Here is a 48,055-nt window from a genome sequence, read left to right on the forward strand (position 1 = left end):
ATATCGGAGGTGTTACAGTTCTCCCGCCTTACGAAAAAAGTGAGAACACGGAATGGTACACAGGTACGGCTAATGCTATTTTCCAGAATATGAATTATATGGAAACATATAATCCTGATTATGTTTTAATTTTGTCAGGGGATCATATTTATAAAATGGACTATGAAGTTATGCTGGATTACCACAAGGCAAATAATGCGGATGTTACTATTGCAGCTATGCCGGTACCAATAGAAGAGGCAAGCAGATTTGGTGTGGTAGTTACAGATGAAAATCATAAGATTACTGAATTTCAGGAGAAACCGGAACATCCAAAGAGCAATCTTGCTTCAATGGGTATTTACATATTTAGCTGGCCGGTTTTAAGGGATGCACTTATTAAACTGAAGGATCAGCCTAACTGTGATTTCGGTATGCATGTTATTCCATATGTTCATGAGAACGGAAAAAGAATTTTTGCATATGAATATACAGGATACTGGAAAGATGTAGGAACTCTTAAATCCTACTGGCAGGCAAACATGGAACTTATTGATATAGTTCCGGAATTTAATCTTTATGAAGAATTCTGGAAGATATATACCAAGAGCGAGGCGCTTCCACCACAGTATGTTTCAGCCGACTCTAAGATAGAGCGAAGCATTATCTGTAATGGATGTGAAGTAAGAGGTAATGTACATAATTCAGTTATAAGTGCAAATGTTGATATTGCTGAAGATGCAGAAGTTCATGATTCAATTATTATGCAGGGATGTAAGATTGGAAAGGGAACAAAGATTTATAACGCAATTGTAGCTGAAAACACCATTATCGGAGACAATTGTTCCATAGGTGATGGAGAATATGCTGACAGCAAGTTAAGTCAGAAGATTTACAATTGCGAATTAGCAGTAATTGGTGAAAATTCCACAATTCCAAGTGGAGTTACTTTAGGTAAAAATGTAGCAGTATCAGGAAAGACAGAACTTTCAGATTACCCTGACGGAAAGCTTTCATCAGGTGACTATATAGTTAAGGCAGGTGAGATTTAATGAGAGCAGTTGGTATAATTTTAGCAGGTGGAAATAATAGCAGAATGAAGGAGCTTTCCAAGAAAAGGGCTGTAGGAGCAATGCCTATTGCGGGAAGCTACAGAGCAATTGATTTTGCACTTAGTAATATGTCAAACTCACATATTCAGAAGGTGGCAGTATTAACACAGTATAATGCGTGGTCATTAAATGAACATTTAAGTTCATCAAAGTGGTGGGACTTTGGTAGAAAACAGGGAGGTCTCTTTGTATTTACACCGTCCATTACATCTGACAACGGTTTCTGGTATAGAGGAACAGCTGATGCCATTGCACAGAATATAGCTTTCCTAAAGAAAAGCCATGAACCTTATGTAGTTATTGCATCGGCAGATGCGGTATACAAGATGGACTATAACAAAGTTCTTGAAAAACATGTGGAAACAGGTGCCGACTTAACCATCGTATGCAAGAATGCAGGAGACAAGGCAGATGTATCGGAATATGGCGTTGTTAGTACGGATATTAATGGAAGAGTGGTAGATTTCGAGGAAAAACCACTTAATAAAGTTGGTGGACTTATATCTACAGGAATATATGTTATAAGAAGAAGACTTCTTATACAGCTTATTGAAAATTGCATTGCGGAAGACAGATACGATTTCGTAAACGACATTATAATAAGAAATAAAAGTACAAAGAAGATATATGTGTACAAAATAGATACATATTGGAAGAATATATCAAGTGTCAAGAATTATTATGATACAAATATGGACTTCTTAAAGCCGGAAGTAAGGGATTTCTTCTTTAGGCAATATCCGGATATATATTCAAAGGTGGAGGATTTGCCACCGGCAAAATATAACACCGGAGCAGATGTAAGTAACAGTTTGATTTCCAGTGGAAGTATCATTAATGGAAAGGTTGAAGGTTCTGTTGTATTTAAGCAGGCGTATGTTGGAAATAACTGCGTTATTAAAAATTCCATTATTCTTAATGATGTGTATATTGGGGATAACGCGGTTATTGAAAATTGCATTGTGGAAAGTCACAGTACCATTAATCCGGGAGAGCATCTTGGAGATGAAAATGAATTAAAGATTGTCAATGAAAGAAATTTCAGATATAGCTTGTAATAAGAAAGGGAGTAAAAATATGAACATAACAGACGTAAGAGTTAGAAAGATGACAAAAGAGGGCAAAATGAAAGCAGTTGTTTCAATTACAATTGACAACGAATTTGTTGTTCATGACATAAAGGTAGTTGAGGGAGACAAGGGACTTTTCATTGCAATGCCAAGTAGAAAGGCAGCAGATGGGGAGTACAGAGACATTGCCCATCCAATTAACTCAGATACCCGCAGCAATATTCAGAAAATAGTACTTGATGCTTATGAGAAAGCACTGTTAGAACCGGAAATTTCAGAGGAAGCATAAAAAGCAATTTTTTTAGAATAAGATCAAAAGGGAAGCATTATTTCATGGAAGTATCCGTGGAGTAATGCTTTTTCCCTGTAATAATATTTGTTACAAGAAATGTTAAGACAAATATTATGGTTACCTCAATTATACCTATATACCAGGTTGCAGCAGGAGAAAAGAAACTAAATATTGCATGTACATACAGTCTGATAGGGTAATGAATCAGAAACCAGTACATAGTGTCATTTCCTGCTTTAACGTGGAAGGAATTAGATAAAGCTTTTGATATATACCCTCTTTCAAAAGCAAATATGTATATTAAAAGAACACATAGTAAAAAGTCTACTATATATTTTATGTGAATATCAATGGTTATACTATTTCTGAAAACAAACCATAAGATATTTAACAAAACAATAACAGTTTCAGAAAAAGTATTAAATGCATTTAAATTGCTTTTTGATAACTTTACCATATCACAGAGAAGTATTCCTGAAATAAGGTAAAAAATTCGAAGATAAGGAGAAGTGTATGATAGTGAGTCAAAAAAGGTTCTGCTTTCAATAGCCTCAAATATATAATAAAAAATAATTATTAAGGCAAGATTAATTCCCCCAAAAAGAGACACGGCTTTTAAGCTGTTTTTTATTTTTTCATTTAGTTTTAGTAAAAGAGGGCAACATATATATAATAAAAACAAAGTTGATAAAAACCAGCCAACAGAATTAATTCCAGTACTTAATTGGAGAATACCTGTTGAAGATTGAACTAAAAATATGTCCAGAATAAGTTTAAATATAGTTTTGCAAAATGCAACAATAATAGTATTTCCATCTGAAATACTTAAATATAGGCAATATGGTAAACATACAAATAAAAGAATAAAATAAACAGGATATATTTTTTTTACGCGTTTGATGCCATATGAAATGGAGTTACGTAGTGTTATCTGTGGTAAATGCTCGTTACATTTATATGAATATGCGAGACCAAAGCCTGATAATATAAAGAAAAAATTAACAGCAACATAAGCGTTATGAAAAAAACGTGAATAAACATAGCCATTGTGTAGCAAAGACAAAAATTCCATATGAGATAACATAATGATAATCATCATATAAAAACGAAGTCCGGTAAATGAATTAATTCTTTTTTTTGAAACACTACTATTCATGTAAAAATCCCCTTTATAAATATTACTTTGTTAAGAATAAGTTATTAAAAAGAATAAGTCAATAAAAGGGATGTAAGAACATGGTAAATTCGTTGATTAATGATAATTTATGGTTTATAATCAGCAGATACAGGGGGATAATATAAATCAGATTAGTTAGGAGATTAATATGTACGCAATAATAGGTTTGGGAAATCCCGATAAAAAATATGACAAAACAAGACACAATGTAGGATTTGACGTTATTGATGAGTTAGCACGGCAAATGGCAGTGGAGGTAAAGACAAAACGGCATAAAGCTTTGTGTGGTATAGGTCAGATTGGTGCAGAAAAGGTTGTTTTAGTAAAACCCCAGACATATATGAATCTAAGTGGAGAATCTGTTAGGGCTGTAATTGATTTCTACAAATTAAACCCGGAAAGTGATATAATAGTAATATCTGATGATATTAGCCTGCCTACCGGTAAAATCAGAATAAGGGCAAAGGGAAGTGCAGGAGGTCATAACGGACTAAAAAGCATTATTGCCCATGCAGGTACAGATAAGTTTAAGAGAATTAAAGTGGGAGTAGGGGCTAACGAAGGAGATTTGGTTAAGCACGTTCTTGGAAAATTCTCTAAACAGGATAGAGTGGTCGTAGATGAGGCTATAAGAAATGCAGCGTCTGCAGCAGAAGTGATGGTAATATGTGGTGTGGAGGAAGCCATGAATAAATTTAACTAGGAGCAGAGAATGAATAGTTTTTACTATCCTCTTTTAAAATTAAATGAATATGAGCAGGTCAGGGACTGTCTGTCACAGAAAAAAACATGTCAGGTTACAGGATGCAGTGACTCCCAGCTTGCACATTTTATAACAGGATTAAGCGATGGCTACAGGCAGAAAGTCATCGTTACTTTTAGTGCATTAAAAGCAAAGGAAATATACGACGATATAAAGGGATTTACAGACGATGTGGTAATGTATCCCTCTAAGGATTTCATATTTTTCAGTGCTGATGTTCACGGAAATCTTATTTTACAGCAACGTTTGGAATTTATTGAAAAAATAGTAGAAGATAAGCCTTTTACCGTAATTGTAACAGCAGATGCCTTTATGGACAAAATTCAGCCTCTTGATAAAATAAAAGACAATTATCTGGAAATATCAGAGGGTAGCGTAATAGAGCAGGATGCCCTTAAAAAGAAACTGGTTAAAATGGGTTATGAGGCTGTGGAACAGGTGGATAGTCCGGGGCAGTTTGCTATAAGGGGAAGCATAATTGATATTTATACCTTAACAGATGAGGTGCCTTACAGAATAGATTTTTGGGATGACGAGGTTGACATAATAAAGAGTTTTGAAATAGAAAACCAGCGTTCAATAGAGAATCTTGAAAGTATAAAGATATATCCTGCCACAGAATATTTCTTTACAGAGGAAGAGATAAAGGCAGGACTTGATAAAATTAAGTTAGAATTAAACAAAACAGTAGAGAAGTTTAGAAAGAAGTTTAAAACAGAGGAAGCCCATAGACTTAAAACTACAGTGGAAGAGTTTATAACAAATATGGAAATAAATCCTTTTGGAGTATCTATAGATAGTTATGTAAACTATTTTTCTGACAGCCTTACAAGTCTTTTGGAATATTTTGATAACCCTATATTTTTTATTGATGAACCAAAGCGTGTGTTAGAGCAGTTAAATGCAGTTAACGGGGAGTTTAAGGACAGCATGACTAACAGGCTGGAGAAGGGCTACGTTCTCCCGGGGCAGACAGATGTACTTTGGAACAAAGAGAGAATAACAGATAAAATAAATTCATATACAAAGGTGGTATTTACTGCCATTGCACAAAAGGTTTCAGTATTTGATACAGAAGATTTTGTGGAAGTAGATGCAAGAAACATAAGTCCTTATAATAACAAATTTGAGATGCTTGTAGAGGATCTTAAAAGATACAAAAAGCAGAAATATAGCGTTTTGCTGGTAACCACATCTGCTACAAGGGGACAGCGTTTGGCAGAGGATTTGCGGGATTTTGGAATTAGTGCATTTTATGAAAAGGATGACACAAGAGAGGTAAATCCCGGAGAAGTAATGATTATATCCGGAAGGCTTAGAAAGGGATTTACATATCCCATGGTGAAATTTGTTGCCATTTCCGATACGGATATCTTCGGAGAACGGAAGAAAAAGCGCAGAAAGAAACATGGATATTCAGGAAGTAATATATCCAGCTTTTCTGATTTAAATATAGGGGATTATGTGGTACACGAAAACCATGGACTGGGAATATACCGGGGAATTGAAAAGGTGGAAGTAGACCATGTGGTAAAGGACTATATAAAGATAGAGTATGCAGGTGGAAGTAATTTATATATATTGGCAACTCAGCTTGATATGATTCAAAAATATGCCGACAGCGAGGCAAAGAAGCCAAAGCTTAACCGTCTTGGTGGTCAGGAATGGAACAAAACAAAGTCAAAGGTTAAGAAGGCTGTTGCAGAAATTGCCAAGGAACTGGTGGAACTTTATGCTATAAGACAAAATGGTCAGGGATATGCATTTTCGCCGGATACAGAGTGGCAAAAGGAATTTGAGGAAATGTTTCCTTTTGAGGAAACGGATGATCAGTTAAATGCCATAAATGAAGTTAAAAAAGACATGGAAAGCACCAAAATCATGGACCGTCTTATATGCGGTGACGTTGGCTTTGGGAAAACGGAAATTGCCATTAGAGCGGCATTTAAGGCAATACAGGATAACAAGCAGGTGGCGTATTTAGTGCCAACAACAGTGCTGGCACAGCAGCATTATAAAACATTTAAACAAAGATTTAAGGATTTCCCGGTAAGGGTGGAAATGCTTTCAAGATTTAGAACAAAATCAAACATAGACCAGAATATAAGAGATTTAAAAAAGGGATATGTGGATATAGTAATAGGAACTCACAGACTTTTATCTAAGGATGTTAAATTTAAGGATTTGGGTCTTTTGATTATTGACGAGGAGCAGAGATTTGGCGTAAAGCATAAGGAACAGATAAAGGAACTGAAAAACAACGTTGATGTTATTACATTAACGGCAACGCCAATTCCAAGAACCCTTCATATGAGCCTTATTGGCATAAGAGATATGTGTGTTATGGAGGAACCTCCTCAGGACAGAATGCCTATTCAGACCTTTGTAATGGAATATAATGAGGAGATTGCAAGGGACGCAATTAACCGTGAACTGGCAAGAGGAGGACAGGTTTATTTTGTTCACAACAGGGTTCAGGATATTGCAGATATGGCGGCAAGTGTTCAAAACATGGTGCCGGATGCCAATGTGGCATTTGCCCACGGACAAATGAGTGAGCGGCAGCTAGAAGAAATTATGTATGACTTTGTTAATGGAGACATTGATGTACTTGTAAGTACCACAATTATTGAAACGGGTCTGGATATTCCAAATGCCAACACCATTATTATTCACGATGCGGAGCGTATGGGATTGTCACAGCTTTATCAGTTAAGAGGCCGTGTGGGACGTTCAAACCGTATGGCATATGCATTTTTAATGTATAGCAGAAATAAAATGCTTACGGAAGTGGCTGAAAAACGTCTTGGTGCCATAAGAGACTTTACAGAGTTAGGTTCCGGGGTGAAAATTGCCATGAGAGATTTGGAAATCAGAGGAACAGGAAATCTTCTAGGTGCCCAGCAAAGCGGACATTTAGAGGCAGTGGGATATGATTTGTACTGTAAAATGCTAAATCAGGCTATTGAGGTATTAAAGGGTGAAACACCGGAAGAAGACTTTGAAACTAAGATTGATTTAATGTGTGATGCATTTGTTCCTGCATCTTATATTAAGAATGAAACTCTTAAAATGGATATATATAAGAGAATTGCAGGAATTGAAACTGACGAAGAGTACGAGGATATGCAGGACGAACTTATTGACAGGTTTGGGGATATACCGTCTCAGGTTGAAAATCTGTTACAGGTTGTTTTGCTTAAGGCAGCGGCTCACAAGGTTTACATTACGGAAATCAGTGGAACTAAAGACAAAATGAAAATAATGATGTGGAATCAGGCCAAAATAGATGTTGAGAGAATACCGATTCTTGTAAGGGAGTACAAAGGCAGACTTAAGTTTGTTACCGGTGATACACCGTACTTTGTTTATTCACCAAAGCCTGATGATGACAATGTAATTGGAAGGGCAGGAAAACTGGTAGAATCCATGTCCACACTTGTTTAGCAGTAAAGTCGCCATAAAGGTGCAGAATGGAGATTATATGAAAAAATTAGCAGTTGTTTTAATGTTAGCAGTGGTATTTACCATAACGCTGACAGGTTGCAGTAAGGACAAAGGCAATCAGGAAACTACCGCAGGTCAGGTTGATTTGTCGTCAAACAGTGAAGTTGCCATAAATGCAGGTGGTATAGGAGTTTTAACAGATGAAGTAAGATACTATGCCTACACGGCCCAGGCAACATATGAGGCTTACTATATTTCGGAAAACAAAAATATAGACTGGAAAAGCGACATGAAGAAAGGCGTTTCCTGGCAGGAGGGAGTAAAGAGCATTGTACTGGATGATATTTGCCGCAGGGAATATTTTTGTTCTCTGGCAAAAAAATACGATGTCCAGCTTTCTGACAGTGACGAGGACAGTGTAAAAGCAGCTGTTAATGATTTTTTTGAAGAATCTGATAGTGGTCTTGTTAAAAAAATTGATATTAAAAGACAGCGGCTTATAGAGGTTTTTGAAAAACAGAAAATTCAACAGAGAGTTGAAAGTAACGTTAATTCCTCTGACGACAATGCTGCCGATAATATGTATAAAAAGTGGAAAAAAGCAAATACTGTTACGGCAGGAGCAAGTTGGGATGAAATTAATTTTAATGAACATATATTTACATTGGAGGATGCAAAGTGAGAAGTCGATTGACTTGCGTAATCAGTGCAGCCATGGCAGTTTTACTTATTGTTTGCACTGTAAATTATGCATTTAATACAGGTAAGGAAAAAAAGAAAAATGGGAATCCGGTAATGGAGGCAGCTCAAAAGGAAGTTGTGGTTCAGGATTTTATACATGATAATTATGTAATTACAGAAAAAAATCCATGGACGGATTATAGCCTTCATCCGGTTAATTATAAGGAAACCAAAAGCAGTTCCTTTAGTGAAAATATTAGTGCACAGTCAGCAATATTGGTTGACATAAAATCAAATAACGTTCTTTATGCTAAAAACGAAAATAAGCATATGTACCCGGCAAGTACCACAAAGTTAATGACGGCACTTACGGTTTTGCAAATTATGAACGTTAATGATGTAGTTACAATAGGGGATGAAATAACCTTTATTGCTTCTGATTCCAGCAAGGCAGGTTTTTCCAGAGGACAGGTGGTAACAGTAAAGGAACTGTTGCAGGGACTTTTAATTTCATCAGGAAATGATGCTGCATATGTTTTGGCAAAGGCGGCAGGTCAGGAAATTTTTGAGGATAATATTGCCAATGAAGGAAAGACCTTTACTTCCCAGCAGTGCGTACAGCGTTTTGTATTGGAAATGAACAGAAATGTAAGGGACATGGAATTGGAAAATACCCATTTCACATCTCCTGACGGATACGACGATGATGATCAATATACCACAGCAACGGATTTATCTAAGATAGCCATTGAGGCATACAGTAATTCAGTTATTGCAGATATATGTGGTAAAAGTTCTGCATATTCAGATACACTTAGTAAAACATGGACTTCTACTAATGCACTGTTAAATAAAAATGGAAGTTTCTATTACGAATATTGTCAGGGATTGAAAACAGGAAGTACCGGATTGGCAGGAAAATGTCTTGTGTCAGTTGGAAAAAAGGGTGATAAGGAATGTGTCAGCGTGGTACTTAACGACAATACAGACGAGCAGCGGTGGAATGATGCGAAAAAAATGTTGAAATATGGATTGGAGTAAATAAGATGTTTTAATAAATAGGGGCTGTCGCACTGAATGAGCGACAGCCCCATAATTACGTAATATCATTTAGCATCTGCAACATAAATTCATAAGACATAACGCAGTACATGGATCAGAACAACAAAACATTTTATCCGGGTCACCGCCATATGAGTATTGTCTCTGATTGTACCATTGCCCACCACTTTCCAAGGTCTGAACCAGACGCTGATATGTGGCATTATTTGGTTCCATTTGAAGGGCTGTCTTTGCCATGTCAAGGGCAATAACATTATTTCCTACACCATTATTGGCAATGGCACTGAGGAAATACCAACGGGCATTTCGGTCATTTATGTTATTAAGTACGTTTAATGCTTCATTAAATCTGCCGTTGTTTATATAATTAGAAGCGGCAGAATAATATGAATCATCCTGACTGTATCCGGTATTTCTTCCATAGGAACCGCCGAAATCATCAAAGCCACCAAAACCACCAAAGCCTCCAAAAGGATTGCCACTATACTGACCGTAAGGGTTACCGTTATATCCACCACCGGAGTAGCTTCCGGAACCACCGGAATATCCGTTTTTACGCTCATTCATAATCTGGTCGTATGCCTGACCTACAAGCTTAAACATTTCTTCAGCTTTATCCTTGTTGGGATTGTTAATATTAGCATCCGGGTGATATTTTCTGCTTAACTTTCTATATGCTGTTTTAACTTCATCATCTGTGGCACTTGGGTCTATGCCAAGAACCTTATATGGATCGTTCATTTTGTATCTCTCAATCTGTTAAATTTAAAACTTTTTCACAATGAAACTTACGTTATATAAAGGATAACCATGGAAACGAATTATTTATTTTCAGTGCCTGTACCGGTTCTCTCTTTATAGATGGTGCTAAATCTGTTCCATACCCCGGCATAGAGAATATTGCGAAGTATTTCCGCATTTTCAAGAATAGGCAGGGTCTCAAATTCTTTGGAACATTCAGCCATCATCATAGTAAGCATCTGCTTTATTCTATCATCAAAACCGGGATTTTGGCAAATTTCCTTAAAAGGATTGTAGGAATTTTTTTTAATGTCCTTTTCTAAATCGTCATAGGCATCTAAAATATAAATAAATTTTCCAAGGAAAAATCCCATACGTGACAGCGTATCGCTCCAACGGTCTTTTTGTGGAACAAACAAAATTGCCATAATTTTACCGAAAATCCCTGCCATAACATCAATGCCTGTCTCATTATTTTTTTCGCGGGTACCGAGCTCGTTAAGCAATGAAGCTATAGCCTGGGATTTTTCCAGGTAATCATTTTTTCCTGATTTAATTAGTTTGGCAAATAAAAGCTTAATAACATTCCGGTCATCCTTCCAGTCATCCATAGACTTGTAATAGGACAAGATAATGTTCATATCTGCCACATAATCTGTATATTTAGAAGATATCATGCGGCGCTTTTTTGTGGGATGTGCAATGCATCTGTGCATTTCATCAAAAATTTCCGGTTCATAAAGTGCCGTTAAAAGCATACTTAAAAAAGTCATGTCATAGGTTAGGGTAAGCTGTCCCATTAATCCATATCGTTTCTTTAATGACCGGCATAGTCCACAATAATAACCTTTGTAAATGTCAAATTCTTTAATTTTTAATTCCGGTTTATTTACAACAACATATCCAAACATATTAACTTCTTCTTATAAATTTATTGTTGCATTTAGGACAGCGGATTTCGATTTTGCCGTGTCCCTTGGGAATACGGATTTTCTGACCGCAGCCGGGACACTTGAAAAATTTATAATATTTCCTCTGCTCTCTGGCTTCTTTACTGAAATTTTTATTAAATTTAATTTTAGAAATTATTCTTAAATACTTTTCGTTTTCAGCTGCACGCTTATATATGTTTCTCGAAAACATTCTAAAGTAAAGAAGAACAATAGAAGCAAATATTAAAATGCTTAATACGGAATTTACTGCACCTTTTGTGAAAAAGGAAAGAATGCAAAGAACAAATGTTACACCAAGTATAAATCTTGATAACTGGTCAATGCCGTATCTGCCATACATAAAATTGGAAAATTTATTTCTAAAGTTCATAACAAAACTCCTTTCAGAACAAATAACAATTCATAATATACAAATTACCAATTCTAAAAGGCAAAATCAATAATCATGGGGCATATTTAACACATAAGTCACAAAAGTTTACAAATATTCCATATTTACAATTAGTAGATAATAAGATAAAATAAAAACGGTATTAGGTCGAAAAATGTAGCAAATATAACTTGATATTGAGGCAAATTTGGGAGGGTACATATATGCATATAAAAAAAAGCAGCTGGATAAAGCATTTTGATTTTATTCTGGCCGATTTGATATGCTTAAACATAACATTTAATCTTGCATATTGGTTAAGACACGGAATTGCAAATGTATACGAAATAAAAGATTATCGAATGATAATGATTATGATAATGGTTTTGCATTTTTGTATAACATATTTTTCAAATTGGTACTCAGGAATCTTGAAACGTGGATATTTCGGAGAATTTCAAAAGGTATTTATATATAATTTGGAAATGATAGCAGTGGTTTTCAGCTATTTGTTTGTTATGCAGTTAAGTATACAGTATTCGAGATTGACATTTATAAGCTATTTTTGTATTAATACCATAGTTATGTATATGGTGCATATAATTTTGAAAAAAATTATTAATGATAATGAGGGACTGTCTAAGTATAACACAGTAAAAATTTTGGTGTTAGTCAATGAGGAAATGGCTGTGGATTCGGTTAATCTTATAAAAGACGGTCATGATAAAACTTATGATGTTGTGGGAATAGCCATTGTGGAGCCGGAATCAAAGTGTAGTGAAATTATGGGAATACCGGTAGTGGCGTATGGTAAAGACGTATATGAATATGTTTGTCATAACGTAATAGATGATGTACTTATATGTATGGACCCGGGCAGACAGGATGAAATCGAGCGGGTCACAAATAAGTTTTTGGAAATGGGAGTAACAGTGCATGTTAAGATGAATATGTTTACACAGGGACTTCCTAATGTATATTTTGGCAGAATTAATGCAGTTAATGTTTTAACAACAAGTATGAAGACGGTGCAGCCTTATGAGATTTTCTTAAAGAGGGCGCTGGATATATGTGCCGGCATTGTGGGCTGTCTCATAACAGCGATATTGTTTATTTTTATCGCACCGGCAATTAAAATTGCTGACCCTAAAGGTCCTGTATTTTTTGGACAGGAAAGGGTTGGAAAGAACGGCAGAAAGTTTAAAATATACAAATTCCGTTCAATGTATTCAGATGCTGAAGAACGAAAAAAAGAATATATGGACAAAAACAAAATGGATGGACTGATGTTCAAACTGGACAATGATCCCAGAATCATTGGCAGCGGACCTGATGGCAGTAGAAAAGGACTTGGACATTTCTTAAGAAGCACGTCTTTAGATGAGTTTCCAAATTTCTGGAGTATCCTTAAAGGCGACATGAGTTTAGTAGGAACCAGACCGCCAACAATGGATGAGTACGAGAAGTATGAGCTACATCATAAAAGCAGACTGGCTGCTAAGCCGGGGCTTACAGGAATCTGGCAGGTAAGTGGCAGAAGCGATTTTACGGATTTTGAAGAAGTTGTTAAGTTAGACAACGAATACATAAAAAACTGGACTATCGGACTTGACATAAAGATTATTTTAAAAACAGTCGTGGTAGTAATTGCAAGGAGAGGTTCAGTATAAAATATTAAATTATGAATAAGAGAATGGGAGCTGTAATGAATAGTAATTTTACAGACACATCCAAAAGACATATATTTATTGTGGGATGTAAAGGTATTCCTACCAGATATGGCGGATTTGAAACCTTTGTAGATAAATTAACGGAATATACCAAAGATGAGAGTATTCAGTATCATGTTTCAAGAATATTAGATGATAGTGAATATGATGAAAATAATACTGAATATGAGTATAACGGTGCACATTGTTTTGATATAAAACAGCGTATGGGCGGACCTCAAAAAGCTATATTTTATGATGTTGATGCTATAAAATACAGTATTGACTATATCAAAAAATATAATCTTAAGGAGCCTGTTATTTATGTGCTTGCCTGCAGGATAGGGCCTTTTATTGGAAAGTTTAAAAGGCAGATACATGAACTTGGTGGGCAACTTTATGTAAACCCGGATGGACATGAGTGGAAGCGTGCCAAATGGAGTGCTCCCGTTAGAAAATACTGGAAAATATCAGAGCGTCTTATGGTTAAAAATGCTGATTTGCTTATTTGCGACAGCATAGGCATTGAAAATTACATAAAGGAAGATTACAAAAAGTATAATCCAAAAACCACATTTATCGCCTACGGTGCAGAAACATCTAAGTCAACTTTGGCAGATGATGACAGCAAGGTAAAGGAGTGGTTTTCAAGGTTTAACGTAAAGTTTAAAAACTACTATGTGGTTGTGGGACGGTTTGTGCCGGAAAACAACTTTGAGGCAATTATAAGGGAGTTTATGAAGTCGAAAACGAAGAAAGATTTGGTGATTGTAACGGATTATCAAAATAATGTTTTCTACGATGGACTCCTGAAAAGTACAGGTTTTAATAAGGACAGGCGAATTAAGTTTGTAGGCACGGTTTATGACCAGCCATTATTAAAGAAAATAAGGGAAAATGCCTTTGCATACATTCACGGACATTCTGTTGGTGGAACAAATCCAAGTCTTCTTGAGGCATTAGGTCTTACAGATGTAAACCTCTTATTTGATGTTATATTTAACAGGGAAGTGGCAGAAGACGGAGCTAAATATTGGAGTTTAGATGACGGGGATTTGGCAGCTTTAATAGACAAAACAGATAATATGAGTGAAAATGAGATAGAGACTATAGGTAACAAAGCTAAAAAACGAATTGATAATTTTTACAACTGGGAATACATAACTGAAAAATATCAGAAGTTGTTTAGAAAATAGAAGAAGGGGAGTATCATATACATATAGAGATATATTATGAGAATTTTACATTATGGATTAGGATTCCCACCTTATAGAACAGGCGGGCTTACGAAGTATTGTGTAGACTTAATGTTAATACAAAAAAATATGGGACATGATGTGGCAATGATGTGGCCGGGAAAACTTGGTTTTTCTGGTCATTTTGTGCATATAAAAACTACCATTAATAAAATAGGAGTTAAGAGCTTTGAAATTGTTAATCCTTTACCGGTTCCTCTGGATGAGGGAATAAAGGATATAAAAGAATACACTAAAAAATGCTCAAATCCACAGATTTTTAAGGATTTTTTTGATGAGTATAAGCCTGATGTACTTCATATTCATACATTTATGGGACTGTATAGAGAGGTCTTGGAGGAAGCCAAAAATTTGGGCATTAAGCTGGTGTTTACAACCCATGACTATTTTGGAATATGTCCAAAAGTTACCTTATTTAGAAACAATCAAATATGTGATGGAGATTGCGGAAAGTGTGAAAAGTGTAATGAAAGAGCACTGTCCATAAAGAAAATAAAAATACTCCAGTCTCCATTATATAGAGGGTTAAAGGATACCAAAGTTGTCAAAAAGTTAAGGACATCCCATAGAAGGGATTTTTTTGATAACGGATTTAGTGAAGGGGAAAACTGTGGAAACCGGCAAAAGAATCAATACGAAGAGTTAAGAAATTACTATGTAAGTTTTTTTGAGTTTATAGATATGGTACATTTCAATAGTTCTACAACAGAGGAAGTATATAGAAAATACATCCCATTATCAGTGAAGGGAAAGGTTATAAATATAACCCATGGAAAAATTGCTGATAACCGAAGAAAAAAAGAGTTTAACGAAGACCTGTTAAAAATTGTATATTTAGCTCCGGCAAAGCCTTTTAAAGGATATATAATTTTAAGAGAAGCTTTAGATGAGCTATGGAATGAAGGCATAGATTGTTTTAAATTGACCATGTATAATAACTCAAATGATATAAGAGAATATATGGATGTAAAACATAGTTTTAAGGATGAGGATTTAGAAAAAATATTTGAAAAATCAGATGTCCTTATTATGCCCAGTGTATGGAAGGAAACCTATGGATTCACGGTTCTTGAGGCCTTAAGCTATGGTGTTCCCGTTATTATAAGTGAAAATGTCGGAGCAAAGGATTTAGTGGAAAATAATCAATATGGTATGGTCATAGAGCCTACAAAGGATGGAGTCAAAAGAGCCATTATTAAGTTAATAAACAATAGAGATATCCTAAAAGAGTATAACAACAAAATTGTAAATGAAATGGACTTTGAGGGTATTTTAAGGTCACCTTATGATATAGAAAAGTTATATGAAGATATTAGGAGAATATAGATGGCAATACCTAAAATAATACATTATTGCTGGTTTGGAAAAAATGAAATGCCACTAAAGGAAAAGGAATGTGTGGCAGGCTGGAAGAAATTTTATCCGGATTATGAATTTAAAATTTGGAATGAGGATAATTTTGATTATAATAAATGTATTTATGCAAGACAGGCCTATGAAAGGGGGTATTATGCCTTTGTAAGTGATTACGTTAGGGCAAAGGTTTTATATGAATATGGAGGAATATATTTAGATACTGATGTTAAAATCATTAAGAAATTACCCAATGTACCGGAAAAGGGATTTTTGGGATTCGAAAGAAGAAAATTTATAGGAACTGCAGTAATGGCGGCAGAGCCGGAAAGTGAACTAATTGCAGAACTTCTTGATTATTATGAACAACATGAATTTGTACAGCAAAAAGGATATATAGACAGTATAGCAAATGTGTCCATATTAACTGATATATGTAGGAGAAAAGGACTCATACCTGATGGAAGAAAACAGAAAATAGAGGGTTTTGAAATATTTTCAAGAGAGCTTTTTTATCCAAAAAAATTAAATGAAAATACCTTTGAGACAACAGTGGAGACATGTGCAATTCATATGTGCTCTAACAGTTGGATGACGGAAAGAGAAAAAAAACGTGGAAACAATAAAATATGGATTAATGTGTTAAGACCGGTTTTAATAAAAATAAGATGCTGTCTGAGAAAACTGCTGGGAGATGAAATGGTCAGAAAAATTGAAATAATTGTTAGAAATAAGATGAAATAGGTTAATATGTGGAATGAGATTTGCAGCAAAGTTTTTTCTGAATGCGTTGAAACTTTGGAAAATAAAAAAATTGAATATTTTATCTTGAGAAATTACACAGACCTGCCTGAAAAAAATAGTGGCAAAGATGTTGATATTGTAGTTAATCCTAAAAAACTTGCATTATCAAAGAAAATAATCAGAACTATTTTTAAGAATAATGGGTTTGTATATTATGATGAGGCGGTTTTTGACAGTTTGCATTGTATGCACGGAATTAACCTTCAGTCGGGGCATGGAATCCATATAGATTTACTGGCAGGGTATAGGGCAAAGGGATACGAGCCAATGGATTTTATGTCATTATATGGCAAAGTTATTAAATATAAGAATTTCTATGTATTAAAAGAACCCGTAAACAGTGTTATGCTGCTGGTATCAAAAATTTTCGGATACAAACACCCGGTAATAAAGGAAAAATACAGGCAGCAGATATATAATGCATATATTAATGATACTAATGAATTTAAAGAGACATTAAGATACATATTAAGTGGTAAAGCATATGAAGAAGTAGATAAAAGATTGAAAGAAAATGATTTTGGCGGAATAATAGAATATGGAGAAATAATATCTGAAAATATTATAAAAAACTCCATTAAACACCACAGGATAAAGTCTTTAAAGGGGGCGTTGGGATTTCTGTTAAAAAGTGCAAAAAAGATAGCAATTTGTTATAGGAAATATGAGAGAAGTCTTGCTGTTGTGGCACCGGATGGAGCCGGGAAAACAACATTTATTAATGTCCTTAGTAAAAAAATTGAAAATGGTTATGTTTCAGATGAAAATAAAATTCATGTGTATCATTTCAGACCGGGAATACTTCCTAATTTGGGAGAAATAGGTGAGAAAGCCGGAGTTATGAAACAGGATAAAAACTGGGAGGCCCCCCATAGAAGGGCACCGGCAGGCTTTTTTAGCTCTGTTTTTAGAATTGTATATTATTCCATGGATTATATTATTGGATATAAAAAAATGGTGAGGAAAGATGTCCACTATGACCGTTTTAGTGTATTTGACAGATATTGTTATGATTTAATAGCTGACCCTGAAAGAACCAGAATAAAATTACCTGTATGCATAAGAAGGTTTTTTGTATTCCTTTGTCCAAAACCGGGACTGACATTTTTTTTGTGGGGAAATGAAAATAATGTTTATGGGAGAAAAAAGGAACTTACAGTAGATGAGATAAGACATCAAAACTCATTGTATAAAGGTATGGCAGAGAAGAAAAAGGGATTCTATATACTTGATGCAGATAAGGATGTTGAGGATATAGCGGATGAGGCTATAAAAATTATTTTGGAATATTATGGAGAAAAATTAAATTAATATGAAAAAAGAAAAGATTTTTGTTTCGGCATATGGGTGTGAACCAAATAAAGGTTCTGAAATAGGAGTAGGATGGCACTGGATTGTTGAAATGTCAAAATATTTTGAACTGTGGGTTATGACAAGGGCAAGTAATAAGCAAAATATAGAGAATTATCTAACGGAAAATCCTATAAAGAGCGAAATTCACTTTGTCTATTTTGATTTGCCCGGAAAACTGAGATTTTGGAAGAAGGGGCTTCGGGGGGTAAGGTTATATTATAATTTGTGGCAGATTTTTTCGGATAAACTGGTTAAAAAAACAATGATTGAAAATAACATAGGAACCTACCATTTGCTGACTTACGGGAATGCATTTTGGAAAGCAAGCAGTTATGGAACAAAGCAAAGATTTATATGGGGGCCTACAGGGGGAATGGATACAATACCTACTGAATTTTCAAAACGTTATGGTACAAAACAGCGATTTCTTGAGTTTGTAAGAAGATGGGCAGTAAAAACCATAAGATTAAATGGTGGATTTCAGAAAAAATGTAAAAGGGCGGATATAATATTTTGTAAAACAGGGAATATGTACAATGCCATAAGTGATAAGTACAAAAACAAGGCAATGGTGTTTACAGATGTGGCTGTGGAAAAAAGGGACATAGACATAAAGGAAATTAAAAGAAAAAGTATAACAAAATATGTTGCAGCAGGCAGATTAGATGGCTGGAGAGGGTTTGACATACTTATTGAAGCGTTTAATGAGGCGTTAAGGGAAAACGGCAACATTGTTTTGGAAATACTAGGTGAAGGTGATGACAGAAAACGCCTGGAGAAAATAATAGCAAAACATGGTTTAGGGGATAAAGTATCTTTGACAGGTAAGGTTGGAAGAGAAGTTTATGAAAAGAAAATGGAAGAAGCGGATGTGGTGGTAAATCCTAACTTGAAAGAGGGTGGAGTTACAGTGGCTTTTGACAGCATAGCTTTTGGCAAACCGTTGATTTGTATAGACACAGGAGGATATACAAGAAATTTTTCTCACGATAGTGTTTGCATATTAAGTATGCAATCTTCCAAATTATTAATAGGAGAACTGAAAAAAAGCATACTTTTTTTAGCAGATAGCGATAACAGGAAAAAAATGCAGGAAAAGATTTTAAGGGAACAGGAAAAATTAAGCTGGGAACAAAAGGGCAGGGAAATATTTAATATTATAGATAAATTGCTTTAGTTATATGAGGATGAATATGTTTAGAGAAGAAATTTGCAGATTTGTGTTTAAAAGACAGGGTAAAACTAAATATTGTGTAATTGATAATGGGTATAAAACATGGATAATACCATATAACAAAATGAAAAATGCCGTGGAAATGTTCTCTGAATACAGTTTTAACGGCAGGGTAATGAAATATATTTTTCCTTACACCAAATGGAGCAGACTAATAAGAAAAAAGGCAGGGTGTAAAATAGAAGAATTAACAATAGGCGATGAGTTAAAGGCGATTATAGAAAAATATGTTGAGGAAAAATATGAATGCGCCATTTATTTTGGCAATTTAGATACTGTTCAGAATTATAAGGCGGTTGTACAGGTATTTAATGGCTGTAGGACATTACTTTACATAAAGTTATCTATGGAAGATGTTGTTAAGGAATCTTTCTACAGGGAAAAAAGTGCACTGGAGTTGCTCAATAAGGAAGACGTCAGGTTGATTCCCTGCATAGAGGGAATTGAACAGGTAGGAAAATGGAAGGCTATGGTTCAAAAACCACAAAATGTCCAATGCACTAAAACAAAAGGTTTTAACGGAAAACATTGGAATTTTCTAGAAAATATGTGTAAAAAAAATATGGTTAAATGCCAATATAAGAATACGGACTTGTATCCATACTTAAATAGTTTACATAACTACATAGAAGGGCGTAATACTTCATGGAAGGGCATAATTGTAAAGGCGTTAGAAAGAGCTGAAGGATATTTAAACGGTATAGAAGAGTTTTCTTTTGGTCATGGGGATTTTTCACCTTGGAATATAAAGGAAACAGTAGATGGGATATATGTTTATGATTTTGAATATTGCTTAAAAACCACTGTTCCCTACATGGATTATTTTCATTTTTTGTGCCAGCATGAAATAATCAAAAAAAATCCTAAGCCACCAAGAGTTATAAAGATTTTAGAAAGAGATAGGCAGGAGTTAGAAAAGCACATTAAAAATATTGATGATACCTTTATAGTATACCTTCTTTTTATCATTTCTTTTTATATTAGGAGAAATAATGAAAAAAATAGCAACTTTTTGTTTAGAATTGCATTATTAGAAGAAATGTTATAGAAAATGTGGTATATTAATATAGTTTAAGATTGGTTAGTTAAGGAGCACACAGTGGAAAGTGTTTTAATAGTATTAAATTATAATGATGCCATAACAACAAAGAAATTAATAAATAACGCAGAAAACATAAAAAAGATAGATAAAATAGTAGTTGTTGATAATAACTCATCGGATAATTCACTGGAGGAATTAGAAAAGTTAAAAGGCGAAAAGACGGATGTCATAAAAGCAGAGAAAAACGGTGGGTATGCATATGGCAATAATTACGGTGTAACCTATGCCATAAGAAATTATTCACCTAAATATATCTTTATTGCAAATCCTGATATTGAATTGGGAGAATCGGTGATAGATGGTATATTGAAATTTTTTGAAACTCAGGCACGGGAAAACAAAAAAATCGGTGTTGTATCGGGAAAAATGGTTACTACCACAGGAGCAAAAATTCATCCGGCATGGAAATTGCCTACATATGGAGACTGTTTGTGGGAAAATCTTATGGTGCTTAGAAAGCTGTTACGGGTGAAGAGTGCGTACTATAATCAGGATTATTTTATGGGAAAAGAAAGTAAGGTTGACGTTGTGAGTGGCGCTTTTTTTGCCATAGAGACAAAGACATTTGTGGATATGGGGATGCTTGATGAGTCAACATTTTTATATGGTGAAGAGAATATATTGGCATACAAACTTAAGAAAGAAGGATATGACAATTATATATTGAATCAATATGAATTTTTACATCATCATTCAGTAAGCATATCAAAAAACATAAAGTCAACAGGTAAAAAACTTGATTTAGCTTATGAAAGCAGGTGCATTTATTTAGATAAATATCTCAAAGCAGGCAAAATAAAAAAAATAATTCATGCAGTTACATATAAGGTGGGAAAGATTAATTATCTTCTGGCAAAAAGGTTAACGGCAGGGACTAAGTAGTGATGAAAGTAGAGCAGGAAAGGTAATATGATAATAAGACTTAAAATAGATAGACAAATAGTATGGCCTCTGGTTGCATTATATATGTTGCAATTCTTTTTTGGAGCCCATAAAGTTGTGTACGTTGTGTCACTTATATGGTTAGCGTCTTTGATGGTAAGGGAAAACTCAATGATAATAACATTGCCAAGAGTTAATGGTTTGCTTTATTACTCTATTGTAATAGTTATGGCGATTGTAATAGGCATGTTTTCCAATGAAGTCAGGGATGTAGTTAAGGATATTTATTACATTTCACAGCCGGTTATAATTATTACAATCGGATATCTTTATGAGGGATTAAATAATGGTAAAAGCATAAAAAGGACACTCTATCTTATAGGAACATTTATTTCAATTGTGACGTTATTCAGGGTGCTGGTGAATATTCCAAATTTGACGGATTTGGAATCTGTAAGAAATATAGCAAATTTAAGTGTGTACGAGGTAACTTTTGTTGCAACAATAATGTTTGGAGACAAAATTTTATCGAAAAAAGTTATCTTTGGAAATATTATGGACTGGGTTATGTTGGGACTTATGGTTGTGAAGGTTATTATATCCATGGGAAGAACGGAATTAGTTTCCATAGTAGCAATGATAGGCATAATACTTGTGTTTAATGTATTTTTCAGTAAGCAGAAATGGACGTTTATTTTTAAAATAATTGGAATAGTAGCGGCAGTGGCGGTTATGGTGATTGGTATTTATATTGCATTGCCGGAGGAAGCAAAAGAACAGTTTAGCAATAAAATAAACTATAGTTTTCAGGAAATTGAAACTGACCTGGACTATGATAATTATATAGATGCAATACAACATTGGAGAGGATTTGAAATAGATCAGGCTCAAAAACAGTGGAAAAGTTCAAATATGGTTACACAGATTGTTGGAGGAGGACTTGGAACGTATGTTAAGGTTAAATATTTGCCTAATGAATTTACTGAAGATATGTATAAAGGACATTCCATAGCCTTATTACACAATGTATACTACACTTTGTTAATAAAAGGGGGATTGCTGGGGATGGCGGCATTAATATGGCTTTATATAGCAAATATTCTGCCGGTATTTAGAAAAAAATATGTTAAGTACAGACCGGAATTGATTGTACAGTGTGCAATAACAGCGGCAATGATGTTTATGTCATATCTTGTTATGGCAAACTATAATGTAAGCATGTATATTACATGGGGAATTATGACCGGATGGACTAATGCACTTATAAGAGGATATAAGAGATAATTAAAAAGCAGGGAGCGGGTATTATGATATCAGTAGCTATGACTACATATAATGGCGAAAAATATGTGAAAGAGCAGTTAGAGTCCATATTAGAGCAAACCAAACCGGTGGATGAAATTGTTATTATGGATGACAAATCTACTGATGAAACGGTTGGAATAATAAAAAAAATACAGGAAAAAAGTGAAGTAAAGATAATTTTAGAGGTGAATAAAGAAAATGTGGGTTACATAGAGAATTTTAGAAGAGCCATAAAAAAAACAAAGGGCGACATAATTTTTTTATGTGACCAGGATGATGTGTGGTATAAGGGTAAAGTAGAGGTAATGTCCGGGCTCATGGAAAACGGAGATATTGGTGTTTTATGTTCAAAATATGATTTAATAGATGCCTTTGGAAAGCATATAAACAGTGAAGATATGAAGTTTAGTGGAGATAGGAATATTGGAGATGATTTAATTGCACAAATAAAATTTTCGGAATTGTTATTTGGAAATATTGCTCCGGGATGTACATATTGCTTCACAAAGGAGATAAAACAATTATATCTTCGCCGGATTAATAACCCAATAATTCATGATTATGCTATATGTTTAATTGGGGCAACGCAGGGAAAATTATACTACTTTAACAGGAAAACCATGGAGTATCGCCTACATGGAAGTAACAGTATAGGCATTGAAAAAAAGACCGAGCCGGAAAAACTTGAATTAAAGGGGAGAAAAAAACCATATTTAATCGCTTTTTTGGAGAACTACTATGACATAATGAAAAGTAGAGATAAATTAAAGGCAAGATTTATTTTATATTTGAGAATTCCGGTAATAAAGGTATTGGTAGATAATGCTTTTATTATTGCTAAGGAGAAGATTAAACATGGATGATGTTATTTTAAGTATATATGTTCCCACATATAACCATGAAAAATATATAGCAAGGGCTTTAGACAGCATTTTAATGCAAAAAACAGATTATGCATATGAGGTGTTAGTGGGAGAAGATGCGTCTACGGATAATACCAGAGCCGTACTTAAAGAATATGAGAAGAAATATCCCGGAAGGTTTCAAATGTATTATAGGGAAAAGAATATGCATAAACAAAAGGTACGAAACGCCGGAGATTTAATAAGAAGATGCAGTGGTAAATATATAATTGCATTGGAGGGAGACGATTTCTGGACAGACGAAAACAAGATAGACGAGGAGATAAGATTTTTAGAAACACACCCGGACCACATTGCAGTGGCACATAATTGCGTGGTTGTTGGAGATAATTCTAAACCAAATGGAGAAGAGTATCCGGAATGCAAAGACGAGGAATATACCATAAACCATTATGTAAGTGAGATTATGCCGGGGCAGCTGACAACGGTTATGAAACGAAATTACAGAAGAGATAATGTGTTTGACACGTCATTAATTGATAAAGGACTTATTCCGGGAGACAGAGTTCAGTATTTTACATTTTTGTGTAATGGTAAGGTTCATTGTATTCAAAAAAAAATGAGTGCGTACAGGCATATAACAAATGGTGGAGACAGTTATAGTGCCGGAGCAAAATATAGTTATAAAAATGCTGAAAACATGATTAGAGAAGCAATACTGTATGCTGAAAAAAAAAGCAATAAGAAGAATGCAACTTATATGGAATTTTCGTATTTGAAAAATATCAGGGCAGGAGTGAAATCAGGGCAGATTAACAAAAAAAGAGCTATTAAGGATTTTGGAAACTTAAAACATAAATTTACGGCAGTATGGCTTTATGTGAGATTTTGGATAAACTGCCACATAAGACATAAAAGAATTTGGCTATAGGATGGATAGAATGAAATGAATGATAATAACATAAAAAACAAAACAGTATCCGGGTTGATTTGGAGATTTATGGAAAGGTGTGGGGCACAAGGTGTAAACTTTGTTGTGTCCATTATTTTGGCAAGATTACTTGCACCGGAACTGTATGGAACCATTGCATTAATTACGGTGTTTACGGCAATTTTGGAGATATTTGTTGATAGTGGAATGGGAAACGCACTTATACAGAAAAAAGACGCAGACGATGTGGATTTTTCCAGTGTATTTTACTTTAATATGTTAATGTGTGTCGTGTTATATGGTGTAATGTTTATTTCAGCACCATACATAGCAAAATTTTATAAGGACTCAGAGCTTACTCCCATTGTCAGGGTTATGAGTCTTGTGTTAATTATTTCAGGCTTAAAAAATGTACAGCAGGCATATGTATCCAGGACAATGCAATTTAAAAGATTTTTCTTTGCAACTCTAGGAGGAACCATAGTGGCGGCAGTTGTGGGAATCTGGATGGCATATGAAGGATATGGCGTATGGGCATTGGTGGCACAGAACCTGGTAAATAAGGTAATAGATACAACGGTTTTATGGTTCACTGTAAAATGGAGACCCAAATTATTGTTTTCCATTAAACGTCTGAAAGGTCTTGTGTCATATGGTTGGAAATTGCTGGCATCAAGTCTTTTGGATACCGTATATAACAATTTAAGACAGCTTATTATCGGAAAGCTGTATAGTTCTTCTGATTTAGCTTTTTACAACAGGGGAAAACAGTTTCCGAACTTTGTAATTACCAATATAAATACATCCATCGACAGTGTACTTTTTCCCGCAATGTCATCCCAGCAGGATGATACTGAAAGAGTGAGATCCATGACAAGAAGGTCAATAAAAATAAGCAGCTACATTATGTGGCCGTTAATGATGGGTTTGGCATTTACAGCCACATCAATAGTATCATTAGTATTAACAGACAAGTGGCTTCCATGTGTACCGTTTTTAAGAATTTTCTGCTTTGTGTATGTATTTTTTCCTATACATACAGCAAATCTTAATGCAATTAAGGCAATGGGAAGAAGTGATCTGTTTTTAAAACTTGAAGTTATTAAAAAAGTCATCGGGCTTATTGTATTAGTGTGTACCATGTGGTTTGGTGTGGAGGCCATGACTTACAGTTTACTGGTTACAAACATTATAAGTCAGATTATAAATGCATATCCTAACAGACAGTTACTGGGATATAGTTATATTGACCAGATAAAAGATATTCTCCCGTCAATTGCAATGGCGTTATTTATGGGATTCTGCATTCTGGCTGTAGAATTGTTAAATTTAGGCGCGATAGCTACATTGATGACACAAATCGTGCTAGGCATCATTATTTATATTTGGCTATCAATTATTTTTAAGGTAGATAGCTTTTATTATCTTATGGATATGGTTAAGGAAATTAAGAACAGATAGTTTTTGATGAAGGAGAATACATTGAAAATTTTACTTACAAATCATTATGAAGGTAAACCGGCAGAAATTATAAAAAGTGCAGTGCCTGACGGATTTGAACTGGAAATGTTGGAAAGTGTTTCACAGCAGGAACTTGAGGGAAAAGTAAAAGAAGCAGATTACCTGCTGGTTAGCGGAAGGCTGAAAATCAACAGGACAGTGTTGGAAAATGCAACAAATATAAAGATGATACAGAGAACCGGAGTGGGACTTGATTCAATAGATTTGGAATACATTAGGAATCACGATATTCCGTTTTATGTAAACAAAGGTGTAAATGCACAAAGTGTGGCTGAACACACAATACTTTTGATGCTGGCGTCTCTTAGAAATTTAGTGGAAATTAACGAAAACACTAAAAGAGGAATCTGGAAAAAACAGGCTCAGGGAGTTTGCACACATGAGCTTTGCGGGAAAACAGTGGGGCTTATTGGAATGGGTGCAATAGGCAGAAAAGTGGCAGGAATGCTTAAGGCGTTTGGAGCTGAAGTTTTATATAATGATGTGTCAAAAATGAAACAGGAAGATGAGAACGCCTTAGGAATAAAATTTTCCACAAGGGAAGAAATTATTGAAAAATCAGATATTATTTCTCTTCACTGCCCATTAACAGATGATACTCGCCATATGATTAATGACAGGGCTGTTAACAAAATGAAAAATGGTGTTATACTTATAAATACCGCAAGAGGTGGGCTGATTGACGAAGCAGCCCTTATTAATGGCATAAAAAATGGGAAAATAGCAGGTGCCGGCATAGATGTTTATGAGAAGGAACCGGTTGACAACAGTGAAGTATTAAATTTACAAAATGTTATTACAACACCTCACATAGGTGGGGTTACCTATGATAGTTTTTATCAGATGATGTATCAGGCAATGAGAAACATTGAAATGTTTGATAAGGGACAATTACAGGAAATAGAGCAAAGCAGATACAAATTTTAGGAGCTTATAAATGAACGTTACTGATTTAATGTTAGATTACATTATAAAAAAATCCAATAGTGACATAGGCGATGAGGTGTATTTAAAGGCAAAGCAGTGCCTTATTGATTATATCGGAGTAACCTATGGAGGAGCCTGGGAGAATGTAAATATTATAAAAGAAGTATGTGGGTCAGAAGAAACATCAGGCAACGTTAAAATCTGTGGCACAGAAATATCAACAGATACGTTAAAGACTGTTTTTTTTAATGGATTTAATGCTCACACTATGGAATTAGATGATGGAAGCCGCTTTGGAATGATTCATTTAGGAGCAGCAGTTATTTCGCCACTTGTTGCCATGGTACAAAAAGAAAGCATAGATTATAACAATTTCCTGAAAGCAATAATAATGGGATATGAAATGGCAGTAAGATGCTCCGTTGCAATGCAGCCGGAACATAAAAAAAGAGGATTTCATACATCAGGAACCTGTGGAACACTAGGGGCGGCAGTGGCAGTGGCTGTGGCACGGGGATATAACAGGGAACAGTTAAAATCAACCATATCAGCAGCAGCAACCAGCGCGGCAGGCGTGTTGGAAATACAGGAAAACAGCTCACAGCTAAAGCCCTATAATTTAGCCCACGGAGCCATGTCCGGATTTATGGCGGCGGAAATGGGGAAAACAGCAATTTTAGGACCTGATGATATACTTGGAGGGAAAAGAGGTGTTTTCCGCTTATTAGGAAATGACATTAATTTAGATTGTGTTAAGGAAACGGACTATTTTGAAATAGAGAGAATATACGTGAAGCCTTATGGGGCGTGCAGACATTGTCATACAGCAATTGAGGCAACTCTTGAGTTGAGAAATAAAGTAAAGAACACTAAGGACATTAAAGAAATAAATGTTTATACATATAAATTGGCAATTTTAGGACATAATCATAAAAAAATACAGGGAAAAAGTTCAGCCAAATTAAGCATACCCTACAGTGTGGCAAGTGCAATGATTTTAGGAAAAAGTGATATAGCGGCATTTGAGGAGAAAAATATAAATAATAGTGACATTTTACAGCTTACCGGAAAAGTAAATGTTTTTGAAGATGAAGAGTATACTAAAGAAGCTTCAAACAAGAGAATTTCCAAGGTAGAGGTAATTATGGAGAACGGAGAAAAACTTTGCAAAGAGGTACAATATGCAAAGGGAGACCCGGAAAATCCTATGAGCCACAGGGAAATAATTGACAAGTTTAACTATATGATGAAGTGGTGTGGCAAAGAAGATAAAGGAAATTTTATTTTAAATAAATTGGAAAGATAGGAGAGAAGTTATGAAGGAAACCAGAGAATTTTTGAAGTCAATAGGAATGCCGGAAGGGGATGCTTATGACCTTCCTACATCTGAGAAAAGATTCCATGATGGAGGACAGTACCGTTTTGAGGTACCGGGAATACAGAGCCCTAAAGTAATGGAAGCATTGCTGGATGAAATGGACAAGTATCAGATAAGTTTACATAGAGTAACCCAGACAAAGGGTATTATGATGTTGACAGATAATGAAATAATGGAAATGGTAAAACTGGCAAAGGATTACGGAACGGACTTGATTCTGGCAATAGGTCCAAGAGCCACAACAGATACAAGTGCCTCAGTAAACACCCCGGAAGGTGTAAGAATGGGATACAGACTTCGTGGTCAGGAACAGATTGTAAGAGCCGTGGAAGACGTAAAAAGGGCAGCAGCCTTTGGATGCCGTTCATTTTTAGTATATGATGAAGGATGCTTATGGCTTCTCAATGAAATGAGAAAAGCAGGAGAAATACCGGCAGATTGCCATTTTAAGATTTCAGCCCATGCAGGACACGGAAATCCATGCTCAGCTAAGTTACTTGAATCCATTGGAGCTAACTCAATTAACCCTGTAAGAGATATCCAGTTACAGATGCTTGCAGCAATGCGTCAGGCAATAGACATACCTATTGATATTCATACTGAAAATCCTAAGTCAACAGGAGGCTTTATAAGACATTACGAAGTGCCTGAAATGATAAGAATTGCAGCACCTATTTACTTAAAGACAGGAGGCTCTGTGGCAAAAACACATAGCTGGGACAGCTCAGAAGCAGATGCAAAGCAGAGAGCAAAACAGGTGTCACTGGTTAAGAGAGTTATAGACGCATATTATCCTGAGGCAATACAGTCACCGAAAGGAAGTATAAGATAGAAATGATTAGGAAGAAGCTTAGAGAAATAAAAATTGCAGCCAGTCAGCCCGGAGGATTAAAACGCAAAATAAAATATTATCAATTTGCAAAATTGGCAAGAAAAAATGGTGTAATTGATTTTAGAGTTGACAGAATAGCAAAGGAATATCTTCATGATTACTTTGATTATCAGGGCGAAACAAAGGAAACAAAGGAATGGGGATATAAACGTGGCATTCCTTCATATAAATTAAAATATTATGGAATGACAAAGGATAATTACAGAGATTATATATCTGATTTCGACTTTTACAATAAAGAAAATTACAGAAACCGTGATTTTGAGTCGTGGTTTGAAAATAAACTCAGTACATATTACCTGCTAATGCCTTTTAAGTCACACATGCCACGGCATTATTGGTATGCCAGGGACAAGGAGTTTTTACCACTAGATGTAGAAAACAAAAAAAACGGTTCCGTAAAGGATATTATGGATTTAATAAAAACTGAAAAGGTCATAGCTGCAAAAGCTGTTACAGGGGGACATGGGATTGGTTTTTATAAACTGCAATATGACAATGGAAAGTTTTATGCAAATAACAGTCAGATTGAAGAAAGTAAAATGACTGAATTAGTAAGAGGATTAGACAATTATATTATTACAGAATATGTGAAGCCGCATAAACATTATGAAGAATTATGCGGAAAGGATGCATTTGCGGTAATCAGAGTATTAATGATTTATGATAAAGAGGAAGGCTCAAAATTTACGGCATCATTAATACGTCTGGGCTGTAAGGAAGCCGGTGTAGTAACGGATTATCACGGAACAATATATTGTGGATTAAAATTAGATAACGGTGAAAGCTTCAAGCCTATATATAGGGAAGATGATGATACATTTATTCCCTGCCCTACACATCCGGACACAGGGAAAAATCTAATTGGTGATATTGTTCCTGATTGGGATGAATTAAAAAGATTTGTCACGGAAATATCAGAGTATATTCCAATGACACCATATTTAATAATGGACATTGTGCCTACGGATGACGGATTTTCCATATTAGAAATTAACAGCCATGGCCAACTTAGAATTTTAGAACCGTTTTATCCTTTTTTAAAGAATAAATATAATAGAAAAATATTCAAAATAAAAGAGAGATAGTATAGATATGAATGAAAAAAAAGCCATAGTTTTAGGAGGTACTGCACCTCATGCAATGCTGATAAATAAACTGAAAAAGAGAGGGTATTATGTAATACTTGTGGATTATCTTAAGGAATCCCCGGGAAAAAAGGTTGCAGATAAACATATATGTGAAAGTACCCTGGATTTAGATAAGGTTTATGATATAGCAAAAAGAGAAAATGTTAGTCTTGTAATAAGTACATGTATTGATCAGGCAAATCTTACATGCTGTTATGTGGCAGAAAAATTAAATCTTACAAAGCCATATACGTATGAAACGGCACTGGATGTCACAGATAAATCCAGAATGAAAGGGATAATGGTTGACAATCATATTCCAACTGCTGAATATATGGTTTATCATAATTTAGAGGAGATTGACTGGAAAAAAGTAACATTCCCTTCTGTTGTAAAGCCTGTGGATTGCAACAGTTCTAAAGGAGTGCATAGAGTTGACAATATAGACGAGGCAAAAAAATATGCTGCAGAGGCTATTGGTTTAAGCAGAACAAAGACCGGATTAATAGAAAAATTTAACAGTGGAAATGAAATTCAGGTAGACTGCTTTGTTACAGATGAAAAAGTTGAAGTTATTATGACAAGGCAAAAGCAAAAAATAATTGCTGAAAACGGAATGGTACTTCAATCTTTCGGTTCTATTGTTCCGGCACCGTTATCTGATGCATTAATGAAGGAGGTTGAAGACATTGCAAACAAAATTGCCAAGGGTTTTAAATTAAAAAATACACCGTTTTTCTATCAGGCTATTGTTTCAGAGGATAATCATATAAATGTTCTGGAATTTGCCCCAAGAATTGGTGGAGGCTTAAGCTATTATCTTATAAAAATGGTTACAGGTTTTGATATTGTGGAGGCTGCCATAGATTCATTTTTGGGAAACAAGGTTATTATAAACAAAAAACGGGCAAAAAAGGTGTATTCTACAAACCTGTTATATATGCACCCGGGAGTTTTTCACCACATTGAAGGTTTTGAGAAATTAAAAAAGGAAAACATTATTAAGGACTTTTTTGTAAATAAGGAAACAGGTGATGTTATTGACGCTGATATAAGAAGTGGAAACAGGGTAGGTTCTTTTATTATAGAGGCAGATGACTATAACGAACTTTATAAAAAAGCTGCAATAGCATTTGATAACATAGAGGTACGCTCTCCTGAAGGAGAACCTTTATTAAATAGAGAAACATACATTATAAAAAAAGAGGATTAAAATGAGACATCAATTATATAATCCGGAATTTAAGTTTTATAAAGAACCGGAAGAATTTAACAAGTACACAGATATTTCAATGCTTAAATATTGCTTGGGGGCAACAATGTACATGCCGGGAACAAAGGATTTCGCCCAGGCTATTATAGACAGGAAACATCCGGGACTTACTACAATGGTGATGTGTTTTGAGGATGCATGTGAGGAGTCAAAGGTTCCCCAGGCAGAAGAAAATTCCATACACCTGTTGGATGTAATTAGTGAAAAAATGGAGAAGGGAGAGCTTACATATAAAGATATTCCTTTGATATTTTTCAGGGTACGTTCCGTTGAACAGTTTAAGCATTTTAGTTCCATGTTAAAGCCTGAGCATATAAAGGTTATAGCAGGTTTTAATTTCCCTAAATATAATAGTCTTAATGGAAGACAATACTTAGAGCATTTAAAATATTTAAATGAAAAGTTTGGGGAAATAATATATGGCATGCCAATAATTGAGGACAGCCGTGTGGCATTCAAGGAAACCAGAATGGATGAACTTATGGCTGTAAAGGAAATTATGGACGAATATAAGGACCTTATACTGAATGTCCGTGTAGGGGGGACAGATTTTTCTTCATGCTTTGGACTTAGAAGAGGAATTGACTATACAATATATGACATTATGACTGTAAGGGACTGTCTGATGGATATTTTAAACGTCTTTACAAGATTTAATGACTATACGGTTTCAGGGCCGGTATGGGAGTATTTTAGGGCAAGTAAAGACATGAAGTTTAAGGAATTACCGGAAGTTAGTCTTCAGGATACATTACTTAAGAGAACAACCCTGGTAAATAATGCCGTAGACGGTCTTTTGAGAGAACTTCTTCTGGATCAGGCAAATGGATTTATGGGAAAGACATGTATACATCCTACCCATCTTCCATATATAAATGGAATGCTTGCAGTAACAAAGGATGAGTATTTAGATGCCTGTCAGATATTAGATGCCAAAGGTGGAGTTTTAAAGGGAAGCAAAGGAATGAATGAGGTTGGACCTCATCACAGATGGGCTGAAAAAATTGTAATGAGAGCAAAAGCTTACGGTGTAATAGAAAACGAGCAAAGTTATTTTGAACTGTTTGGATAAGGTGATAACATGAATAATGAAGTAAAGCGGATACATACGCCATTAGATGACGAAGTAATAAAATCATTGAAGCCGGGAGATATGGTTCTGTTGTCAGGAAAAATATATTGCGGCAGGGATGCTGTTTTGCCTAAAGTATGTAAACTGATAAAAGAAAACAAACTGGGAGATACAGATATAAATTTGATGGGAAATGTGATTTTTCATACTGCTGTAAGTCCTGCGGGAGTTGGACCTACATCCAGCAATAAATTAGAAATTGAAAGTAGTTTTCCATTGCTGTCTAAGGCGGGAGTTAAAGTGCATTTGGGAAAGGGTGCCGTTGGAAAAGAAACAATAGAGATATTGAAAAAGTATAATTCGGTATATGCGGTAATTCCACCGGTTACGGCGTTACTTGGTGAAAATACACTAAGCAGGAAGGTAATTGCTTTTAGCGAACTGGGAATGGAAGCTTTGTATGAATTGGAAATCAGGGACTATCCTATTATTATTGCAGCGGCTCATGGTGAAAGCATATATTAAAAGGCATATGATACCTATGCTTTTTTCAACGGTTTTTTAAAAAATGCATTATGTAATTGCAAAGCTTTGTCAATATATAGGCGGAAATCATACATAGAACATACATACCCATTAAAAGAAATACAGAGCCGGTAAAGGATATATTTGAAAAATTGCCTAAGACTCTAAACAATAATTGGTGATGTAATAAGAATATTCCATAAGATATGTAACTTACAAAAGTACATGATTTAGAAATATACTTATTTTTCATAATAATATTGCCAAAATAAAAGGCGAGTACAAAGAGAATATAGCCTAACAGATGAATGACAAAATTATTGGGGATAAGGCTGAATTTTATTAAAATGAATGGTACAGTCAGTATTGTAAGGATAATGACTTTTCCAGCATTAAGAAAATTCATTATATTTACATAATATTTCATAAAAAGCATACCCAACCAGAAGCTTATAAGGCAGGATATGAGATTTAAAAAATTATGTATGGTAAAGAAATCCGTGTAAACTTGCCAAATGTGTAAAAGCACGAGAATACAGGTGGTAAGTATCGGTTTTGACAGAAACTTTAAAAATAACGGGTATAAAATATATAAAAAAATTATGGCACCAAGAAACCATTCTCCTAAGAGATAGTAATTAGGTATTTTATACAAAAAATATCCATCCATTCCTAACAGTGTTAAAATCATGGAAAAAGGTTTTCCGAGATAAAACAGAGAATGGTTGCTTACGGCAGTGGGAATATAGAATATTAAAAACGCCATGTAGAACATAGGAAAAATACTTTTCCAACGTTTTACATAAAAGCTTTTGTAGGACATTATTGTTGAATTGTTTTTATACAAAAGTGCACCTGAAAGCATAAAAAACATAGTGACAAAAACTAACCCCCAGTTTCCGTTGGCAAAACGATAAAGTATATGAGGGTTACAATTGATATTATAATATATAAGCGTGCAGGAAAAATGGTAGGTGACTACTCCTAAAGTGCACAGGGCACGGAGAAAATCTGCACCGGGTAAATGCTTTGGCATAATAAACTCCTTTAAATTTTATAATGAAAATTATATCATATAATAAGATAATTAGAAAGCATAGAGGTACATGGTATATGTATGACGAAAAAATAGTTACAAAGGTATGTGACACATTGGTAAAAGCAGGCTCTACATTCCTTGGAGATAAAAAAGAAGCATATAAAAAGGCAATAGCTAAGGAAACTAATGAGCAGGCAAAATGGACAATGGAAAAAATATTGGAAAATGCCTATGTTGCAGAAAAAAATCAAAGTCCGTTATGTGATGATACAGGTATTCCCCATTTGGTTTTAGAAGTGGGACCGGGTAAAGCCATAACCGGTGAAATGATTGAGTCCATTAAAGAAGGCGTGAGATGTGGTCTTAGAAAGCTTCCGGGACGACCAATGGCAATAAAAGGCAATGACAGCCAGAGAATAGACCAGTCCCAGGGGTTAGAGGATGACCCGGGAATGTTAGAGGCGGCACCTATACTTATTAGAAATATTAAAGAGGATAAAATTAAACTTAACATATTAATGTTTGGAGGAGGACCGGCTATACGAGGCAGAACTTACAGGGTTTTTCACAAACACGATACCAATGTTGTATTAGATGAAATTGTGTCATGGGCTAAGGAGGCAACAAAGCAGTTAGGCTGTACCCCATGTACATTGGGAGTAGGAGTTGGACGTTCTAACTATGAGGCAGCTTCAATGATGTTAGAAGCTTTGGTGGATGGCACATATGACAGACAAAGTCCTATGGAAAAATACATTACTGAAAAGGTTAATGAAGAGAGAACCGGACCTTTAGGTCTGGGAGGGGACACCACAGTGCTTGCCACATTTATGAAGGTAGGTCCACAACGTGCCAGCGGAGTCCGTGTGGTATGTTTAAGACCATGTTGTTGCTTTGAACCGAGAATTGCTTCAGTAGAATTAGACTAATTAGGGAGGAATTAATGGACAAAAAAATTTTAGTGACAAGATCATCCATGCCGCCTTTTGAGGAATATGCAGATGAAATAAAGGATATGTGGGACACCCATTGGCTTACTAATATGGGTGTAAAGCACAAGCAGTTAGAAAAGGATCTGGCAGATTATCTTGGGATATCAAAAGAGAATATTGCATTGTTTGTAAACGGTCATCAGGCATTAGAATGTATTTTGGAAGCTTTTCAGTTAGGAAAAGAAAAGAATGCATGGGGAGAACCTAAAAATGAGGTAATTACAACACCATTTACTTTTGCATCAACTACCCATGCCATTGTGCGCAAGGGGTTAAAACCGGTATTTTGCGATATTAAGGAAGATGATTACACCCTTGATCCGGACAAAATAGAAGCATTGATAACAGACAGAACCTGTGCAATAGTTCCGGTTCATGTATATGGAAATCTTTGTGACACGGAAAAAATTGAAAAGATTGCAAAGAAACATAATCTTAAGGTGATTTATGATGCGGCTCATGCCTTTGGCGTGGAAAAAAACGGGGTAAGCAGTGCAATATTTGGGGATGCCTCAATGTTCAGCTTTCATGCCACTAAGGTATTTAATACTATAGAAGGCGGCGCGGTATGCTTTAAGGATTCATCTATGAAGAAGGTATTAAACGAATGGAAGAACTTTGGCATTACAGGTCCGGAAACTACTGAATTTATAGGTGGAAATGCCAAAATGAATGAATTTGCGGCGGCTATGGGAATCTGTAATTTAAGGCATCTAGACCATGAGATAGAGAAGAGAAGACGGGTTTTTGAACAGTATGTTAAAAATCTCTATGGAGTTGTAGGAATAAAACTGAACCTTGGTCAAAACGCAGTAAAAAGCAACTATGCTTATTTTCCGGTTTTATTTGACAAAGATAAATTCGGAAAAAGCAGGGATGAAGTATTTGATTTGCTGGCAGAACATGGAATTGGAGCAAGGAAATATTTCTATCCTTTAACTAATTCTTATGAATGTTATGAGGGAATGTTTGATGTTAAAGATACTCCTGTGGCTTATAAAGTATCTTTACAGGTGCTTACATTACCAATATATTCAGATTTGAAAATAGATGACGTAGACAGGATTTGTGAAATTATTCTAAATAATTGTTAAAACAAATAATGAAAAATATATAAAATGTGCATATATAAATTGATAAATAAAAAAACATGAAACATAGGTGTTATATTTTTACCAAGGTACTCATATTTTTTTGTGAAAAATTTATATTTAAGTCTTTAAAAAAATTTGGTAATATGGTAATATAACTCATATGGTTATGTCCGAGTTAAAAGGAAGGAGAAGGTATAATGAAGAAATTTTTAGCAATTTTATTCTCGGTAGTGGTAACATTAGGCGCGATCACAGTTTTGGGGGCAAACGTAAATGATCCATATGAATTCGACGGAGACGTTATAACTAACCCGTTCTGGTGGTTATATACAACGGAAGCTCCAGAGACACAAACAGAACCGACTACAGTTGGAGCAAACTGGGTTTTGGTAGGACAGAATTCAAACAATAATTACTACTATGACAAAGCAAACATGACAGTTAATGAGGTGGTTAGCATTCAGCAGCCTGGATGGGCGTCTGAGTTAGGTATTTACTTTAACGTATCTGAAGCAATCACAAGTGTAACAGTAAACGGCGTTTCACAGAACGTAGCATCAATTGACGGAGCAGGTGCAGTAGTATACTTATCAGCACTTACTCAGGATGTAAACGAAGTTATTGTTAAGTATGGTAACAATACAGCAAAAGTTTTATTTAAGAAGGAAGCACTTTCTGAAACAGAAGCTCCAACAGAGAAGCCAACAGAAGCTCCTACAGAGGCTCCAACAGAGAAGCCAACAGTAGCACCTGTTGAGCTAAAGATTACAAGCCAGCCACAGGATGTTATGGTAAAAGCCGGAACAACAGTTAACTTTAACATTAAGGCACAGGGTGAAGGTCTTAAATATCAGTGGCAGGTAAGCAGTAGCAATGGTGAAAGATGGGGTAACACAAGTCTTGCAGGAAACAAGACAACAACATTAACCCTTACAGCGGCTGCTAATTATGATGGAAGATTATACAGATGTATCGTAACAGACAAATACGGAAAAACAGTTACATCTAATGCAGCTAAGTTATCCATTGAAAAATCACAGGCAACTTTAAAGATTACAGGCCAGCCACAGGACGTTAAAGCAGAAGTTGGAAGCACAACAAGTGTTTCAGTAAAGGCAGAAGGTGAAGGTCTTAAATATCAGTGGCAGGTAAGTAGTAGCAATGGTAAAAGATGGGGTAACACAAGTCTTGCAGGAAACAAAACAACAACATTAACATTTACAGTTTTAAGTAACTATGAAGGAAGATTATTCAGATGTATCGTAACAGATAAGAATGGAAATACAGTTACATCTAACGCAGCAAAGGTTTCATTAGGAAGCTTACAGACAGAACTTAAGATTGTAAAACAGCCGGAAGATGTTAAGGCACAGGCTGGAAATACAGTTACATTTAAAGTTAAAGCACAGGGAACAGGTCTTACATATCAGTGGCAGACAAGCAGCAGTAATGGTGCAAAATGGGGCAACACAAGTCTTGCAGGAAACAAGACAGCAACATTGTCATTTACAGCACCTGCTAACTACGATGGAAGATTATATAGATGTATAATTACAGATGCAAACGGAAAAACAGTTACATCTAATGCAGCTAAGCTTTCATTTAGTTCAACAACAGGAACAGTTAAGATTACATCTCAGCCAACAGATGTTAAGACAGGCGTTGGAAAGATTGTATCATTTAAGGTTGTAGCAGAAGGCGTAGGACTCAAGTATCAGTGGCAGACAAGTAGTAGCAATGGTGCTAAGTGGGGTAATACAAGCCTTTCAGGAAATAATACAGCATTGTTATCATTCTCAGCACCAGCTACATATGATGGAAGATTATATAGATGTGTAATTACAGATGCTAAAGGAAACACAGTTGTTTCTGAAGCAGCTAAGCTTTCAATTGGTGAAGCTACAGGTGATTCTATTATAATCAATGCTCAGCCAAAGGATGTATCAGTTGCAGCAGGTAGCGCTACATCATTTATTGTAGAAGCTACAGGTGAAGGACTTACATACCAGTGGCAGGTAAGTAGTAGTAATGGTGAAAGATGGGGTAACACAAGCCTTGCAGGAGCTAAGACAAACATTTTACAGCTTGTAGCACCATCTAATTACAACGGAAGACTTTACAGATGTGTAATTACAGATAAGAAGGGAAATACTGTAATAACAGATGCAGCAAAGTTAACTGTTAGATAATTTGTTTAAAATTCACAGAATATAAAGGGAACTTGAAAAAGTTCCCTTTTTTTTGGAAAAAAGAGAGAATGTAGATGAAAGAAAGAAATTCGAATTTAGAGTTATTAAGAATAATAGCAATGTTTATAATTGTTGCACATCATTATGTTGTGAATTCAGGCATAGTTAGTTTGTATGACTTCAATAATATATCCTTTAATATGATTTTTTCACAAATATGGGGATTTGGTGGAAAAATGGCAATAAACATATTTGTGCTTATTAGTTGTTATTTTATGTGTACATATAAATTAACATGGTTGAAAATACTTAAGTTATATTTGGAAATTAAGTTTTATTCAGTCTTAATATTTATAATATTCGTTTTAACGGGATATACAGAATTGAATATTAAAAATCTTTACAAGTTGATATTTAACGTGGCTAATAGCGTGGAAGTGTCTTTTACAGGATCTTTTATGGCATTTTATATTTTGATTCCATTTTTAAATAGAGCAATAAAAAGTTTATCACAAGCTATGCATGCAAAAATATGTTGTGTGTTATTGATTTTATACATGGGAATTTCTACTTTTATATTAACAAATGATACCTGGAGTTATATAGGATGGTATGTTACACTTTATTTTGTTGGTTCATTTTTGAGATTGTATCCAAATAAATATACGCAACAGATTAAATATGCTCTGCTTACATTATTATATTCTCTAGCTTTGCTATTTACAAGTATTGTGGTGGTAGATTACATTGGAAGCAGATTGGGATTCTACGATTATTACTATTTATGCAATGACAGCCATAAACTGTTAGCTTTTATATGTGCATTAAGTTTGTTTATGTTGTTTAATAATATTGACATAAAAAACAGTAAGATAATAAACAGTGTTGCAGGAACAACTTTTGGTGTGTTTTTAATTCATACCCGAGGTGATGCCATGAGAAAGTTTTTATGGAATGATTTGTTCAAAAATACTAAATACTATAATTCTAATTTATTCGTAGTGCATGCAATTGTCTGTACAATATTGGTGTTTGTTGTATGTGTATGTATAGATAGTTTAAGAAAAAAATATATTGAGAAACCATTATTTACAAAATTAAGTAGAATAGAGGTTTTGCAGAGGGAATGTTTTACAGAAAAAAATGAGTAAGTTAGTAATAGAGCAATTTATTAAGCATATAGAATCATTGGTGTTTCAGGTCTTAAAGGTCATTCCTATTGGAATTGGATTTGGAATACTTACAGTTATAGTGATGCAGGTATATGAGAAAATATCAGGAAAAAATATAAAAAGGAAAACAAGGTACATATTTATCTTAATATATCTGGCGATGGCTTTATATATGACCTTATTTTCCAGAAAAATAGGAAGTATAAGTAAAATTGACCTGATTCCATTTAACACCGCAGGTGGTGTCAGGTATATAATTTTATATGCCATTGCCAATGCTTTGGTGTTTATACCTCTTGGGACATTACTCCCTTTTGTGTGGAACAGGGCAAAGAACGTTAAAGTATGCGTTCTTATGGGGTTTTTAATGAGTCTGTTTATTGAAACAATGCAACTGATTTTGTGTTGTGGAGTAGTTCAGACAGAGGATTTAATAATGAATACCTTAGGCACGTACATAGGTTATATATTATACCACGTAATAAAAAACAAGAGGGCATGAAGTGCTCTCTTTAATTGACTATTGAAAGCCTATTTTATAAATGATAAAATATTATAGAATAATTATTTAAAAACAAAGGAAGTCAGATATGAAGGGAATTATTTTAGCAGGTGGTTCAGGAACGAGACTGTATCCACTGACTATGGTAACATCAAAGCAGTTGTTACCTATATATGACAAACCGATGATTTATTATCCGTTGTCAGTTCTTATGACAGCAGGAATTAGAGATATAATGATAATATCCACGCCGGAAGACACACCGAGATTTAAGGAATTATTGCAGGACGGAAGCCGCTTTGGCATTAATTTAACTTATGCGGTGCAGCCAAGCCCTGATGGATTAGCACAGGCATTTATTATAGGTGCAGATTTTATTGGTGATGACAGTGTTGCCATGATTTTAGGTGATAATATATTTACAGGTCATGGACTAACGGAGAAGCTTAGAGATGCGGCAACCATAAAAAACGGTGCTAAGGTATTCGGTTATTATGTAGATGATCCGGAAAGATTTGGAATTGTGGAATTTGATGAAAATGGACGGGCTATATCCATTGAAGAAAAGCCGGAACATCCAAAGAGCAATTATTGTGTAACAGGGCTTTATTTTTATGACAATAAAGTGGTTGATTATGCTAAGAGATTAAAACCTTCTGCCAGAGGTGAACTGGAAATAACAGATTTAAATGCAATGTATCTTAACAATAATGAATTAGATGTGGAATTGTTAGGACAGGGATTTACATGGTTAGATACGGGAACTCATGAGAGTCTGGTGGAAGCTACTAACTTTGTAAAGACGATGGAAGAACATCAGCACAGAAAGATAGGATGCCCTGAGGAAATCGCATATTTAAATGGCTGGATTTCCAGGGAAGAGGTTATGCAGGCATATGAAATGATGAAGAAAAATGAGTATGGCAGATACCTTAAAGATGTTGTTGATGGAAAATACATAGAAATGTTAAAGGAATTAAGATAAGGAAAAAGAATTATGAATATAATAGTTACAGGTGGAGCAGGATTTATTGGAAGTAATTTTGTATATTTAGAATTAGAGAAGCATCCGGAGGACAGAATTATATGTCTTGACAAGCTTACATATGCAGGAAATCTTGCAACATTAGAAGAAGCCATGAAGAACCCTAACTTTAGATTTGTTAAGGGAGATATTGCAGATAAGGAATGTGTTGAGAAATTATTTGAGGAGGAGCATCCGGATATTATTGTAAACTTTGCAGCTGAGTCTCACGTAGACCGCTCAATTGAGGCTCCGGGAATTTTCCTTAAGACAAATATAATGGGAACGCAGGTGTTAATGGATGCCTGCAGAAAATATGGAATAAAGAGATATCATCAGGTATCAACAGATGAAGTATATGGGGATTTGCCTTTAGACAAACCTGATTTATTCTTTACAGAGGAGACTCCTATACATACATCATCACCTTATTCAGCGTCAAAGGCAGGTGCGGATTTGCTGGTAATGGCATATCATAGAACTTTTGGGCTTCCTGTTACAATAACAAGATGTAGCAATAACTATGGACCATATCATTTTCCGGAGAAACTGATTCCACTTATTATTTCGAGAGCTTTGGCAAATGAAACATTGCCGGTATATGGAAAAGGTGAAAATATAAGAGACTGGCTCTATGTAAAGGATCACTGTAGTGCCATTGATTTAGTAATAAGAAATGGCAGAGAGGGAGAAATATATAATGTAGGCGGTCACAACGAAAAGAGCAATTTGGAAGTTGTAAAAACAGTAATTAAGCAGCTGGGAAAACCGGAAAGCCTTATAACTTTTGTAACAGACAGACCGGGACATGACATGAGATATGCAATTGACCCTACAAAAATACATAATGAGTTGGGCTGGCTGCCGGAAACTAAATTTGAAGACGGAATAAGAATGACCATTGACTGGTATTTAAATAACAGAGAATGGTGGGAAAATATCATAAGCGGAGATTACCGCAATTATTTTGAAAAGATGTATGTTGAAAAGGACAGAGCATAGAAGATGAAGGTACTGGTAACAGGAGTAAAAGGTCAGCTGGGATTTGACCTTATGAATGAGCTGAAAAAAAGAGGTCATCAGGCAGTAGGTGTAGACGTGGAAGAAATGGACATCACTGATGAGGTGGCAGTTAATAAAATAATAAAGGAAATTAATCCTGATGTGGTTATTCACTGTGCAGCATGGACGGCGGTGGACGCTGCGGAAGATGAAGAGAATGTACCAAAGGTAATGGCTGTAAATGCTACAGGTACTGAAAACATTGCCAAGGTGTGCAACGAAATTAATTGCAAAATGGTTTACATAAGTACAGACTATGTATTTAACGGTCAGGGAGAGACTCCGTGGCAGCCGGAGGATGAGAGAAATCCTCTTAATGTGTACGGAAATTCAAAATATTTAGGTGAACTGGCTGTACAAAAGTATATGGAAAAGTACTTTATAGTGAGAATTGCATGGGTATTTGGTATTAACGGAAAGAACTTTATTAACACAATGCTTAATCTGGGACTTACCCATGACAGGCTGACGGTGGTTTCTGACCAGGTAGGAACCCCTACTTATACCTATGATTTGTCCAGGTTGTTAGTAGATATGGCAGAAAGCGATAAGTATGGCATATATCATGCAACAAATGAAGGTGGTTACATCAGCTGGTATGATTTTACAGTGGAAATAATGAAGCAGGCTGCTAAATATAATGATAAGTATAGTAAGGTGGAGGTTTTACCGGTAGGAAGTGATATGTATCCCGCTAAAGCCAAAAGACCGTCTAACAGCAGAATGGATAAATCAAAGCTTAAGAATCAAGGCTTTGAACCACTGCCGGATTGGAAAGATGCACTTTCAAGATATTTACAGCAGAAAATGGAGATAGAAAATGGGACAAATTAAAGTAACGAAATGTGATATAGAAGGTTTATGTGTGATAGAGCCTACAGTTCATGGAGATGACAGAGGATATTTCATGGAAACCTACAATTTAAACGATATGAAGGAAGCCGGACTTGACATGGTTTTTGTTCAGGATAATCAGTCTATGAGCACAAAGGGTGTTTTAAGAGGATTACATTACCAGAAGGAATATCCTCAGGGTAAGTTAGTAAGAGTTATAAAGGGAACGGTTTTTGACGTGGCTGTGGATTTAAGAAGAGATTCAAAGACATATGGCAAGTGGTATGGTGTGGAACTGTCAGAAGAAAACAAGAAACAGTTTTATATTCCTGAAGGATTTGCCCATGGATTTCTGGTGCTGTCAGATGAAGCAGAGTTTTGCTACAAGGTAACGGATTTTTATCATCCGGGAGATGAAGGTGGTCTTGCATGGAATGACCCTGAAATAGGCATAAAGTGGCCTAAGGTAATAGGGGAATATAGTGGAAGTGCATCACCTAAAGGGTATAAAATGGAAGATGGAACCCTACTTAATCTAAGTGACAAGGATAAACAGATGAAAGGGTTTAAGGAAACATTTAGATTTTAGTATAAAATAGTATTAAGTCACCTGAAAATTTTGACTTTAAATGAGGATAATACATGAATAAAAAGAAAAAAGTTTTACATTTAGTTGAGGCTATGGGTGGGGGAGTATTTACATATTTAGCGGAATTAGCCAATGGCATGAGCGATGAATTTGATGTATCCATTGCTTTTGGTATGCGAAAAGAAACGCCGGAAAACTATGAGGACTATTTTAATGAGGGTATTAAACTTATTAAGGTTGAGAACTTTACCAGAAGTTTAAATGTGGTAAAAGACATTAAGGCATATATTGAATTAAGAAAGATTGTAAAAAAAGAAAAGCCGGATATAATTCATCTTCATTCATCTAAGGCGGGAGCACTGGGAAGATTGCTTGTGGGAACAGGAAAAGCAAAGATGTTTTACACCCCTCATGGTTACAGTTCCCTAATGGAAAATGAGTCAGGGATTAAACAACAGATTTATAAAACTATGGAAAAAATCCTTGGAAAAAGAAAATGCCTTACAGTGGCATGTGGAAAAAGTGAGTGGGAGCAAAGCAGGATAGTTACCAAAAATTCCACATATATTAGCAATGGAGTAAACATAGACAAACTTAATGCTAATTTGATTAATGCTAATGAGCAGAATTTAGAGGATTTTAATATAAAGAAGAATGTTTTTACGGCCTATACCGTAGGAAGGATTAATTACCAGAAGTGGCCGGAATTGTTTAACGAAATTGCACAAAAATTGCCGGAAATGCAGTTTGTATGGATAGGTGATGGGGATATGCGTGATAAGCTGACGGCTGACAACATAGTTATTACAGGCTGGCTGGAACATAAAGAGGCAATGGAATTAAGCACAAAGTTTGATGCGTTTATTCTGGCTTCGAGATATGAAGGGTTGCCTATTTCACTGTTAGAAGCAATGTATATGAAAAAAGCCTGTGTGGTTAGCAATGTAGTGGGAAATCGTGATGTAATAAAGAATGATTATAATGGTTACATTTGCGATGAAACAGATCAGTTTGTAGAGGCGTTAAAAGACATAGAAAAGGGAAACAGTGACAAGCTGATAGAACAGGCATATTCAGATATATTAAATGAGTTTAACAGCAAGTGCCTGTGTAATAAATATAAAGAAGTATATAATGAAAGTAGAAGCAAATGAAGAAAATAAATGTTCTTGTGCTGATAACTGTCATGGATAGAGCCGGGGCTGAAACCATGATGATGAATTATCTTAGAAATATTAATAGGGAAAAAATTCATATGGATTTTCTCATAAACAGAGAACAAAAAGCTGATTATGAGGACGAAATAGAAAAATTAGGTGGCAGGATTTATCATATGTGTCCTATATATCCGGGCAAATTCTACAGATATAAAAAGGAATTCAGGAATTTCTTAGAAGAACATTCGGGATATGGTGTTATTCATTCAAATCTTGAAGAAAGAAGTTACTTTGCCTTTAAAATTGCAAAGAAAATGGGAATCCCCGTAAGAGTTGCCCATGCTCATTCGGCTCCGTGTGGTCGTAATATGAAAATGATTATGAGGCTGTATTTTAGAAGGAAGCTTCAGAAGTATTGTACGCACAAAGTGGCATGTGGTGAAAAAGCGGCAAAATGGCTTTTTGGAAGTGATGCAGACCTGGTAGAAATGGAAAGTTTCGTAAAGGGAGAAAAACATTCAAAAAATACTGTGGTTTTAATGAAGAATGCCGTTGACACTGATAAGTTCAGTTATTCAACAGATGTAAGGGAAAAAGTACGAAAAAAAATGAAGATAAGCAGAGATACTTTGGTTATTGGACATGTAGGCAGATTTACACATGATAAGAACCAAAGTTTTTTAATTGATATATTTAAAAATGTTAATATCCTCAATAAAAAATCCGCAATGATGTTAATAGGTGGAGGGAAACCTAAAGAGGAAATTAGCTATAAAGAAGAAATTGAGAGAAAAGTGCAGCAGTCAGGACTTAAGGGCAAAGTTAAGCTTTTAGGGGTAAGGGAAGATATAAATGAGCTGATGCAGGCAATGGATATATTGGTGATGCCTTCTAGAACAGAGGGATTTCCGGTGACATTGGTGGAAGCACAGGCGGTGGGACTTTGCTGTTTAGTTTCAGATGCCGTGGGCTATGACATAAATATGACAGAAAAAATCCAGTATAAATCATTAGAAGAGGATGCTTCTCAGTGGGCACAAAAAATATTATCCATGACAGCCGATGGTCAAAATCGGGAAGCTGAAAGCATCCTAATGAAAGAAAAAGTGATTGAGAGAGGATATGAAATAGCGGATGCAGCTAAGGATTTAGAGGCATTTTATGAGTACCTTGCCGGATAAAATATATTGTGACAAAAGCAGGATGAATGAAGTTATTGAAAATTGCAGTAAAAGATAAAAAGGGAGCAGAAATACATGGAACCAATTCACGTTTTAGTGCTTGATACGGTTATGGACCGTGGTGGGGCTGAAGCTATGATTATGAATTATATGAGAAATATAGATAGGGATATCATTAAATTTGATTTTCTTACAAACAGGGATTACAGGGCTGCATACGAGGATGAGATAGAGCAGCTAGGTGGTAAGATTTATCATATGTGCCCTATGTATCCGAAATATTTTAGGCAATATAAAAAGGAAGTTTATAACTTTTTAAAAGAACATCCGGAATATAAAATTGTACATTCAAATCTTGAGGAGAGAAGTTATTTTCCGTTAAAAGAAGCAAAAAAAGCAGGGGTTCCTGTAAGAATTTCCCATTCCCACAACCGCCCATTGGGAGTGGATTTGAAACTGATTATGAGGTATTATTTCAGGTTTATGCTTAAATACTATAATACTCATATGTTTGCCTGTGGTATTGAGGCGGGGGACTGGCTTTATGGAAAGAAAAACAGAAATAATGTTATTATAATGAAGAATGCCATTGACGCAAATCAGTATAGATATAATGAAGAAACTCAAAACCGTATGCGGGAAGAACTGGGAATTTCAGGTAAAAAGGTTATAGGTCACGTTGGACGTTTCTTTCCGCAGAAGAATCATACTTTTTTAATTGATATATTTAAAGCTGTTCATGACAGAGATAAGAATACGGTGCTTCTTTTAGTAGGTGGCGGAGAGGCAGATGATACTTTAAAAAATCAGATTCGCCATAAAGTAAAGGATTTAGGTCTGGAAGACTCAGTAAAGTTTTTGGGAGTAAGGGAAGATGTGGAAAAAGTGGTGCAGGCTTTTGATGTGTTCCTTCTGCCATCACTTTTTGAAGGATTGCCGGTGACTATGGTGGAGGCACAGGCAGCAGGCTTACCATGTGTAATTTCAGACAAGGTTCCTATACAATGTGATATTACAGGAAATGTCAAAGTTGTATCCTTAGAGGAGGCTCCTGAAAAATGGGCAGAAGTGATTGATGATGTGCTTAAAAATTTTAAGAAAAAAGATACATATGAAACAATAGTTAATGCCGGATTTGACATTAAGGAAAATGCAAAGTGGTTGAAGGATTTTTATGTGGAGGCGCTTAAAGAAGCCGGAGAAAATAATTAGAAAATGAAAAAGTAGAAAATCCATGTGGGAGATGGCTCGTACATGGATTTTTTGTTTGCTGATAATTACTGAATACATAGAGGTGGCAAAAAAATTAGACAATTAAGTGTTTAAAATGTCTATAGATAACAAAATGACACTTATTGTAGAAAAAATATATTAAAGATAAAGTATAATATAAAAACAACTTGACAATGCAACAAAACATATATAATATAATAAATGTAAGATGTAAATAAAATACTACAAAGTAAGAACGGATAAATACAAATTGAATATTTGAGCAGGCGCAATGGTGGTTTGTACTTTATGATGTTTATATTGTGCTATTGTAATTTTTTTACATCCGGTGTATACTATAAAAAGAATAAGAGAAACTAATAGTATACACCTCGAAATATTAAAGGAAAGGGGTGTTATATGGGAAACAAGGATATAGCAACCAAGAAGTACATGTCAGATAATGTGAGATTTGCAGATGTGTTTAACTATGCCATATATGGGGGAAAGCAGATTATAAAACATGACATGTTAAAGGAAATCAGTGCAGAAGAACTGTTATTAATGGAAGGGGAGAATGGAAAGCTAATTACAAGGGACAGAGTAAGGGACTTAGAGAAGATGTGTGTCATAAAGAAAAGCGGTAACATTGTTTACATGCTTTTGGGAATTGAAAACGCATCCAATGTACATTATGCCCAGCCGGTAAGAAACGGCCTGTATGATTTTATGGGGTACGCCGACCAGGTGGAGAGAAAATCGAAGGAAAACAGAAGAAAGAGAAAACTAAGGGATAACAGTGAATTTTTGTCAGGGCTTAAGAAAGAAGATAAGATAGCCGGAATAATAAC

General features: G+C 35.1%; 43 protein-coding genes and 1 pseudogene. 39 read left to right on the plus strand and 5 right to left on the minus strand.

Features of this window, described 5'->3' with window-relative positions:
- From Q5O73_RS01185 to spoVG, 3 genes are all read left to right on the plus strand, one after another.
- Positions 1-1,031, plus strand: a 1,031-nt coding sequence (locus Q5O73_RS01185) for a sugar phosphate nucleotidyltransferase (protein ID WP_302668854.1), incomplete at its 5' end; no start/stop codon positions are given.
- A complete protein-coding gene (gene glgD / locus Q5O73_RS01190; RefSeq protein WP_302668855.1) occupies positions 1,031-2,149 on the plus strand; it encodes a glucose-1-phosphate adenylyltransferase subunit GlgD in 1,119 nt (372 codons plus the stop codon). The genes Q5O73_RS01185 and glgD, both read left to right, overlap by 1 nt.
- A gap of 19 nt (positions 2,150-2,168) precedes the next feature.
- The gene (gene spoVG, locus Q5O73_RS01195) at positions 2,169-2,450 is read left to right on the plus strand and encodes a septation regulator SpoVG (protein WP_021952371.1); all 282 of its coding nucleotides are present in this window, start codon (positions 2,169-2,171) and stop codon (positions 2,448-2,450) included.
- A gap of 37 nt (positions 2,451-2,487) precedes the next feature.
- Here spoVG and Q5O73_RS01200 read toward each other — a convergent pair whose 3' ends face one another.
- Entirely contained in the window at positions 2,488-3,609 is a 1,122-nt protein-coding gene (locus Q5O73_RS01200) for an acyltransferase (protein WP_302668856.1), read from the minus strand.
- A gap of 169 nt (positions 3,610-3,778) precedes the next feature.
- On the opposite strand from Q5O73_RS01200, the gene pth reads away from it, so the two are divergent.
- The 4 genes from pth to Q5O73_RS01220 are packed head-to-tail and all read left to right on the plus strand — an operon-like array spanning position 3,779 to position 9,562.
- A complete protein-coding gene (gene pth, locus Q5O73_RS01205; RefSeq protein WP_021952367.1) occupies positions 3,779-4,333 on the plus strand; it encodes an aminoacyl-tRNA hydrolase in 555 nt (184 codons plus the stop codon).
- A 9-nt stretch (positions 4,334-4,342) separates the two neighbouring features.
- Positions 4,343-7,840: a transcription-repair coupling factor gene (mfd, locus tag Q5O73_RS01210; protein WP_021952366.1), complete on the plus strand. Its 3,498-nt coding sequence runs from the start codon at positions 4,343-4,345 to the stop codon at positions 7,838-7,840.
- A 37-nt stretch (positions 7,841-7,877) separates the two neighbouring features.
- Positions 7,878-8,522 carry a hypothetical protein gene (locus Q5O73_RS01215; RefSeq protein ID WP_302668857.1) on the plus strand — a complete coding sequence of 215 codons (645 nt, stop codon included), beginning with the start codon at positions 7,878-7,880 and terminating at the stop codon, positions 8,520-8,522.
- Positions 8,519-9,562, plus strand: a complete 1,044-nt coding sequence (locus Q5O73_RS01220; protein WP_302668858.1) for a D-alanyl-D-alanine carboxypeptidase family protein — start codon at positions 8,519-8,521, stop codon at positions 9,560-9,562. The genes Q5O73_RS01215 and Q5O73_RS01220 overlap by 4 nt, the downstream gene beginning before the upstream one ends.
- A gap of 69 nt (positions 9,563-9,631) precedes the next feature.
- Here Q5O73_RS01220 and Q5O73_RS01225 read toward each other — a convergent pair whose 3' ends face one another.
- The 3 genes from Q5O73_RS01225 to Q5O73_RS01235 all read right to left on the minus strand — a co-directional run bounded on the left by Q5O73_RS01225 (position 9,632) and on the right by Q5O73_RS01235 (position 11,647).
- Positions 9,632-10,324 (minus strand): J domain-containing protein, encoded by a 693-nt coding sequence (locus Q5O73_RS01225; protein ID WP_302668859.1) that lies wholly within the window; start codon positions 10,322-10,324, stop codon positions 9,632-9,634.
- Positions 10,325-10,404: 80 nt separating this feature from the next.
- On the minus strand, positions 10,405-11,235 hold the full coding sequence (locus tag Q5O73_RS01230; RefSeq protein ID WP_302668860.1) for a DUF5685 family protein: 831 nt from the start codon (positions 11,233-11,235) through the stop codon (positions 10,405-10,407).
- Position 11,236: 1 nt separating this feature from the next.
- Positions 11,237-11,647, minus strand: coding sequence for a hypothetical protein (locus tag Q5O73_RS01235; protein ID WP_302668861.1), 411 nt, complete (start codon positions 11,645-11,647; stop codon positions 11,237-11,239).
- 224 nt (positions 11,648-11,871) lie between these two features.
- On the opposite strand from Q5O73_RS01235, the gene Q5O73_RS01240 reads away from it, so the two are divergent.
- Genes Q5O73_RS01240 through Q5O73_RS01330 form a run of 19 tightly spaced genes read left to right on the plus strand, consistent with a single transcriptional unit; the run spans position 11,872 to position 33,157 of the window.
- Positions 11,872-13,317 carry a sugar transferase gene (locus Q5O73_RS01240; protein ID WP_302668862.1) on the plus strand — a complete coding sequence of 482 codons (1,446 nt, stop codon included), beginning with the start codon at positions 11,872-11,874 and terminating at the stop codon, positions 13,315-13,317.
- A gap of 35 nt (positions 13,318-13,352) precedes the next feature.
- On the plus strand, positions 13,353-14,552 hold the full coding sequence (gene cps2T / locus Q5O73_RS01245) for a beta 1-4 rhamnosyltransferase Cps2T (protein ID WP_021952359.1): 1,200 nt from the start codon (positions 13,353-13,355) through the stop codon (positions 14,550-14,552).
- A gap of 36 nt (positions 14,553-14,588) precedes the next feature.
- The gene (locus Q5O73_RS01250; RefSeq protein ID WP_302668863.1) at positions 14,589-15,938 is read left to right on the plus strand and encodes a glycosyltransferase; all 1,350 of its coding nucleotides are present in this window, start codon (positions 14,589-14,591) and stop codon (positions 15,936-15,938) included.
- Positions 15,939-16,709, plus strand: a complete 771-nt coding sequence (locus tag Q5O73_RS01255) for a glycosyltransferase family 32 protein (protein ID WP_302668864.1) — start codon at positions 15,939-15,941, stop codon at positions 16,707-16,709.
- A gap of 54 nt (positions 16,710-16,763) precedes the next feature.
- Positions 16,764-18,080 carry a hypothetical protein gene (locus Q5O73_RS01260; RefSeq protein ID WP_302668865.1) on the plus strand — a complete coding sequence of 439 codons (1,317 nt, stop codon included), beginning with the start codon at positions 16,764-16,766 and terminating at the stop codon, positions 18,078-18,080.
- A 1-nt stretch (position 18,081) separates the two neighbouring features.
- Positions 18,082-19,299: a glycosyltransferase family 4 protein gene (locus tag Q5O73_RS01265; RefSeq protein WP_302629398.1), complete on the plus strand. Its 1,218-nt coding sequence runs from the start codon at positions 18,082-18,084 to the stop codon at positions 19,297-19,299.
- A gap of 16 nt (positions 19,300-19,315) precedes the next feature.
- On the plus strand, positions 19,316-20,404 hold the full coding sequence (locus tag Q5O73_RS01270; RefSeq protein ID WP_302668866.1) for a hypothetical protein: 1,089 nt from the start codon (positions 19,316-19,318) through the stop codon (positions 20,402-20,404).
- Between the two features lie 51 nt (positions 20,405-20,455).
- Positions 20,456-21,340 (plus strand): glycosyltransferase, encoded by an 885-nt coding sequence (locus tag Q5O73_RS01275; RefSeq protein WP_302624624.1) that lies wholly within the window; start codon positions 20,456-20,458, stop codon positions 21,338-21,340.
- Between the two features lie 27 nt (positions 21,341-21,367).
- Positions 21,368-22,624 carry an O-antigen ligase family protein gene (locus Q5O73_RS01280; RefSeq protein ID WP_302668867.1) on the plus strand — a complete coding sequence of 419 codons (1,257 nt, stop codon included), beginning with the start codon at positions 21,368-21,370 and terminating at the stop codon, positions 22,622-22,624.
- A 23-nt stretch (positions 22,625-22,647) separates the two neighbouring features.
- Positions 22,648-23,508, plus strand: a complete 861-nt coding sequence (locus Q5O73_RS01285) for a glycosyltransferase family 2 protein (protein WP_302668868.1) — start codon at positions 22,648-22,650, stop codon at positions 23,506-23,508.
- Complete coding sequence (locus Q5O73_RS01290) at positions 23,501-24,439, plus strand: glycosyltransferase family 2 protein (RefSeq protein WP_302668869.1); 939 nt, start codon at positions 23,501-23,503, stop codon at positions 24,437-24,439. The genes Q5O73_RS01285 and Q5O73_RS01290 overlap by 8 nt, the downstream gene beginning before the upstream one ends.
- A 15-nt stretch (positions 24,440-24,454) precedes the next feature.
- Positions 24,455-25,900, plus strand: coding sequence for a lipopolysaccharide biosynthesis protein (locus Q5O73_RS01295; RefSeq protein WP_302629394.1), 1,446 nt, complete (start codon positions 24,455-24,457; stop codon positions 25,898-25,900).
- A gap of 21 nt (positions 25,901-25,921) precedes the next feature.
- Positions 25,922-26,887, plus strand: coding sequence for a 2-hydroxyacid dehydrogenase (locus Q5O73_RS01300; protein WP_302668870.1), 966 nt, complete (start codon positions 25,922-25,924; stop codon positions 26,885-26,887).
- A gap of 10 nt (positions 26,888-26,897) precedes the next feature.
- A complete protein-coding gene (locus tag Q5O73_RS01305; RefSeq protein WP_302668871.1) occupies positions 26,898-28,193 on the plus strand; it encodes an MmgE/PrpD family protein in 1,296 nt (431 codons plus the stop codon).
- Between the two features lie 10 nt (positions 28,194-28,203).
- Positions 28,204-29,097 (plus strand): hypothetical protein, encoded by an 894-nt coding sequence (locus Q5O73_RS01310; RefSeq protein ID WP_021952346.1) that lies wholly within the window; start codon positions 28,204-28,206, stop codon positions 29,095-29,097.
- 2 nt (positions 29,098-29,099) lie between these two features.
- Positions 29,100-30,245, plus strand: coding sequence for a sugar-transfer associated ATP-grasp domain-containing protein (locus tag Q5O73_RS01315; RefSeq protein WP_302624277.1), 1,146 nt, complete (start codon positions 29,100-29,102; stop codon positions 30,243-30,245).
- Positions 30,246-30,252: 7 nt separating this feature from the next.
- The gene (locus Q5O73_RS01320) at positions 30,253-31,500 is read left to right on the plus strand and encodes an ATP-grasp domain-containing protein (protein ID WP_302668872.1); all 1,248 of its coding nucleotides are present in this window, start codon (positions 30,253-30,255) and stop codon (positions 31,498-31,500) included.
- Position 31,501: 1 nt separating this feature from the next.
- Positions 31,502-32,632 (plus strand): HpcH/HpaI aldolase/citrate lyase family protein, encoded by a 1,131-nt coding sequence (locus Q5O73_RS01325; protein WP_302624275.1) that lies wholly within the window; start codon positions 31,502-31,504, stop codon positions 32,630-32,632.
- Positions 32,633-32,641: 9 nt separating this feature from the next.
- A complete protein-coding gene (locus Q5O73_RS01330; protein WP_302668873.1) occupies positions 32,642-33,157 on the plus strand; it encodes a fumarate hydratase C-terminal domain-containing protein in 516 nt (171 codons plus the stop codon).
- 25 nt (positions 33,158-33,182) lie between these two features.
- Here Q5O73_RS01330 and Q5O73_RS10585 read toward each other — a convergent pair whose 3' ends face one another.
- Complete coding sequence (locus Q5O73_RS10585; protein WP_368074789.1) at positions 33,183-34,193, minus strand: acyltransferase family protein; 1,011 nt, start codon at positions 34,191-34,193, stop codon at positions 33,183-33,185.
- A 23-nt stretch (positions 34,194-34,216) separates the two neighbouring features.
- On the opposite strand from Q5O73_RS10585, the gene Q5O73_RS01335 reads away from it, so the two are divergent.
- The 13 genes and pseudogenes from Q5O73_RS01335 to Q5O73_RS01395 all read left to right on the plus strand — a co-directional run.
- Complete coding sequence (locus tag Q5O73_RS01335) at positions 34,217-35,125, plus strand: fumarate hydratase (RefSeq protein WP_302668874.1); 909 nt, start codon at positions 34,217-34,219, stop codon at positions 35,123-35,125.
- A 14-nt stretch (positions 35,126-35,139) separates the two neighbouring features.
- On the plus strand, positions 35,140-36,282 hold the full coding sequence (locus Q5O73_RS01340; protein ID WP_021952339.1) for a DegT/DnrJ/EryC1/StrS aminotransferase family protein: 1,143 nt from the start codon (positions 35,140-35,142) through the stop codon (positions 36,280-36,282).
- A gap of 197 nt (positions 36,283-36,479) precedes the next feature.
- Positions 36,480-38,471, plus strand: a complete 1,992-nt coding sequence (locus Q5O73_RS01345; protein ID WP_302668875.1) for a hypothetical protein — start codon at positions 36,480-36,482, stop codon at positions 38,469-38,471.
- A gap of 74 nt (positions 38,472-38,545) precedes the next feature.
- Positions 38,546-39,622, plus strand: a complete 1,077-nt coding sequence (locus Q5O73_RS01350; RefSeq protein ID WP_302668876.1) for an acyltransferase — start codon at positions 38,546-38,548, stop codon at positions 39,620-39,622.
- Complete coding sequence (locus Q5O73_RS01355; RefSeq protein ID WP_302629387.1) at positions 39,615-40,145, plus strand: VanZ family protein; 531 nt, start codon at positions 39,615-39,617, stop codon at positions 40,143-40,145. The genes Q5O73_RS01350 and Q5O73_RS01355 overlap by 8 nt, the downstream gene beginning before the upstream one ends.
- Before the next feature lie 88 nt (positions 40,146-40,233).
- Positions 40,234-41,130, plus strand: coding sequence for a glucose-1-phosphate thymidylyltransferase RfbA (rfbA, locus tag Q5O73_RS01360; RefSeq protein WP_302629386.1), 897 nt, complete (start codon positions 40,234-40,236; stop codon positions 41,128-41,130).
- 12 nt (positions 41,131-41,142) lie between these two features.
- On the plus strand, positions 41,143-42,171 hold the full coding sequence (rfbB, locus tag Q5O73_RS01365) for a dTDP-glucose 4,6-dehydratase (protein ID WP_302668877.1): 1,029 nt from the start codon (positions 41,143-41,145) through the stop codon (positions 42,169-42,171).
- Between the two features lie 3 nt (positions 42,172-42,174).
- On the plus strand, positions 42,175-43,065 hold the full coding sequence (gene rfbD / locus Q5O73_RS01370) for a dTDP-4-dehydrorhamnose reductase (protein ID WP_021952334.1): 891 nt from the start codon (positions 42,175-42,177) through the stop codon (positions 43,063-43,065).
- Positions 43,052-43,654, plus strand: coding sequence for a dTDP-4-dehydrorhamnose 3,5-epimerase (rfbC, locus tag Q5O73_RS01375; protein ID WP_021952333.1), 603 nt, complete (start codon positions 43,052-43,054; stop codon positions 43,652-43,654). The genes rfbD and rfbC overlap by 14 nt, the downstream gene beginning before the upstream one ends.
- A gap of 53 nt (positions 43,655-43,707) precedes the next feature.
- Positions 43,708-44,808 carry a glycosyltransferase gene (locus Q5O73_RS01380; RefSeq protein ID WP_302668878.1) on the plus strand — a complete coding sequence of 367 codons (1,101 nt, stop codon included), beginning with the start codon at positions 43,708-43,710 and terminating at the stop codon, positions 44,806-44,808.
- A complete protein-coding gene (locus tag Q5O73_RS01385; protein WP_302668879.1) occupies positions 44,805-45,992 on the plus strand; it encodes a glycosyltransferase in 1,188 nt (395 codons plus the stop codon). Before Q5O73_RS01380 ends, Q5O73_RS01385 begins: the two co-directional genes overlap by 4 nt.
- A gap of 75 nt (positions 45,993-46,067) precedes the next feature.
- The gene (locus Q5O73_RS01390; protein WP_021952330.1) at positions 46,068-47,204 is read left to right on the plus strand and encodes a glycosyltransferase family 1 protein; all 1,137 of its coding nucleotides are present in this window, start codon (positions 46,068-46,070) and stop codon (positions 47,202-47,204) included.
- A gap of 420 nt (positions 47,205-47,624) precedes the next feature.
- Positions 47,625-48,055: pseudogene (locus Q5O73_RS01395) on the plus strand (transposase); the annotation flags it as partial.

It is taken from the genome of Eubacterium sp. AF15-50 (assembly GCF_934835595.1).
Lineage (GTDB): Bacteria > Bacillota > Clostridia > Lachnospirales > Lachnospiraceae > Eubacterium_G > Eubacterium_G segne.

Coding starts and splice junctions, on each gene's coding strand:
- glgD (WP_302668855.1), top strand. CDS start 1,031: ATGAGAGCAGTTGGTATAATTTTAGCAGGTGGAAATAATAGCAGAATG.
- spoVG (WP_021952371.1), top strand. CDS start 2,169: ATGAACATAACAGACGTAAGAGTTAGAAAGATGACAAAAGAGGGCAAA.
- Q5O73_RS01200 (WP_302668856.1), bottom strand. CDS start 3,609: ATGAATAGTAGTGTTTCAAAAAAAAGAATTAATTCATTTACCGGACTT.
- pth (WP_021952367.1), top strand. CDS start 3,779: ATGTACGCAATAATAGGTTTGGGAAATCCCGATAAAAAATATGACAAA.
- mfd (WP_021952366.1), top strand. CDS start 4,343: ATGAATAGTTTTTACTATCCTCTTTTAAAATTAAATGAATATGAGCAG.
- Q5O73_RS01215 (WP_302668857.1), top strand. CDS start 7,878: ATGAAAAAATTAGCAGTTGTTTTAATGTTAGCAGTGGTATTTACCATA.
- Q5O73_RS01225 (WP_302668859.1), bottom strand. CDS start 10,324: ATGAACGATCCATATAAGGTTCTTGGCATAGACCCAAGTGCCACAGAT.
- Q5O73_RS01230 (WP_302668860.1), bottom strand. CDS start 11,235: ATGTTTGGATATGTTGTTGTAAATAAACCGGAATTAAAAATTAAAGAA.
- Q5O73_RS01235 (WP_302668861.1), bottom strand. CDS start 11,647: ATGAACTTTAGAAATAAATTTTCCAATTTTATGTATGGCAGATACGGC.
- Q5O73_RS01240 (WP_302668862.1), top strand. CDS start 11,872: ATGCATATAAAAAAAAGCAGCTGGATAAAGCATTTTGATTTTATTCTG.
- cps2T (WP_021952359.1), top strand. CDS start 13,353: ATGAATAGTAATTTTACAGACACATCCAAAAGACATATATTTATTGTG.
- Q5O73_RS01250 (WP_302668863.1), top strand. CDS start 14,589: ATGAGAATTTTACATTATGGATTAGGATTCCCACCTTATAGAACAGGC.
- Q5O73_RS01255 (WP_302668864.1), top strand. CDS start 15,939: ATGGCAATACCTAAAATAATACATTATTGCTGGTTTGGAAAAAATGAA.
- Q5O73_RS01265 (WP_302629398.1), top strand. CDS start 18,082: ATGAAAAAAGAAAAGATTTTTGTTTCGGCATATGGGTGTGAACCAAAT.
- Q5O73_RS01270 (WP_302668866.1), top strand. CDS start 19,316: ATGTTTAGAGAAGAAATTTGCAGATTTGTGTTTAAAAGACAGGGTAAA.
- Q5O73_RS01280 (WP_302668867.1), top strand. CDS start 21,368: ATGATAATAAGACTTAAAATAGATAGACAAATAGTATGGCCTCTGGTT.
- Q5O73_RS01285 (WP_302668868.1), top strand. CDS start 22,648: ATGATATCAGTAGCTATGACTACATATAATGGCGAAAAATATGTGAAA.
- Q5O73_RS01290 (WP_302668869.1), top strand. CDS start 23,501: ATGGATGATGTTATTTTAAGTATATATGTTCCCACATATAACCATGAA.
- Q5O73_RS01295 (WP_302629394.1), top strand. CDS start 24,455: ATGAATGATAATAACATAAAAAACAAAACAGTATCCGGGTTGATTTGG.
- Q5O73_RS01305 (WP_302668871.1), top strand. CDS start 26,898: ATGAACGTTACTGATTTAATGTTAGATTACATTATAAAAAAATCCAAT.
- Q5O73_RS01310 (WP_021952346.1), top strand. CDS start 28,204: ATGAAGGAAACCAGAGAATTTTTGAAGTCAATAGGAATGCCGGAAGGG.
- Q5O73_RS01315 (WP_302624277.1), top strand. CDS start 29,100: ATGATTAGGAAGAAGCTTAGAGAAATAAAAATTGCAGCCAGTCAGCCC.
- Q5O73_RS01320 (WP_302668872.1), top strand. CDS start 30,253: ATGAATGAAAAAAAAGCCATAGTTTTAGGAGGTACTGCACCTCATGCA.
- Q5O73_RS01325 (WP_302624275.1), top strand. CDS start 31,502: ATGAGACATCAATTATATAATCCGGAATTTAAGTTTTATAAAGAACCG.
- Q5O73_RS01330 (WP_302668873.1), top strand. CDS start 32,642: ATGAATAATGAAGTAAAGCGGATACATACGCCATTAGATGACGAAGTA.
- Q5O73_RS10585 (WP_368074789.1), bottom strand. CDS start 34,193: ATGCCAAAGCATTTACCCGGTGCAGATTTTCTCCGTGCCCTGTGCACT.
- Q5O73_RS01335 (WP_302668874.1), top strand. CDS start 34,217: ATGAAAATTATATCATATAATAAGATAATTAGAAAGCATAGAGGTACA.
- Q5O73_RS01340 (WP_021952339.1), top strand. CDS start 35,140: ATGGACAAAAAAATTTTAGTGACAAGATCATCCATGCCGCCTTTTGAG.
- Q5O73_RS01345 (WP_302668875.1), top strand. CDS start 36,480: ATGAAGAAATTTTTAGCAATTTTATTCTCGGTAGTGGTAACATTAGGC.
- Q5O73_RS01350 (WP_302668876.1), top strand. CDS start 38,546: ATGAAAGAAAGAAATTCGAATTTAGAGTTATTAAGAATAATAGCAATG.
- Q5O73_RS01355 (WP_302629387.1), top strand. CDS start 39,615: ATGAGTAAGTTAGTAATAGAGCAATTTATTAAGCATATAGAATCATTG.
- rfbA (WP_302629386.1), top strand. CDS start 40,234: ATGAAGGGAATTATTTTAGCAGGTGGTTCAGGAACGAGACTGTATCCA.
- rfbB (WP_302668877.1), top strand. CDS start 41,143: ATGAATATAATAGTTACAGGTGGAGCAGGATTTATTGGAAGTAATTTT.
- rfbD (WP_021952334.1), top strand. CDS start 42,175: ATGAAGGTACTGGTAACAGGAGTAAAAGGTCAGCTGGGATTTGACCTT.
- rfbC (WP_021952333.1), top strand. CDS start 43,052: ATGGGACAAATTAAAGTAACGAAATGTGATATAGAAGGTTTATGTGTG.
- Q5O73_RS01380 (WP_302668878.1), top strand. CDS start 43,708: ATGAATAAAAAGAAAAAAGTTTTACATTTAGTTGAGGCTATGGGTGGG.
- Q5O73_RS01385 (WP_302668879.1), top strand. CDS start 44,805: ATGAAGAAAATAAATGTTCTTGTGCTGATAACTGTCATGGATAGAGCC.
- Q5O73_RS01390 (WP_021952330.1), top strand. CDS start 46,068: ATGGAACCAATTCACGTTTTAGTGCTTGATACGGTTATGGACCGTGGT.